The following is a 57,671-nucleotide window of genomic DNA, read 5'->3' as shown; positions in this document are numbered from 1 at the left end:
GCCCTATTATCATGCTGCGAACGAGAGTCTGAACATGAAATCTGTATTCCAGTGGGCTTATGAACCAGTTGCACTTTGGTTTCAACCTTGTTGACATTTTGCCCTCCTGCTCCACTGGAACGAGCTGTTGTAATCTCAATATCCGATGGGTTGATGTCAATTTCAATGCTATCGTCAACCAAAGGATAAACATAAACAGATGCAAACGAAGTATGCCTTTTGGCATTGCTATCAAATGGAGAAATACGCACCAAGCGATGAACGCCATTTTCTCCTTTTAGCCAACCGAATGCAAATTCTCCCTCAATTTCAAGAGTTACTGTCTTTATTCCTGCAACATCGCCTTCCTGATAATTAAGCTCTTTGATTTTATACCTATTCTTTTCTCCCCACATGATGTACATACGCATAAGCATAGCTGCCCAATCACAACTCTCGGTTCCTCCTGCGCCAGCTGTAATTTGAAGTACCGCGGTAAGTTCATCTCCTTCATCAGAAAGCATATTCTTGAATTCAAGATTCTGCACAGCTTCCAAAGTCTTTTCAAACTGTTGTTCCACTTCAGATTCTTCTACTTCCCCAGCTTGGTGAAATTCAACAAGAACCTCCAAATCTCCAGCTAGAGTTTCTGCAATATTAAAGTCCTCGACCCATTTTTTTTTGGATTTGAGGGATTGCATCTGAATTTGCGCTTTTTGGGGATTGTCCCAGAAACCAGGAGCAAGGGTTTTTTCTTCCTCGTTTTCTATTTCGATAAGTTTGACATCAATGTCAAAGATACCTCCTTAACGCACCAAGGCGTTCAATAAGATCTTTATGTTGATCTGTGGTAACCATTTGTGAAAATTTGTGCTAAAATACATCCTTCGGATAAAAGATTTACTGTTGTGAAGACCTAACTTCTATGGAATGTGAAGTTTTATTTCCTCCTGAGGAATACACCACACCTTTAAGAGGTGAACAATCCGAATAATCCAAACCATGGCAAATCTTGATGTGGTCATTTGCTACCAAAATATCATTAGTAGGGTCAAAACCAACCCAGCCTGCCTGGGGTACGTAGGCTTCGGCCCAAGCGTGCATTTGTGAATCCCCAAAATATCCATTTCCTTGATGCAGATACCCTGAGACGTATCTGGCAGGGATGTGATTCGCTCTCGCAATAGCCAAAAACAAATGCGTAAAATCCTGACATACACCATGTCGTTTCTCAATAATCTCCTGTAGGGGAGTGTCAACATGGGTAACACCTACCTTAAAAAAGAGATGAACAAAAACCCAGTGATTCAGAGCCATTAGATTTTCAAAAACGTTCTTGTTTGCATTGAATGGGAAAATGGTTGTGAAATCCGACGGTAATTCAGTGAATCTGGTCTTTCTGAGAAAAATCTCATTAACCGTTCTGAAGGCTATGGATTGTATTTCCTCCAAATCTGCTTGCCAATTTTGATTGGGGATAAAATCAAAAGGATTGCTGGATTTCTTTTGTACTCGAAAGGAGGCTTTAAAATCAGCTTTGGTAAACTTTTCCTTGGTATGTGCATGGATGGATTTAAACCCTAAACCATTAACGGATTCATTTTGATCCAGTTGAATATTCGACTTCATCTCCCAATCCAGTAGTTGTTGCGTATCGTTCTCTTCAGGGATAATCAAAAATTGCCAGAACGCTCCATTTACTAAGGATTCATATTCGTTTTGGGTGCTATATGTTATGGCAAATTCAGTGGGCATTGAAAAAATAAGGCGTAAAATACGTGAATAGTTTTCAATACTTGAAAAATTCCTCTTCCATCCTTTTGGAAATATTGTAAAGTTGCTCCAAAATTCGCTGGATGAACAATTTTACATCCTGCTCAATATCCTCTACATTCATGAATTCAATTTCTGAGCGAAGTTTTCCTGCAAGAAATGCAGAGGAATTCTTTTTAGGGTTTTTATCCAAATCTAATTCATGCAAATGTTTGCTTACTTGATTCATACTGTTCATAACAGACCTGGGACAAGTACCATTAAGTACCAAAAACTCCAAAGTACATATGATATTTGGTGTTTTTCGGTAAAAACGTCGCATCATATCATAGGATTCGGCACATTTCAATAAAGTAGACCATTCGAAACTGTTTCCCATTTTGTCGCCGTAACTGCCTTGAGCCAAAAGGGCATCATGATATTTTGCATTTATAATTCGTATGATTTGGGTGGCCCGTTCTATATTAACCCCCAACATAATGATGGAATAGACTTCGTCATGCAAAAGGGTCCCTCGAATTTTGCCTCGTAGAATGGCGGTACGCTCCATAACATTCATACTATAGTCGTAAAGCCCTTTTTTTACAAAATACTCGGGATTGTAGTTCAACACAAAATGGTAGAATTTATTGATGGCTTCGTAAAGTTCCGTGGAAATTAAATCTCGAGCTCCATTGGCATTTTCCCTGGCTGCCTTAACATTATTGATAATGGAATAGTATGAATCTGGGTCAAGCCCAATATTGAACAACACTTTTTCTTCTTCCAACACCTTTTCCGGGTCAATTTCAGGTTCACCTATCATAAAGAGGAAGGAGCGAAGCACAAATTGTCGGGATTGGGAAAGTTCGTTGGGAGCATCGAGAGAAGAAAAATAGTTGACATTCAAGTATCTCGCTATATGTTCAGACCTTTCGATATAGCGGCCCATCCAGAAAAGATTATTAGCTACCCTAGCCAGCATATTATTCGTCTTTTTTTAGCACCCAAGTGTCTTTAGAACCTCCTCCTTGGGAAGAATTGACAATTAGATTTCCTTCTTGAAGCGCAACACGGGTAAGGCCACCCCTAAGAACAAATTCTGAATCTTTGCCCAACAAAGTAAAAGTCCGAAGGTCAATATGGCGTTGTTCAAAAGATTCTTTTTCATCTATATAGGTCGGGTGAACCGAAAGGGATAGGATAGACTGGGCTACATACTTTCTGGGTTCCTTTTTTACTTGTTCCTGTACCTGTTTTATCTCTGCTTTGGATAATTTGTTTCCAATTGAAATTCCGTACCCTCCAGCTTCATCTACTGGCTTAACCACCAATTTGTCCACATTTTCCAAAACATACTTTAACTCATTAGGTCTGCTGCAATGGTAGGTATGCACATTGTTCAAAATGGGATCTTCTCCCAAATAATATTTAATGATATCCGGCATATAGGTATAGACCGCCTTATCATCAGCAACACCGGTTCCAGGGGCATTGGCCAGGCATACATTTCCCTTTTGATAGGCGGCGAAAAGTCCAGGAACCCCCAAGGTTGAGTCCGGTCTGAATTCCAATGGGTCTAAAAATGCATCATCGATACGTCGGTAAATTACATCTACTTTTTCCGGACCGTTGATGGTTTTCATGTAAACAAAATTGTTTTCCACAAACAAATCCCGACCCTCGACCAACTCAACACCCATGGCTTTGGCTAAATATGAATGCTCGTAATAGGCTGAGTTAAACATACCCGGTGTAATAACTACACAATTAGGATTGTCCACACCGTGCGGTTTTACACTTTCCAGAATTTGAAGCAAATTTTCAGCGTAATCCGTTACGGTATAGGCGTTATAGTGGTTAAAAACACCAAAAAGCGCTCTTTTTAATGCCGTGCGATTACAAATCACATAGCTCACACCAGACGGACACCGAATATTATCTTCCAAAACATAGTAGTTTCCGTCAGAATGCTTTATGATATCCGTTCCGGAGATATGATTATAAATTCCTCCAGGAGGGTTTACATCCATCATTTGGTGAAGGTAGTTTGCAGAAGAGGATAGTAATTCGAGCGGCACCACTTTGTCTTTGATAATTTTTTTATCGTGGTAAATGTCCTGCAAGAACAGGTTCAAGGCCCTGCTACGTTGTATAGCTCCGGATTCAATGATATCCCATTCATCCGTGTCTATAATTCGAGGAAATAGGTCAAAGGGGAAAATCTTCTCTTGGGTTTTTTCCTTATCGTAAACTTGAAAGGTGATGCCCTGATTAAAAAAAGAGGACTTTGCTTTATTGTTCAAGTTTACGTAGTCCATGATGGAATGTTCACCATACAGACATAGCAACTTTTCGTAAATGGCTTTAGTGCTTCCATCTTTTTCAAAAACCTCGTCAAAAAGCTCGGTTTTTTGAGGATAAGAAGAAAAAAGTGAGTTAGTTGGGTCAGTTTTCATTTGAAGAGAAAAATTAATGGAATTTTAAGGAAAAACCAATGAGATATTCATAAAAAAATAACATTCTAATGAGTAATATCTAATTAAAGCTGATTAAAGTTGAGGATTCTGCTTTTAGTTTCTGGCGGAAGTATTAGTGGATAAAAGTTTTAGTTTTTGGTTATTTTTAGAGGATAATTGAACACTATGAAAAACAACTACCTGCTATTGTTCCTTTTTACTTTTGGAATTTTATCAGCACAGACCTTCGACAAAACCAAAGACTATCAAAAATTTGATGGCTTTTTTGACTTTTACTATGATGATGCCAAAGACAAGATTTATTTGGATGTTGAGGCACTTAATCAAGCCTTCTTGTACGTGTATTCCCTAAGCAGTGGAATAGGAAGTAATGATATTGGATTGGATAGGGGGCAATTGGGCAATGAACAAGTTGTTTATTTCAAAAAGGCGGGAAACAAATTGCTTTTGGTACAACCTAACTTAAAGTTTAGAGCGTTGACCAAAAATGAACTGGAAAAGAAGTCAGTGGAACAGGCTTTTGCTAAATCCATTCTTTTTGGTTTTCCAATAGTTGAGGAATCCAAGGGACACTATCTTATAGATATTACAGAATTTCTTATGCGCGATGCCCATGGGGTTTCCGCACGATTAAAGAGTAGAAAACAAGGTAGTTATAGCTTGGATAAATCAAAAAGCGCATTTGCTTTTGAACGTACCAAGGCGTTTCCGAAGAACGTGGAATTCGATATGACTTTAACCTTTAAGGGGACGCCACAAGGAGATTGGATTCGTTCGGTAACTCCAAATCCCAATTTGGTAACCGTTGCCCAGCATCATTCATTAATAGAATTACCGGACGAGGGGTATAAAAAACGTGTTTTTGACCCACGTTGCGGGTCGTACCCATTCACGTACTATGACTATGCTACTCCTGTTCAAGAACCCATTTTGAAACGCTTTGTAAGAAGGCATCGATTGGAAAAGAAAAACCCTAATGCAGAGGTCAGTGAGGCTGTGGAACCCATAATTTATTATTTGGATAATGGCACACCCGAACCCGTACGTTCAGCACTTTTGGAGGGCGGAAAATGGTGGAACCAAGCTTTTGAAGCTATTGGATATAAAGATGCTTTTCAACTTAAAGTACTTCCAGATGACGCGGACCCTTTGGATGTACGCTATAACGTGATTCAATGGGTACATCGTTCCACAAGAGGTTGGAGTTATGGAAGCAGCGTTACGGACCCCAGAACGGGAGAAATAATAAAGGGCCATGTAAGTTTGGGAAGTCTTCGCATTCGTCAGGATTTTTTGATAGCCCAGGCTCTAATGAACAAACCTTTTGCAGAACGTGATGATAATTATCAACCCATGCTGGAACTGGCCTTGGCTAGAATTCGGCAGCTTTCTGCTCACGAAATAGGACATACCTTGGGATTTGCCCACAATTTTGCGGCAAGTACAAATAATAGGGCTTCTGTTATGGATTATCCGCATCCCCAATTTGAACTTAATGGAAACTCCATAGATTTTTCAAATGCTTACGACACTGGAATTGGGGAGTGGGACAAGGTGACCGTGGCCTATTCTTATGCAGATTTTCCATCTGGCACTACAGAAAAAGAGGGGTTGAATGCCATTTTGAAAAAAGCACAAGACGATGGTTTACGCTACATATCAGACCAAGATGCACGACCTATGGGCGGAGCCCATGCGTATGGTCATCTTTGGGACAATGGAGCTAGTGCCTCTCAAGAACTTGAAAAGGTGCTGGAAATACGTAAAGTTGGTATTTCCAATTTTTCAATAGACAATATCCGCTCTGGTGAAGCAAACTCCACATTGGAGGATGTATTTGCCCCTTTATACTTCTTCCATAGATACCAAACTGAAGCAGTTTCCAAAATGATAGGCGGTTTGGATTATAACTATACTGTAAAAGGCGATGGGCAACGAACCGTTTATCCGATAAATTCTAGCAACCAGGAGAATGCATTAAAAGCTATTTTAACCACCTTGGATGCTTCTGTTATAGCTATCCCTAAAAATAAGTTGGAATTATTTCCACCAAGGGCTATCGGCTATAGTCGTTCCAGAGAATCTTTTAAAGGAAGGGCCGGGGTTTCTTTCGATGCTCTATCTGCTGCGGAAACTTCTGCGGATATGACTTTGGGATTGTTGTTGCATCCTGAACGTGCTTCACGTTTGATTCAACAAAAGAGCTTGAACGATAATCAAATTGGGCTTGGTGATGTGTTTAAAGAACTAACTATAAATACCCTTCAGAAAAAACATAGGGATGAATATTGGCAGGAAGTGCAAAATACTATCAATTTTAGGGTATTGTACCATATCATGAACTTGGCGGCACACAAAAAAGTACATCCCCAAGTGAATGGAATAGCTACCCAACATTTAAAGGAAATCCGAAAAAATCTATTGGAGGGCACTAAAAATGCAGTGTCGGAAGAAATGGTAAGACGTATAGATGCTTTCTTGAAGATACCAACGGCATTTAAGGTGATTGCTGCTCCAAAAATTCCAGATGGCTCACCCATTGGGATGGATTGTATGGATTAACAGTGAACAGTTTCTTTACCCATGAAGAAAAACCGTAAAAATTCAGAACATTACTTGTGGGGAGAGAACTGTCATGGATGGCACTTGGTTAAAGGAAGCGAGCTAAGTGTTATTGAGGAGTTAATGCCCTCAAACACGAAAGAAACTAGGCACTACCATTCCAAATCTCAACAACTTTTTTATGTTTTGAAAGGCGAAGCAACCTTCGAAATTGAAAATGAAGTGTTAAAGGTACCAAGTAGGGAAGGGATTCATATCCAACCTAATCTTGTGCATCAAATACGTAACGAGGGGGGCACAGATTTGGAGTTTTTAGTGATATCCCAACCCACAACAAGAGGGGACAGAACCAATGTGAACAATCCAGAATAGATGACAGCAATGAAGACGGGAAAACCATTTTATCTACTAATAGGTTGTTTGCTACTGCAATCCAATTTGCTCTCTCAAGAAAAAGAGACAACAGGGGACGCTTTTACAAATCTGGTTTGGTCTGATGAGTTTGATGGTGAGGGACCCATTGACTCCGAAAAATGGTTTCATCAAACACAACTTCCGCCCGGTGGTAGCTGGTGGGGTGGTATCATACAGCATTATACGGACCGTGAGGCTAATACCTTTGTGAAAGATGGCTATTTGAATTTGGTAGCGAAAAAGGAAAAATTCAGGGACCAAGGGGTAAAAAAAGAGTATACTTCAGCACGGCTTAACTCAAAATTTGCCTTTACCTATGGGAAAGTGGAAGTGAGGGCCAAATTGCCCGAAGGAATAGGAACCTGGCCCGCAATATGGATGTTAAACACCAACATTGATGAGGATGGGGCCTATTGGGATGAAAAATATGGAACTACTAAATGGCCTAATTGTGGTGAAATTGATATCATGGAACATTGGGGCAAGAATCAAGATTTTGTTTCAAGTGCGGTACACAATGGGGATAGTTTCGGAGACAAAGTGAAGAACTTTGGAGAACAAAAAATTAAGAATGCTTCAAGTAAATTTCACATCTATGCCATGGAATGGACCAAAGAAAAAATAGTTTTCAGTGTGGATGGTATTACCCATTTCGAATATAATCCAAAGGTTAAAAACAAAGACACTTGGCCATTTGATTCAAAGTACTACTTCCTTCTAAACATTGCCATTGAACCTGAAATTGACCCGAGCTTTACTGAAAGTTCAATGGTGGTTGATTACATTAGAGTGTTTCAGTAGGTTTCCGAACTGTTTTTTTTAAAAGGGGTCCAATTCAAATCCTTTTATTCGTCACTATAAAAAGAGTAAAATGAACAGGTATTTTAGTTTCTTATTAATCTGGGTTTTGCCCATTATTGTTTGTCTAGGACAGACTGAAGGTGAAACCAAAGTATTCGCGATGATTTATACTCCGGGAGAAAATTGGAATTATGAAATCACGTTTGACCAGCAGCCATTCTTTAATGCACATTCGAAACATATTCAAAAGTTAAGAAAGGAAGGCAGTATTGTAATTGGAGGGAGATATTCGGATAAAGGTTTTATGCTTTTGCGAGCAAAGGACAGTATTAAAGCCGTTACCATAGTGGAGAAAGACCCTTCCGTAACAAATGGCATTTTTGATGTGGAGTTGTTCGAGTTCAGCACCTTTTATAGCGGTTGTCTGCAAAACAAAAAAAGTAATTAGAGTAGCTATGGAGGACTTTAAGAATATGTTTGAGGCTAATTCGAGAGCTCTTGAAATGGGCCTGATTCTGCGTGATATCGTGTATCAATCGTTTCAGAATATTGAAGAATCCATTGCTGGAGGGGCCAAGGTGAAATTGGCCTTGTACAGCAGGGGAGGCAAGGAAAATGTACTTTGTGGGATTCAGAAAGGTTCGGGAGATACATGTATGCTTTATGTGCATCATGTGGAGTCCATAACCCATGATAGGCTAAAATTCAGTGGCAAAGGAAAACATGCAAAAAGAATTAAGTTCTCCAGTGCGGAGGAAATTCTCAAGGAGGATATTGAATGGTTGTTTTCCCAAGTAAATCAAAACTCTCCCTATTAATGGCTTCTAGCCTAAGATGAGATACAATTATTTGCCTTAAATTTCACTTTTGAATCTCAGTTTATGCAGATAAATCTCATTAGCGATACTGTTACCAAGCCTACTCCAGGAATGCTGAAAGCCATGATGCATGCCCAAGTTGGGGATGATGTTTTCAAAAATGACCCTTCAGTGAATGCCCTGGAAGAAAAAGTGGCCGATTTTTTTGGAACGGAATCCGCTCTCTATTTCCCTAGTGGCACGATGACTAACCAAACGGCCATAAAATTGCACACCCAACCCGGAGACCAGCTTATATGTGATAAATATGCACATGTCTACAATTACGAAGGTGGTGGTGTCAGTTTTAACAGTGGGGTGTCCTGCAAGTTGGTGGATGGCCATAGGGGTATGATGACTGCTGAGCAGGTGGAAAAAGCAATTAATCCACCAGACTTTTACCACAGTCCGCTAACTAGTCTGGTTTGTATTGAGAACACTACGAACAAGGGAGGCGGAGCATGTTGGGATTTTAGTGAACTTGAAAAGATAAAAACCGTTTGTGATACCCATGGTTTGAACTATCATTTGGATGGTGCTCGACTTTGGAATGCTTTGGTAAAAAAGGAAGAAGACCCAAAAAAGTATGGTAAGCTCTTTGATTCCATAAGTGTTTGTTTTAGCAAGGGCTTGGGGTGCCCTGTTGGTTCCGTTTTGGTAGGTAATGAAGAGTTGATTGACAAGGCGTTACGAACACGTAAAGTCCTTGGCGGAGGTATGCGACAATCTGGGTTTTTAGCGGCCGCAGCAATATATGCTTTGGAAAATCATATTGACAGACTTAAAGAAGATCATGAAAAAGCCCAGGAAATTGGCAAGGTATTGAGCGAACACAGTTTTGTGAAAAAAGTGGAACCCATAGAGACCAATATTATCATTTTTGAGTTGGATGAGTCGCGAGTATCGGAGAAAGAGTTTGTGGACAAATTGGCGCAAAAGCACATTTCTATCATCGGTATGGGCCAAGGGAAGTTGCGAATGGTTACACATCTGGATTATACAGATGAAATGCATTCGATTCTTTTGCAAACCTTAATTGAGTTGGGGTAGTGTTCTTTACTTAAAAAGGGAATCCATTCCTGGAATATTGGGCATTCCTTCTTTTGCAACTGCACCTAATTCGGCTTGGTTTACTTGCGTTGCTTTCTCTATGGCCTTATTCAAAGTAAGTATTAGATAATCTTCCAACTGTTCTTTGTCCTGTAATAAGGATTCGTCGACGTTGATGGATTTGATTTCACGGTTGGCTGTTAAGGTAACATGCAACAATCCATCAGAAGACTTTTCATCCACCATAACCGTGTTTAAACGCTCTTTTGTGGCCTTTACTTTTTCTTGGGTTTCTTTCAATTTGCCCATCATCCCCATTAAATCTCCAAACATATTTTTTTATTAAGAATTTCAGTGTTAAAAGTAGTAAATTGGACGAAATAATTCGCTAATGAAACTTCATCATCCACTAGCCTTCCTTTTGATTTTCTGCCTTATTTTTGTCGGCTCTTGTAAAAAAAATAATACGTCTATGGAAATAACGCCACCATTGGCCAAAAAAGTTCCGAAATCCTTGAAGATTCATGATGATGTCCGTATCGACAATTATTATTGGATGAATGATAGAACGGACCAGGAAGTTTTGGATTACTTGAATGCGGAGAATGAGTATTATCAAAAAATGACCTCCCATACCAAGGATTTTCAAGATATGCTCTTCAAGGAGATGAAATCCAGAATAAAAGAAGACGATTCCTCTGTACCTTATAAACTAAATGGATATTGGTATATTACCAAGTACGAAAAAGGAAAGGAGTACCCCATTTATTCGAGGAGAGTTGACACTTTGAAAAACAAAGATGAGGTTATGTTTGATTGCAACGTTTTGGCTCAAGGTCATGACTTCTTCAACTTAAGGGGTATTTCCATAAGCCCTGACAATACCTTGGCAGCTTTTGCGGTCGATACGGTTTCAAGACGGCAGTATACCATTCAAATCAAGAATTTGCAAACAGGTGAGGTATATGCGGATAAAATAGATAATGCTACGGGACGCTCGGTTTGGGCGGATGATAACAAAACCTTATTCTACACTAAAAAAGACCCTGTTACGCTTAGAGCAGATAAGATTTGCAAGCATATTCTGGGTACCTCTTCCGAAGAAGATGAGTTGGTTTTTCATGAAGATGACGATACCTTTAATACGTTTGTTTACAAGTCCAAATCCCGGGAATTTATTATTATCGGCTCGGTAAGCACCCTTACATCGGAATATCAAATCCTTGAAGCTGACAATCCAAATGGGAACTTTAAAGTGTTTTCTCCAAGAGAAAGAGGTTTGGAGTACTCAATTTCGCACTATCAAGATCGATTTTACATACTTACCAATAAAGATGGTGCCACCAACTTCAAATTGATGCAAACTTCATTGAACAGCACCGAATCCAATAGTTGGGAAGAGTTTATTCCGCATAGGGAAGATGTCCTTTTGGAGGATGTCGATATTTTCAAAGATTACTATGTGTTGTCCGAACGGAAAAATGGCTTGAATGAATTGAAAATAACAAAGTGGGATAGTACAGATTCCTATTACTTGCCATTTGGTAGTGAAACTTATGTTGCCGGGACGTCGGTGAACTTGGACTTTGACACCCAAATCCTTCGTTATTTTTATAATGAAATGGGCGCTCCTTATGCAATTATCGATTTTGATATGGCAACAAAGAGCAAGACCATTTTAAAAGAGCTCGAAGTGCTAGGAGGGAAGTTTGATAAGGAAAACTATAGAACAAAACGCGTTTGGGCCACTGCACGTGACGGAGTAAAAGTCCCAATTTCCATGGTGTATCATAAAAACACTCCAATGGATGGCACAAGTCCTTTGCTACAATATGCATACGGTTCCTACGGCAATACTATTGACCCCTATTTTTCATCCATCCGTTTGAGTTTGTTGGATAGAGGTTTTATTTATGCCATAGCCCATGTTAGAGGCGGGGAATATTTAGGTAGACCATGGTATGAGGACGGGAAGTTGCTACGGAAGAAAAATACCTTTACCGATTTTATTGATTGTTCCAAGTTTTTGATTGGTGAAAACTACACTAGCGCTGAGCATTTATATGCCAGTGGAGGTTCTGCAGGAGGATTATTGATGGGAGCTGTGGTCAATATGGCTCCAGAACTATATAATGGGGTTATAGCGGCAGTGCCTTTTGTGGATGTTGTTACAACCATGTTGGATAACACCATTCCTCTCACTACGGGTGAATATGATGAATGGGGCAATCCGAACGAAAAAGAATACTACGATTACATGAAGTCCTATTCTCCTTATGATAATGTTGAAGCAAAAGGATATCCCAACATGTATGTTTCCACAGGTTTACACGATTCACAAGTTCAATATTGGGAACCCGCCAAATGGGTTGCTAAGTTGAGAGAATTAAAAACGGATAACAACGTTTTATACTTGGATACGAATATGGAAGCAGGTCATGGTGGCGCTTCTGGAAGGTTCGAATCCCTAAAGGAAACAGCCAAAGAGTACAGTTTTATACTGGATTTAGAAGGAAAAGCCCTGTAAAATAAAAAATACTATTTTTGCACCGATGATTTTTGAAGTTCAAAAACCATCCCTTATCTAAGCCAATATGAAGAAAAAGATAAATGCCTACAGCAGTATTCTTGATTTAATTGGAAGTACCCCCTTAGTTCACCTTAACCGAATCGCTGAACCTTTGACCGGTAATTTTTATGCGAAACTGGAAGCTTTCAATCCAGGGCATTCCGCAAAGGATAGGATTGCCTCTTACATAATTGAAGAAGCCGAAAGAAAAGGAATTCTAAAACCTGATAGTACCATAATAGAGACTACCTCGGGGAATACAGGATTCAGTTTGGCTATGGTCAGTATCGTGAAAGGCTACGATTGCATTTTGGCAGTAAGCTCAAAATCTTCACCTGACAAAATTGACATGTTGAGATCTATGGGAGCCAAGGTATATGTGTGTCCTGCACACGTAAGTGCAGACGACCCACGTTCCTATTACGAAGTTGCTAAGCGATTGCACAGTGAGATTGACAACTCAATTTATATCAATCAATATTTCAATGAATTGAATATTGAGGCACATTATAAAACAACCGGACCTGAAATTTGGGAACAGACCAATGGCCAGATTACCCATTTGGTAGCTTGCAATGGTACGGGAGGCACTATTTCCGGGACGGCAAGATACTTAAAGGAAAAAAATCCGGATATCAGAGTTTTGGGTGTGGACGCCTATGGCTCTGTGCTTCAAAAATTTCATGAAACTGGAGAATTTGACCGAAATGAGATTTATCCATACCGTATTGAAGGTTTGGGGAAGAACTTGATTCCTTCTGCTACGGATTTCAATACCATCGATAAATATGTGAAGGTCACAGATTCAGAAAGTGCCCACATGGCCAGAAAAGTGGCAAAAACTGAAGGTATTTTTGGAGGATACACTACAGGGGCAGCCGTTCAGGCCTTGTATCAATTAGACATGGAAGGTGAGTTTACTGAAGAGAGTAATGTGGTGGTTATATTTCCAGACCACGGTTCACGATACATGAGTAAGGTGTACAGCAATGAATGGATGGAAAACCAAGGTTTCTTTGACCACAAAAACACCGATGTAGCTGAAAAGATAGAATACGTTAAGTAAACCAAAAGGCTTTAAGGTATTGAACGACAATGGTTGGCATTGTCGTTTTTTTATGGAAAACATTCAATTATGCGGGCAAACCAAAAATATATATTTTTGCACTTGAAACAACTATGCGGTAGATGAGAGATTTATTTGACAGAATTATCGAGAATAAAGGTCCATTGGGAAAATGGGCATCACAAGCTGAAGGTTATTTTGTATTTCCAAAACTGGAAGGACCTATTTCCAACAGAATGAAGTTTCATGGGAAGGAAGTGATTACATGGAGCGTGAACGATTACCTTGGATTGGCAAATCTTCCCGAAGTGAAAAAAGTGGATGGCGATGCTGCGTATGAACATGGTTCTGCCTATCCAATGGGAGCTCGAATGATGAGCGGTCACACCGATTATCATGAGCAATTGGAGCAGGAACTGGCGGATTTTGTTAACAAAGAAGCTTCTTATCTTCTAAACTTTGGTTATCAGGGAATCATGTCTGCTATTGATGCTTTGGTTTCCAAAGATGATATCATCGTATATGATGTGGATTGTCATGCTTGTATTATTGATGGTGTTCGTTTGCACGTTGGTAAACGTTTCACTTTCAAACATAATGATGTTGAAAGTTTAGAAAAAAACTTGGAGCGTGCCACTAAGATGGCCCAAGAAACCGGAGGGGGAATTTTGGTGATTTCTGAAGGTGTTTTCGGTATGCGCGGGGAGCAAGGGAAACTGAAGGAAATTGTTGCCCTAAAAGAAAAATTCAAGTTTAGACTATTAGTGGATGATGCACACGGGTTTGGTACATTAGGTAAAACTGGTGCAGGAGCAGGCGAGGAGCAAGGTGTTCAAGACGATATTGATGTCTATTTTGCCACTTTCGCCAAATCTATGGCTGGCATTGGTGCTTTTTTAGCTGCGGATAAAGAAATCATTGACTATTTAAAATATAATTTGCGTTCCCAGATGTTTGCCAAATCACTTCCTATGATTTACGTAAAGGGAGCATTGAAGCGTTTGGATATGTTGCGCACCATGCCGGAACTTAAGGCGAAGCTTTGGGAGAACGTGGACGCACTCCAAAATGGACTAAAAGAACGTGGTTTTGATATTGGCACCACATCTAGCTGTGTTACTCCGGTATATTTGAACGGCAGTATACCAGAGGCAATGGCTTTGGTAAAGGATTTACGTGAGAACTATGGCATTTTCTGTTCAATAGTGGTGTATCCAGTCATTCCAAAAGGATTGATCCTACTTCGTATGATTCCGACAGCGACACATACGATGCAGGACATAGTGGAAACCTTGGATGCTTTCTCTGCAATTCGCGATAGATTGCAAAATGGTACCTACAAACGTCTTTCTGCAGCTGTTGCCGCAGCTATGGGTGAATAATCCTTTTTTAGCGAAAGTACTTATTGATGGTGGCAAGCACGGAAGTTCTATAAGAACTTCCGAATAAATTTAGATGCACCAGCAAGTAGTATAATTGATATAACTCAGTTAGTTCTTTTTGTTTGGGATGCGGAAGAATCAATTTGTGATATGCTGAGTAGAAAGAAGGGCCAAAGCCACCAAACAATCGGCTCATGGCCAAATCAACTTCTGAATGTCCTATATAAGTACTGGGGTCTATTAATACCGGAGTTCCGTCCTTGGCAATTAAAAAATTACCTCCCCATAAGTCTCCATGCAAAATAGCAGGTTTGACTTGACCTATAAGGGAAGTACAAGTTTTTTCCAAATTTTCTCTTGGTGGGATGTCTCCTTTACTAAAAAGGCCTTTTTCCTTGGCCATTTGAATTTGGGGAATAATTCGGTGCTGAACATAAAAAACGGACCAATCTTTTTCTATCGTATTGTTTTGGGATAAATGCCCAATATAATTGTCAAATTGAAAACCAAATACATCAGGTTGAGGAACTAAATGTAATTCTGCCAACTCATGACCCAATCTTTCAAAATCACTGGAATTCGGTGTTTTACTTTCTATAAACTCAAGAATCAAATAGCCAGTCTGGTCAAAAATACCTTCGGCATACACCTTTGGTACTTTAATCGTATGGGTGGCTTCCAGTTGTTTCAGGTTTCTCGATTCAGAAATAAAAAGTTGTTCTGCCCAAGGTTTGGAAGAGGTTTTTAGGAAAAAACGGTTAGAAGCGATTTCAATTACATAGGCATTTGCAATATCACCTCCACTAACAGACTTACTCCCCTTGATTGGGGAACCAAGAACAGTTTCGAGATGGGATTTTAGCTCAGGACGCACAATCAATCAAGATTCATCTTCTTAAAAGTAAGAATTACAAATCCTTATTATAGGTTTTTCTTTATTCATGGTATCTAAATCAAAACTCCCCCATTTTTTTTAAGAATTACTTTGCTCTGATTATTCGTTCAACAGAAGCTCCCCTTTTTTGGAGCTCTCTTGTATTTTTCTTCAAAAGCTTGTTTGCCATTCGATTGATTTTTTCAGGAGGTACCGATTTCCAACTTTTAACGTCCTTTTGAAAATCTAACTTAAAATACAACCTTGAAAGGTCTCTTATAACACAATAGTTTGCAAGTGGATGAGGGTTTTTACTGTTTTTGTTTGCATTGGCGGTAAATGCCTCCAATAGGTTATATACTCTCTTTTGGGCCAAACTGAGTTCGGAAAGCTTGGCGCGATACTCCAAATCAGGTCCTTTGAGATTTGGATACTTTTTTTTGTCCGCAACGTGTCGCCCTTCATGGGCCAAATAGCTAATCTTAAATTTCTCACTCTCCAAATCATAAGCTTCTTCAACGCAATAAATGGCATTATTTGTTGCCCAACCACCAGGATAGCGTTTGCCAAAAGTGGCATACTCTTCCCAGCCTAAGGTTACAAAATCGTTCATAAAGACCACTTTAACCTGAATTTCTTCATTCTTTAGGTCGAAAGAATACAAGGAGTCTCTCTGTGATTCCCAAACCAATAAATCAAAGATTCTTCCCGTTTTGCCCATTTCCTTGGTAGTATGGTAGCCTTTGCTTTCAATGTATTCGCTGACAAGGCGTCCAAGACTGTCTCTATGGATGTTTCTGTTTTTGATAGCGGCATATTCTTTTTCCAGGAAAGCGGTTGCTTCTTTAGCCAATATATCATCAAAATTATTCTTAGGTTCCAACAATGCTTTTCGCCAGTATTCTCTAACGATTAACTGTAAGTCATGTATTCTCGATTTTTTGTTCTTTAGATATTCTGAACGATCCTCTTCAAATTTGAACCTTTTGTTGAAATTTTCTATAAATAGCGCATCTTCCTCACTAAGCTGTTCTGAATCGACCTCCAAAAGTGGAAAAATGTCCTTTACATTGGCATCCAAGGCATGTGAATAGATTTGGCCATAATCCAGTGTTTCCCTTTCATCAGTTGTTTTTTGAGCAAATACTCCCTGAAGTATAAGAAGTAGAAAGCCTAACTGAAAGTTTTGATAAGTAACCCTTTGCATCCTATTATGATTTTAAGGTCAAAGGTATATGGGCCGTTTATGACAAAATTGTACGATATCAACTATTTAGGTCCTCAAGTTGCGTTTGAATTTAGCAGGTGATATGCCATAAATGGACTTGAAAGCACGTATGAAGTGGGAGTCATCATAAAAACCCAGTTCAAAAGAAATGGAACTGACGTTTTTTGGAGTGTTTAATAGAAGATGAATGGCTCTCTCAATTTTAACCTTCATTTGAAATTCCTTAAGTGTATATCCTGAGTATAACTTGAACGCTCTGGACAAATAGACAGGATGAACATAAACCTTATTTGACAATTCATCCAGAGAATGAAACTTATGGAGTTCTTCTTGGACAATCTCACCGACATTTTTGACCCAAGGTAGAACATCTCTTTTTGGAAGAGGTGTGATCAAGTTGGAATAAAAATCATATACTTCGTTAAAAATGATGTTGTCTGATGGATGCTTTTTAAGCTGTAAGAATAACTTATAGAAAAAGGGATATTTGGCAGCGCTAAACTTAATAGGTTTATCTTTCCTATTCAAGGGAGGGTTTATTAAATGATTAAACCAATCTGGTTTGAATTCAATATTGAAACAAGTGCCATCGTTCTGTTCAAAACAATTCCTATGTCCGTATCCCTTAGGCCTGTACAGTACCTCACCAGGAGCTATGGTTTGTGTGATTACCTCTCCCTCTTCAAGATAGCTTCCATTGACAAGAAGACTTAGGTACGGGTTTTCATGATTATGTGCAGCAATAATGGTTTCGGGACCATAATTGGTGATGCATAGCTTCAGATACTCATTTTCCACCGTTTTAGTGCTTTTTCCAAAATATTCCCCGGTGGCTAGATTGAGCATGCTCTATCAATTTATAACTATAGAGTAACCAAAAAGCGATTTTGTTACATTTAAATCAAATCTTTTCGATAGGTCCTTCTCCTTTTATGGGTTACAGGGTTGAAACTCTTCCACATTTGTCGTATGGCTACGTTGTCTTCCAATTCTGGGGTTCTAATACAATTCTCAATGCCCCGTTCCAGAAAAACCTTATAGTATTCATTGAAGATAATGGCTGTTACTCCCTTATTCTGATAATCAGGATGAATACCTATTAAATAGAAAATAACATCCTTGCTGTGTTTTTTGGCTTTCAAGAGATGAAAAATTCCTGTTGGAAACAACTTTCCATTGGCTTTTTGCAATGCTTTTGAAAATGAGGGCATAACAATGGCAAAGGCTACCAAATTATTATCAGAATCCACCACAAACTTGATATATTCTGGGTTAATGAAGCTGATGTATTTCTTTTTGAAATACTCTTTTTGGACATCGGTTACCTTAACAAAGGAAGAAAGCTTGGAATAGGTTTCGTTGAACAGGTCGAACATTTTGTCAACCCATGGCATGATTTCCTCACTTTTGGTAAAATTCATCTCTTTTAGGCCATATCTTTTCTTGATAAGCAAATTGGCCTTTGTAAAGATTTTTGGGTCTGCGCTGGCAAACAAGAATTTGTTTTCCAAATATTCTTTTTCCTTGACCAACCCGTGATGTTCATAATGCGATTGGTAGTAAGAGTGGTTATACCAAGTTATCATAGTTCCAATATGGTCAAAACCATCTATGAGAACACCTACCTTATCCAAATTGGAAAAACCTACGGGTCCTTCCATATAATCTAGATTGTTCTCCTTTCCAATGCTGGCCACTTTATCCAGTAAGGCTTTGGATACTTCTAGGTCATCTACAAAATCAAACCATCCAAAACGCATTTTAAGGAGTTTCTGTTCCTTTACCTCCAACCAATTGATGATGGCAGCAACCCTTCCAACCGGTTTCTTGTCTTTAAACGCCATGAAAAAAGTGGCTTCTGCATTTTGGAAAGCAGGGTTTTTATCTGAGTTGAAAGACTCCATTTCATCTTTTATGATGGGAGGGACCCAATAGGGAGAGTTTTTATAAAGGGTAAAGGGGAACTTGACAAAGCGTTTTAAATCCGCCTTGCTTTCTACCTTCTGAATAGTAATCATAAACTGAATTTTATAATCCCAATAATAGGAATAATTCCAGTTAGGGCAAGTATGGAAACCACAAATCGTTAGAAGTCTTTCTTTTTCCTTTTTTTCTTACGGCTCTTCTTGAAGTTCTGTTTTTGGATTTTGTTCTCTTTGGATGGCTTTTGGTCCGCTATGGGCACTAATTTATCTTTATGAAAGTCAAGACGGTAGGAAAACCCGAGCACGGCGAAGACCCGTGAGGGGTCATTCTTAAAATTCGAACCTAGATGGAAATCGGCTTGAAAATTCTCGTTGAACAAATGAGCGACTCCTGTACGTAGTAGCATATCATTTTGTACGCCGCCCACAAAACCCTGATGTTCGAAGAATACGCTCCATTTAGGATTTCGGAAGGCATGGGTCAAAGAAATGGCATAGCTCCATTGCGAAAAATCGGTTCCAATTCTATCGTAGGCTACATTGGATATTAAAACGAATCTTGGCGTAAGTCGACTCTGGGTAGCAACCGCCACTCGGGGGGATACTGTTGGTGCGCCTACAAAAAATGGATTCTCACCTAAATTAAAGGTAGCACCAGCATAGACAGAAACTGCAGGAATCAAGTTTTTCCATTGGAAAACGTTATTGGCTCTCCAGCTATATAGGTTTGGCTTGTTACTTTCAGGGTCTTTGAAAGGGTCAAATATCAAATATTTTATACCGGCCCTGTTTCTGGAAAAATCAGTCCGGGTCTCTTCAAGACCAGTTTCTATAAATGTGAGATTTTGATTTATAAAAGAACCTTCGTAGATGATTTCCAGTTGTTCGAATAAAACGCCATAGCGTATGGCAAAGTCCGCACCAAAAATATTCGAATCAGAATTTAAAGACGCATCATCCTGTTGTTCATATAGAATTCCAACTTCTGCCTGTACAACTCCTGTTCCAACGGAATACGCACTGACCGCTCTGCCGGGCCTGTTTGAATTGATTACATCGGTATATTGACCTACGACAAGACAAGGAATAAAAAGAAAAAAAAAGAGTTTACTACGTAAATGAGTGATGTCCATATAACTTTTTAATACTATTTTAAGATACTTTATTGCTTTTGGATAGACTTACAAGGTAATTTTGATGCAATAGTTCAGTCATATGGTTTTAATACAAACGATTTTACTTCTCATATTAGTATACTACGCGGTGAAATTGCTTGCAAGATGGTTGGCACCCAAACTATTTGGATATGCCATGAAGAAGACCCAGGAGCAGTTTGGCGGCCAGTTCACGCAGCGTGATTACCGAGAACCGAATACATCCAACGAAGGAGAAACCTCGGTGTTTACGAGACCTACAAGAAAATCAAACCCCTCAAAAAAAGTTGGAGAATATATAGATTTTGAAGAAATTGACTAATATTTGTTTTCTCAAAATCAGTTCATGAAGCTATCCCCAAAATATGCTATCCCACATCTTGGTGCTTTACTTTTCTTCATTCTAGTAGCTTTAATCTACTTCTACCCGGTTTTACAAGGGAAGGCTATTTTCCAATCAGATATTGCCCAATACAAGGGAATGGCCAAAGAGCGAAATGATTTTAAAGAGCTAACAGGGGAAGAATCTTACTGGACCAATAGCGCTTTCGGAGGAATGCCCACATACCAGCTTGGTGCCAACTATCCTCATGACTATGTGAAGAAATTGGACCGGCTCATACGTTTTTTGCCACGTCCTGCGGACTACCTCTTTCTGTACTTCATCGGTTTTTACATTCTCATGTTATGTCTTAAGGTAGAATTCAGACTTGCAGTTTTGGGGGCACTGGCCTTTGGTTTTTCCACCTATCTTATTATCATTCTTGGTGTCGGACATAATGCAAAAGCACATGCCTTGGGATATATTCCCATGGTTTTAGGAGGAATCATATTGGTTTTTCGGAAAAAATACTTGCTAGGTTTTATCCTCACCGCTTTGGCGATGGCCTTGGAAATAAGTGCGAACCACTATCAAATGACCTATTATTTCATGCTTCTGGTTTTGATTCTTGGTCTCGTCTATTTGGTATATGCCATTAAGAAAAAGGAATTGAAGCACTATTTTCTCTCTGTTGGTATTTTAATTTTGGCCGTTGCTTTATCCATTACCACAAATGCCACTGGACTTTTGGCAACGAAAGAGTATGCAGACTGGAGTACCAGGGGTAAATCGGAATTGACTATTAATCCAGATGGAAGCCCAAAAGAAGCATCCAACGGATTGGATAAAGAATACATTACCCAATATAGTTATGGTATTGCAGAGTCTTTAAATTTGTTCTCACCAAGACTTTTTGGTGGCTCTGGGAATGAAGATTTGGGAACCAGTTCTAAAGCGTATGATTACTTAATTGGTCAGGGAATACCTCCTAATCGTGCTATTGAATTTGCTCGAAATCTACCATTGTACTGGGGCAGTCAACCTATTGTGGCAGCTCCAGCTTATGTAGGTTCTATCGTGTTGTTTTTGTTTGTACTTGGCCTTTTTTTAGTGAAAGGAAAGCGTAAGTGGTGGCTGGCTTTGGGTGCATTGCTTTCTTTGGTTCTTTCATGGGGAAAAAACTTTCCGGAGCTGACTAATTTTATGATTGACTATTTCCCATTATATAATAAGTTTCGTGCTGTGTCCTCCATCCAAGTAGTGTTGGAGCTATGTTTACCCGTATTGGGTATTTTGGGGTTACGTGAGATTTTTAGAGCCAAATCTTCACAAAAGGATTTGCTGAAAGCACTTAAATGGAGTTTTTTCATAATAGTAGGTCTTGGAGTATTCATTTTTGTATTAAAGGGTTTCTTTGACTTTGATGGAATACGGGATGATTTTTATAGACAACAGTTTTGGGATGAATTGGTAACCATGATAAAACGGGATAGGGAAGCTGTCTATATAAATGATACAATCCGATCTCTGATTTATGTCGTGTTGGCTGCCCTAGTTTTATGGTTGTTGATAAAGGAAAAAATCAACAAGAATATCGCTACAATTGCCTTGGGTGTTTTGATTCTTTTTGATTTGGTCGGGGTGGCATTACGTTATGTAAATGAGGATGATTTTGTAAGACAACGTCAGGTGAACACACCATTTCAAGCCAGTCAGATTGATAATGCCATTCAGCAGGATAAAGCTATTTACCGCGTTTTTGACCCACAAGAAGGGATAAATGGGGCAAGAACCTCTTATTTCCATAAATCAATAGGAGGTTATCACGCCGCCAAACCCAAAAGACTTCAAGATCTATTTGAATATCATCTATATCAAAACAATACTCAGGTATTGGATATGTTAAATGTAAAGTATGTTATTCAGCAAGATGAGGAAGGTAATAGCGTACCTGCCATAAATGACAATTTAAATGGAAATGCATGGTTTGTGAAGCGAATAATTCCCGCCAATTCTTCCAATGAAGAAATTCAAAGTTTGAGTTCCTTTAATTCAAAAATTGAAGCTGTTGTCAATACCAAAACGTATCCAACACTAACAAAGCATAATTACACGGTTGATTCTTTGGCCAAAATTGATTTAACAGAATATCGTCCCAACTTTATTAAGTATCGTTCTGAAAACAAGGATGAAGGATTTGCGGTTTTTTCAGAAATGCATTACCCCAAGGGCTGGAAGGTTACCATAGATGGAAAAACACAAGAACACTTTAGAGTGAATTACGTGTTACGTGGAATGAGAATTCCACCGGGGCAACACGATATCGTTTTCGAATTTAAACCGGAAGTGGTTCAAATGGGAAGTCAGGTGAGTCTGGCCAGTTGTATTGCTTTGGCGGTCATTATTTTAGGAGGGTTCGGATTTTCCATGTTTTCACCAGGTAAAAAGAAAAAAAGCAAGGCCTGATGCAAAAGGTTTTGATCATAACATATTATTGGCCACCTGCTGGTGGACCAGGGGTACAGCGATGGCTCAAATTTGTTAAGTACTTGCCCGATTTTGATATTCAACCTATAGTCTATACCCCCAAAAATCCGAACTATCCCATACTGGATGTACATCTGGAAAGTGAAGTGCCAACTGGGGTTCAAGTCTTAAAGCAGCCCATCCACGAGCCGTATGTTTTTGCTTCTCTTCTTTCCAAAACGAAAACAAGGAGCATTAGCTCAGGGGTAATTCCCGATAAAAAAGTCTCACGTCTGGCCAAATTCTTGTTATGGGTTCGGGGTAATTTTTTCATCCCTGATGCACGAAAACACTGGGTCAAACCTTCAATAGCTTACCTATCTAATTTTATTGAAGAGGAACAGATACAAACTATAATCACAACCGGCCCTCCACATAGTTTGCACCTTATTGGGCTAGGTCTTAAACAGAAGTACGACATTCGGTGGATTGCTGATTTTAGAGATCCATGGACTTCAATAGGGTATCACAAAAAGTTAAGATTGACCAAGTCTTCTCAAAAAAAACATAAATATCTAGAGAAGACCGTGCTAGATACAGCGGACAAGTTGATTGTGACCAGCAATACCACCAAAGCTGAGTTTGAAAAGATAGCGAATACGCCAATTGAAGCAATCACCAATGGTTTTGATACCGTTCCTGAGGTCGGAAAATTGGATTCAAAGTTTACCATTTCCCATATTGGTTCATTGCTTACAGGTAGAAATCCTATGGGTTTATGGAAGGTACTTAGAGAATTAGTGGATGCCCATAAGGATTTTGCCAACGCTTTGCAGATTCAGTTGGTGGGAGTAGTAGGAGAGGAGGTGAAGGATTCAATTGTCAATTCTGGATTGGCGGACTATGTAGATTTTTTAGGCTACGTGTCTCATGAAAACGTATTGCGGTTACAGCAGCAAACCCAGATTTTGCTTTTATTGGAAATAGATTCAAAAGAAACTCAGGGCATTATTCCAGGAAAACTTTTCGAATATTTCAATGCGGGAAGACCAATTTTGGGTATTGGTCCTAAAGATTGGGAAGCTGGTCAAATGATAGACGCAACACAATCTGGTAAAGTTTTTGGGCATACAGATACTGAAGCAATTAAAACTGTACTTTTGGAATGGTTCCGTCAATATCAAAACAATCAATTGCATATTCGCCCCAAGCACATTGAAAAGTATCACAGGAAAGTACTGACGGAATCTCTTGCTAATTTTATTCGATGGGAATCGTCCTAAAACAATCCTTAAAAAATGTGTTTACCACCTATATAGGATTCCTGTTCGGTGCAATAAACACGGTTTTTTTGTATACCAAAATTCTTCCAGACGCTTATTATGGATTGGTGACTTTTATTCTCGCTTCAGGAGCAATTCTGATGCCTTTAATGGCTTTCGGTGTTCATAATACAATGGTAAAGTTTCATAGTCAGTACCAAGAATCGGAAAAAGACGGCTTTCTTACGCTGATGCTCCTCATTCCCTTACTCGGTATTGTTCCTGTGTGCTGCGTCATTTTCTTTTTGTATGAACCTTTGGGGAGCCTTGTATCTGATGTAAATCCGATGGTTAAGGACTACCTATGGTATGTTTTTTTTGTGGGATTGTCCATGGCGTATTTTGAAGTTTTTTACGCTTGGTGCAAAGTACACTTAAAATCGGTTTTCGGTAATTTTATGAAGGAGGTATTTGGTAGAATAGGAGTCACCGTTCTTTTAATCCTCTTGTACTTTGAGGTATTCTCATTGGATTTGTTTTTTAAACTTTTGGTAGGGCTTTACCTTTTACGAACGGCCATATTAAAAGTCTATGCTTATCGTATTCATTTCCCTAAGTTGAGCTTCACATTTCCTGGAAATTTGGCGGAAATATTGTCCTATTCTTTTCTGATTATTTTGGGTGGTTCGTCAGCGCTGATACTTTTGGAGATAGACAAGGTTATGATAAACCAGTTTATCAAGATAGAGAATGTGGCCTATTACGGAGTTGCCGTATACATTGCCACCGTCATTATAGTACCCTCTAGGGCCATGCACCAAATTACCTATCCTTTGACAGCCGAATTGCTTAATAAAGGTGATTCATTTGGTTTGGAAACACTCTATAAAAAGACCTCTTTGACACTGTTTATCGCTTCTGGTATTCTTTTTCTATTGATTGTTCTCAACTTGGAAGACTTGTACCTATTGTTACCTGAGACCTATAGAGATGGTTTTTATGTTGTCTTTTTGATTGGAATGACCAAGGTGTTTGATTCCCTTCTGGGAAACAATAATTCAATTTTGTACAATTCGAAGTACTATAAGTCTATTCTGATTTTTGGTGTCGGACTGGCCGCGTTGACCATTGTTCTTAATCTACTTCTTATTCCCAATTATGGAATTGAAGGGGCTGCGGTAGCAAGCTTCATTTCTATTTTTCTTTTCAACACAACTAAGTTGATATTCGTTAAGCTAAGGTTTGAAATAATGCCGTTTACTAAATCCACATTTAAAGTGTTTGCCACTCTAGTATTATTAGGAGTTCTTTTTAGCGTGTTTAACTTTGATTTCCATCCTGCCTTAAACATCTTGCTAAAATCCGGTTTCATCGTGCTTATGTATTTGGGTATTTTGTATCGGTTTGATATTTCTGAGGATATATCCGGAGTGCTTTCTAAATGGTTACGAAAACGGGAGTAGTACAAAAAAACCCCGTGGCGGATAAATCCAACCACGGGGTAAACAACTAACCAACCTAAAAACTACTTTTATCTCGTTCTAGAACTTCTCGTTCTTGATTTTGAGTTATTGTTACTTCTTCTTGAAGCGGTGTTCCCAGAGCTTCTTTTCACTGTAGTTGAAGAACTTCTTTTTACAGTTCTACTTCCTGAGTTGCTTCTGCTCGCAGTACTTCTTTTTGTACTGTTGGGTGCCTTATATGTGCGTGTTGTACTTCGTGTTACACTTCTACTTTTTGGAGTAGTGGTAACTTGTCGCCTGTTTACAGTTCTTGTATTTGGCGTCCGAGCTACTTCACGCTTGGTAACTGTTCTACTTACAGTATTACCGCTTCTGTTTCCATTTCTATTTGCACTTCTGTTTACAGTACGTCCGGAATTGTTGTTTCTTCGAACCACACTTTCCGAGCGATTAACATTATTTCTTCGGCTATCCGTCGACCTTCTTACAGCCCTATCCCTATTTACATTGGAAACCCTATTTCCATTTGATCTAGAGATAGATCTTTCTGCAGATCGGTTTGATCTAACCGCATCATTTCTTCTAAAGTTGTTGCTCCTTACAGCAACTCTTCTGTCATTTCTATAGATATTTGCTCTACGAACACTTCTATCGTTTCTATATGTTCTTCCAATTCTGGCGTAGGCTCTTCTATAATTGTTTCTATAAGGTCTATAATATGTATACCTCAAAGGCCTATAAAATCTTCTATATGGTGTACGCCATACGTTACAGAAACCTACAGCCGGTCTCACAAAAAATCTGTGGAAAGGTCTATACACATAGTGTCTGTTATACACATTGATAAACCCGGTGTAGTGGCTGAATACGCCTCCATTATAGAATACATTTAGTCCACCTACTCTACGTATACGACCATTTCTGTACCAAATATCCACACTTCCAATTTGGCTCACTCGCCCCCAGTTATCATAGAAAATTGGAATATTCTCAACTTGAATTACAGCACCATAGTCATCATACTGAACAAAGGGGTTATAGTTAAAACCTGAGTTAAAAGTGATTCCTACGTTCCCAATCCGGGCACCAACACCTACATTGACCTGGTTATTAATAAAGAAATCGAACTCTCCATCTGGGTATACTGAAAAAGTTATTCCGTCTTCCGCAAAGATGAAGGAGTTACCATATCGAAAAGTAGCTGTAGTGAATGAGTCATCCACTTTTGTCGCTGCAATAGAACTAAAAGTTCCAAACAGGACTGCCGTTAAAATGAGTACTAACTTTTTCATATCCTACTGATTTAAGTTACCGAATGCAACTATTTACATTCTGATAGACTAATACCAAACAGCGTGCCAAAAAACATAAAGTATTTATAATCAATAATTTATGAATATTCATTTTTCATTTTGGGATGAAGGTTGTTCCTCGTTACATAAAGAATAAGAATTTTTGATTAGGCTGATGCCAAAGTGAAAGGACATGGAGAGATAGCTGCAAACTATCTAGATTACCATCGTTTACAACAAATTAAGAGAACACGAAGTCTTACGTCAACTGTCTTCTAGAGTTTTTCTGCTAGATATTTTGCCGTAGAAGATTCTTTGTTTTGAACAATCTCTTCCGGTGTACCTTCGGCCACCAAATGACCTCCGTTTTCACCACCCTCTGGACCTAGGTCAATAATATAATCCGCACATTTAATAAGATCAATGTTATGTTCTATTACAATAACGGAATGTCCTTTAGCTATCAGTTCATTGAAAGATTTAAGCAGTTTATTGATGTCGTGAAAATGTAATCCGGTAGTAGGTTCATCAAAAATGAATAAGGCTTTTTCTTTGGTGTTCCCTTTAATGAGAAAAGAGGCTAGTTTTATACGTTGTGCCTCTCCTCCGGATAAGGTAGATGAGGATTGACCAAGGGTAACATAACCCAATCCTACATCTTGAAGGGGTTGAAGTTTACTAACGATTTTCTGCTGTTTGTGAAGTTTGAAATGGTCAATAGCATCATCAATGGTCATATTGAGAATGTCATCGATGTTTTTACCTTCAAATTGAACTTCCAAAATGTCTTTTTTGAAACGCTTTCCATCACATACATCACATACTAAATGTACGTCGGCCATGAATTGCATCTCCACTGTAATTACGCCCTCTCCCTTGCATTTTTCGCAACGACCACCATCTACATTAAAGGAGAAATGCTTAGCCTGATACCCTCTAAGTTTGCTTAGCTTTTGGGCAGCAAAAAGCGCACGGATATCATCATACGCCTTAATGTAGGTAACTGGGTTTGATCTGGAGGAACGGCCAATTGGGTTTTGATCTACAAATTCGACATGTTTGATATGGGCATATTTTCCTTCAATTTTGGTGAATTGTCCGGCTTTTTCCCCATATCCACCTATTTCCTTTAATATAGAGGGATATAATATACGCTTCACTAAAGTACTTTTTCCACTTCCAGACACACCTGTGACCACAGTAAGCATGTTCAGCGGAAAAGTTACATTGATATTCTTTAGATTGTTCTCTCTGGCTCCAATTATTTGAATATGACTTTTGGAAGTCCTGCGCTCATCGGGTATTTCGATATTCAGCGTTCCATTCAGGTATTCTGCTGTTAAGGTTTTGGCCATAAGTATTTCAGCAAAAGTCCCTTCTGCCACCAGCTGACCACCAAGGGTTCCAGCTTCTGGTCCAATATCGATGATTTTATCGGCAGCTTTCATAATGTCCTCGTCGTGTTCTACTACGATGACCGTATTCCCTAAATCGCGAAGGGATTTCAAAACCTCAATAAGGTTTTCGGTATCCTTGGGGTGCAAACCAATGCTAGGTTCATCTAAAATATACATGGAACCTACCAGACTACTACCCAATGAGGTAGCCAAATTGATGCGTTGGCTTTCTCCTCCAGACAAAGAATTTGATTTTCTATTCAGGGTAAGATAACTGAGCCCTACTTTATAAAGGAAGTCCAATCGCGTATTTATTTCCTTCAATAGTCGTTTTGCTATTTGAGAGTCGTGCTGTGAGAGTTGCAGGTTTTCAAAAAAGGGAATCAGTTTTTTTATTGGAAGTTCAATAAGGTCAGAAATGGATTGGCCATCTATCTTCACATAGTTCGCTTCTTTACGTAAGCGTTTTCCTTTACAGACCGGGCATTTGGTTTTTCCCCTATAGCGAGATAGCATTACACGATTCTGGATTTTATAACTCTTTTCTTCCAACTGTTCAAAGAACTTATGGATTCCTATAAAATGGTCGTTTCCGTTCCAGACCAATTCCTTTTGTTCTTCGGTAAGTTCGAACCAAGGTTTGTGAATCGGAAAATCAAATTTGTATGCGGAGTTTACCAACTGGTCTTTGTACCAACTCATGCTTTCACCTCTCCATGGAAAAACAGCACTTTCATATATGGACAAGGAAGTGTCTGGAATAACCAAATCGGCATCAATGCCAATAATATCTCCGTAACCTTCACACCTTGGACAAGCGCCATAAGGATTATTAAAACTGAAAAGATGAACATTGGGTTCCATAAACTTGATTCCATCCAGCTCAAATTGATTGCTGAAGCTTTTGGTCGTGTTGTCCGTTAAACTTTCAATACCACATCGTCCTTTTCCCTCAAAAAAAGCATTGTCCACTGCATTCCCGAGACGGTTATAAAAGTCCTCATCTTCTTTTACCACAATTCGGTCCACTACTAAATCAAATTCCCGTCCTATATCTTTAGGTGCCTGGTCTATTCTTAAAACTTCACCATCATACTTGATTCTGGCGTACCCTTGTTTTGAAAATAGTTGAAGGGATTTTTGAGGGTCTCTATCCTCTTTTATTGTAATTGGGGCCAATAGCAAAAGCTTGGTCCCCTCTGGGAACGACCGTACATGGTCTACCACATCACTAACCGTATGTTTCTTTACTTCCTTTCCAGAAATTGGAGATATAGTTTTCCCTATACGTGCGTAAAGCAATTTGAGGTAATCATAAATTTCAGTAGTGGTCCCAACCGTAGAACGTGGATTGGTTGAATTCACTTTTTGCTCTATCGCAATGGCGGGTGCTATACCTTTTATATAGTCTACCTTGGGTTTATCCAATTTACCCAAGAATTGTCTGGCATAGGAGGAAAGACTTTCCACGTATCGCCTTTGGCCTTCAGCATAGAGTGTGTCAAATGCCAAACTGGACTTGCCCGAACCGGATAAACCCGTAATGACCACAAGTTGGTTCCTCGGTATTACAACATCTATGTTTTTAAGGTTGTGTAGTTTGGCACCTTTTATGATAATATTCTTCTTGGAATCGATGTTCTGGATGGAAGCCATTTGTTAAAATTAGGGGTGTAAAGATACAATACCCCCCACTTAATACGTATATTGTTTCAGTTAACATCTAAAAATGCCCAAATCACAACATAAGTTTTCATCTGGGTATGTGATTTATATATCTTTGAGTTGTAATTAAAAACCTGATAGGCCTATACAGCGATAATTACTTTTTTTTAAATAACTAATTAACAATGCCGCCCTTACTGGTAAGGAGGCACCTAGTGTTAACCAAAAAAGTAATTTGTATGGAACTACAGATTGACGACTCGATATTAGTAAAGAACTACATTGCAGGAGACGAAAAAGCTCTCGAAGTACTCATTAATCGTTACAACCAAAGAATTTCAAGTTTTATTTACTCTAAAGTGTTGGATAGGGATGTTGCAGAAGATATCTTTCAAGACACTTTCATTAAAGTAATCAAAACACTTAAGAGGGGGTCTTATAGTGAAGAAGGAAAATTTCTTCCATGGGTTATGCGAATTGCCCATAACCTAATCATTGACCACTTTAGGAAAAACAAAAGAATGCCCAAGTTTGAAGGAAGCGATGACTTCAATATCTTTTCTGTTATTAAGGATGACAAGCTAAATGCGGAGAAGCGGATTATAAAAGATCAAATTGATAGAGACTTGACACTATTGATAGAGGAATTGCCAGACGACCAAAAGGAAGTATTAGTGATGCGAATCTATAAAGACATGAGCTTCAAGGAAATATCTGAAAATACTGGAGTAAGCATCAATACCGCCTTAGGAAGGATGCGATATGCCTTAATCAACCTAAGAAAAATCGTGGATAGACATAATATCGTTTTAACGAATTAATCTGCATTCCATCGAACGTTGCAATATTTCCAATTCAGCGCCGTTATCTAAGTGTAACATTAATGCTGAAATATGGAAAATATTTACTCTGAAGAACAAAGACTTACCAGAACAGTAAAAGCGAGTCAGGGAACTGTCCAGTTTTTACTGAGCTATTCAAAGTCACTACAAGTAGTGGATTGTAAAAATCAGAAGTTTGAGATTAACTTGAACTAGAGTCTTGTAGACCGTACATAAAAAGGACCGCAACTAGCGGTCCTTTTTATTTTTATAATAGTCGTTGAGCACAGTTTTTCTACCTACGGTTTTGGTAATAATATCCTTGTCCAAATCCCAACCTCGAGCAGGTGAGTACTCTCTCCCATACCAAATTATTTGTAAGTGTAATCGATTCCATATATCCTTTGGAAACAGCCTCTTACAATCTTTTTCTGTTTGAACCACATTTTTTCCATTGCTTAATCCCCATCTATAAATAAGCCGATGGATATGGGTGTCTACCGGAAATGCAGGAATCCCAAAGGCCTGAGAGACCACAACACTTGCCGTTTTGTGTCCAACGGCTGGCAATTCTTCCAGAAGCTCTATGTCTTGAGGTACTTGTCCATCATATTTGTCAATCAAAATTTGAGATAGTCCGTGAATACCTTTGGATTTCATTGGAGATAGACCAACAGGTTTGATAATTTCCCGAATTTCATCTACGGTTAGTTTCACCATGGCATAGGGATTATCTGCCCTAGCAAAAAGCAAGGGTGTAATCTGATTTACACGGACATCGGTGCTTTGGGCAGACAACAGTACCGCAATTAATAGGGTATAAGGGTCTCTGTGGTCAAGCGGAATAGGAATTGTAGGATAAAGCTCGTCCAATGTGGTAATTATAAAATTTACCTTATCCTGTTTTGTCATTTTTGTTTAAATTTACCTGAAATAAGTTAAACAATATTAAATCAAGAAGATTATTATGAATATGCTCAAGGCAGGAGATAAAGTACCTGAATTTTCAGCAAAGGACCAAGACGGAAATACAATTAATTTGCAGGATTATAGAGGTAAAAAACTGGTGGTTTTTTTCTATCCACGTGCCAACACCCCTGGATGCACTGCGGAGGCTTGCAACCTTAGGGATAACTATGGTTTGTTGCAGGAAGAAGGCTATGAACTCTTAGGGGTTAGTGAAGATTCCCAGAAAAAGCAGGCAAACTTCAAAAACAAGTATGATTTCCCTTTTCCGCTATTGGCTGACGAAGACCATACCGTTATAGAAACGTTCGGGGTATGGGGACCTAAAAAATTCATGGGCAAGGAATATGATGGTTTACACAGAACCACTTTTGTAATTGATGAAGAAGGTGTAATAGAACGCGTAATAGAAAAAGTAAAAACCAAAGACCACGCGGCGCAATTGCTCAACTAAACAAAAACGGCACCATTTTGGTGCCGTTGTTTTTTCATAATTGAATAATATTATGCTTTTGGCTTTTCTGCAAGCTCTTTTCTTTGGAAAAGATGTTTTTCCTTTATCATTTCTGCAATACCTTCAGGTAACATTTCTTCCCAGCCGCCTTCACCACTGGCTATCCGTTTCAGTACATCTCTAGAGAATATGTTCATAATGTCTGGGTCATAATCAATAATGTCCATGACCTTCCCATTATATTTGAAAAACTTGTAGAGTTCTTTCATCCTAGGATGCACTTTTACATTGTTACTGGTCATAATTTGACCTGTTTCCGGGTCTTTCATGGGATATAAATAGACCTTCAAGTCTTTAAAGAACAACTTTCCAAAGGCTTCCAATATACCACCACTCAAATGGCGATAGTATTTTTCATCAAAAACATCTATTAGGTTGTTGATACCCATGGTCAACCCAAGTTTGGCCTTGGTGTAGTTGTTAAAATATTCCACCAGTTTATAGTATTCCTGGAAATTTGAGATAAGCACGGTATGTCCCAATGAACTCAACAGCTCAGCTCTATCCATAAAATCCTGTTCGTCTATTTCGCCAGCTGCTTTTAGATTGGACAAAGTGATTTCGAAAACAACGATTGTATTTTCATATTCCACGGTTTGTTCACGTATGAAAATATCATAGGACTTCTGGAACATATCCATGTTGACTTTCGTCACGGGTCGGAAACTACCCCTAAGGGCAAGGATATTCTTTTTATAAAGAACCGCAGCAGGTAACAAGTTGTTACCATCTGGACCAAACATAACCGCATCGGTCATACCGTTTCTAATAAGTTGAAGACTCATCAGGCGGTTGTCCACATCCTTAAAACTTGGTCCCAAAAAGTTGACCATATCAATTTCCAAGGTATCCTTATCAATATGGTCGTAAAGTTCTTTCAAAAGGACACGTGGTTCGCTGTGCTTAAAAAAGGCGCCATAAATAAGGTTTACGCCCAGTGTCCCAAGGGTTTCTTGCTGTAACCTAGCTTCATTTTGTTTAAAACGAACGTGAAGTATTATTTCGTCAAACTCCTTCTGCTTGGGGTCCAATTGAAAACGAATCCCTAACCAGCCATGCCCTTTGTACCGTTTGGAAAAATCAATTGTAGCTACTGTATTGGCATAGGTAAAAAACAAATAGTCGGGATTACTTTCCCTGGTGATTCGCTTTTCTACCAAATCCATCTCATGCACCAACATACGCTTCAATCTGGCTTGGGTCACATAACGTCCATCTTTTTCCACCCCATAAATGGCGTCACTAAAAGCTTTATCATAAGCACTCATCGCCTTTGCAATGGTACCGGAAGCACCTCCAGCTCTAAAAAACTGTCTCGCAGTTTCTTGTCCTGCTCCTATTTCGGCGAAAGTGCCGTAGATGTTTCTATTAAGATTTATTCGGAGTGTTTTTGCCTTTATGGAGAGAATATTCTCAAAAGCGTTTTCTTCGCTGGCAACGGTAGACATAACTGAATGGTTTAGCTAAAAACAAAGTTACATTTTCATTCCTTCAATTTACATAAATAAGTTATAATTTTGATTTTAATGGATGATATGATGACCATTACTTTTTTAGGAACGGGCACCTCTCAGGGGATTCCCGTAATTGGTAGCAATCATCCTGTCTGTTTGAGCAAAGATTCAAGGGACAAACGGTTACGGGTTTCCGTTTTGGTTTCTTGGAATGAGTACAACTTTGTTATTGATTGTGGACCCGATTTTCGTCAACAAATGTTGACCAACTCGGTATCAAGCTTGGATGGCATTCTATTCACACATGAACATGCTGACCACACTGCTGGAATTGATGATATCCGTCCCTTCTTTTTCAGACAAGGAGATATACCCATTTTTGCCCATAAAAGGGTGATTGATTCCCTTAAACGTCGGTTCGATTACATCTTTGCTGATGAAAATAGATACCCTGGCGCACCGGCTGTTCAAGTCAATGAAGTTTTTAAAGACACTCCATTTGAAGCAGGGGAAATGGATGTGGTTCCTATTGAAGCATTCCATAATAGACTACAGGTTTTTGGCTATCGTATTGGAGATTTTGTGTATTTAACGGATGTAAAACGTGTGGAAGAAGACCAAGTGCAAAAAATAATGGGAGCTAAGGTTTTGGTAGTGAATGCTTTAAGGGAAGAACCGCATCATTCGCACTTTAATCTGGAGGAAGCAGTTGAATTTGCTGAGATGATCGGTGCGGATAAGACTTATTTCACTCATATTAGTCATTTATTGGGTTTTCATGAAGAAGTGGAAAAGAAATTACCTGATAATGTGCACTTGGCTTACGACAATCTTAAATTGAACATACCTATTTCATGAAGAACAAGATTTTTTTATATCTATTCGTTTTTGCAGCCCTGATTGCCCTGTATCAATTTGTAAGCACCAATAATCTTCAAAAAGATATGAATGGAGATATTGAGCGGCTTGAAAATGAAAATCAATCACTGAAGGATTCCATCCAGAATGCGCAACTAAAGATTCTGGATATGCAATATTTCTCTTTGGAAAACAATGATGATGCCTTGGCCTATTACGACCATTTGGAGTTGCAAAATCCTGCCCGATACATTGCAGATAAGTTATTGGAGACCAATGAACGCTCTGGAGATAATCCTTTGATTCCTTATGAAGGCATGAACAGTGATTTTAAGATCAACAAGATAAAAGTGCTTAATCATAAATGGCTACTGGCCGACTTCTCGGATGGAAAATTCTGGGGAGATCTTATTATTCAATACGAGTTAAAGGACAATCTTAGCGTCGACTTTACTTTATTGGACCACTTGTTATATACGAGGAGCAACTAAATTCTCTCCTCAAGCCACGTTTTAAAGGAATAAAAGTTTTGTGGAGAAACCCCATGACCTACAGGAAACTCTTCGTATTTAAAAGGTATGCCCAAGTTTTCAAGGATTTCTGGAGTTTTTTGCGCCCATTCCAAAGGAATCACCTGGTCAACCTGCCCATGAGAGGCATAAAAATTCAAATGTTTTAAATTTTTGGTTTTATACCCATCCAACAATATTTTTTCATTGATATACCCGCTAAGTGCCACTATATTTTTGACTTTTTCTGGATAGGACAAGGCTACAGAATAGCTCAAAATGGTTCCCTGGCTAAATCCTAACAGTGTGATATTATCTGCATCCAGCTGATAGGCTTCAATAGCCTCATCTATAAAGGCCAAAATCTTGTCCCTGGATTCAATAGCTTGTTGATCGTCACTCCATTTTCCGTATTCTGCATCAAAGTTAATGGCATACCAAGCATAGCCAAATGGTTCCAAAGAAAAGGGCGCTCTCACCGAAAAAATGGTAAACTCTTCGGGAAGCTCGGGGGCAAAAGAGAACAAATCTTCCTCGTTGCTTCCGTACCCATGGAACATAAAAATGGCCGGGGTCTTGGAGTTTTGGATTTTGGAAGGTTGTACCAAGTAGGTTAATGAAAGCGAGGTGGGGGACATGAATTAAAATTTATGAAATAAAGGTAAACCATTTTTGAAAATAAGGTCCTATTACAGGAATGGACTGCCTTTGTTGGTTCAGTGCACCGAGCATTCCATATAGTGCTAGAATGATATAGGCGATAAACAACCAAAACGAGACTTGCACAATACCCGCAAAAGTAAGCACAATAGCTAGTCCATGATACAGCAGGTGAATTCCAAATGCCTGTCGGATGTGAAAGCGAGCGAAGGTATTTTTGGGTTCCATATTCATGGTCAACGCTATCAAACTACCTACAATGGTTAAATAAGCAACTGAAGCGGTAGTCCTGCCTTCTTTTTCGGTTGTCAAAGCCTTACAGTGTTAGAGTGTTATTCGAAATTGTTCCGATTACCCTTCCCTTCTGAGGGGCATCCAAAAACATACTGTTCCTTGAAGTGGATTTGATATCTTTCTCAGTGAAGTACCATTCTTCATAAGGTTCAAATAGAGTAAAACAAGCAGGGCTGCCCGTCTCAATTTTCGGTTTTTCTATATTGAATCGTTCCCAACCTTTGGTAAGTAACCCAACTGTTTCTTCCAATCCGAAGACTGGGTTAAGACTGCCAAATGCAGATTCTAACCCTATGGTGCCTGCATGAGCGTTATCAAATTCCAAGCGTTTTTCTTCAATATCTAAAGGAGTATGGTCTGTGGTCACAAAATCAATCGTCCCGTCCTTTAACCCTTTTATCAAGGCTTTTGCATCTTGTTTTGTCCGTAAAGGTGGGCTTACTTTAAAGGAAGTGTCAAAATCAGAAAGAGTATCGTCGGTTATCAAGAGATTGTGTATCGCCACACTACAACTTACATCTAAGCCTTTCCTTTTGGCCGCTGCTATAAGTTTAACGGAATTGGCCGTCGAGATAGTAGGAATATGTAACTTTCCTCCTGTATATTCAAGGATAAAAAGATCTCTTGAAATTTGAAGTTCTTCCGCCAATCCAGGAATACCTTTCAATCCAAGTGAAGTTGACATCTCACCTTCATTAACCACCCCTTTACCTTTAATCTGTATATCCTCTGGAAAAGAACAAATGAGTCCATCAAAGCTTTGCGCATACAATAGGGCTATTTTCAATAGATTGGGATTGGTAATTTGGCTTTTGAAATCGTAGAATCCTACAGCCCCGGCATTGTGCATATCGAAAAGCTCCGCCAAATCAACTCCTTTTGAGTTTTTAGATAAACTTCCAAGAGGATGTAGTTGCGTACCATTTCCTTTAGCTCTTTCTATTAGAAAAACGATATCGGAGCTAGTGTCCGGAACTGGGGTCGTTGTTGGGTTTAGAACAACATTTGTAAACCCACTTTTAGCCGCAACTTGTAAGCCATTTTGAATAGTTTCACGTTCTTCATGGCCCGGTTCCCCAAAACTGACACTCGTGTCTAACCATCCGATAGATGCATGCAAATTTTTATGTTCAATTATTTTGGTGCCGGAAGGAATATCATCAATAGAGGCAGCGATTTTCTCAATAATCCCCTTTTTAATGAAAACATCCCTTTTTTTTAAGTGCAATGCCGAATTTTCTGGAGATACTATTTTGGCTGACTTTATCAGGATGTTCATGTAACAAATTTTTGGATGATTACCTCCACTAGTGCAAGTAGCAGCGCTAAAATAACAAACCATTTCCAATATGCGGTAATACTACTTTCTTTCTCCAAAAGCTCAAACAAAGAGCCTACGGATTCCCTTACTGTGACGTTGGATAAATTGTCAACCTCCAAATACTCCAATTTACTTTCATCCCGTGGATAGTTAAAGCTGATTTGTTTTATCACATTTTCCTCATTGACAATTTCATAAACCCCATCGGTGGTTGGGTTTTCATCAAAAGTCAATTGCACCTTATTTGGAAAAGACTGTTGTAATGGGATAAACTGGTCTTCAGATTTCTTAACATGCAAAATGTTCTCGTTGCCCAATTCAATACCAATATCCACAACATTGGTTTCGCCCAACGTATGGAACAACTCTGGGGCTTGAAGCCCTGATAGTGCCATATTGTAAAACGTTGGGACAATTAGGGACGATCCCTTGAAATTACTTACTTCTCTTTTAAGCGATGAAGTGAAAAAGTAAAACCCGTCCAAACCTATTAAAAAGGGGTCATTCCCCTCGTAGGATAGAATTTTTGGCGCTCCAGTGCTGATTTTGAAGTATTGATTGGTCTGTGGATATTGGAAGTTTTCGATTCGTTTTTCAAACACGTTTCGATATAGAGGGTGATCATACGATATATTGGCAATTCTTTTGTCGAGTGTTAGACCCTGTAAAATAGTCGTATTGAAATGTTGGGAGAGCAATTGATTGTATGATTGAATATCACTTTTTTCAGAAGGAATGACCACGAGACTACCTCCGTTATTTTTAAAAGCCGATAAAATCCTAGCAAGTCCAGTTGGGATAGATTCTAAATCATTGAGTATAATTACGTTTTGTGTGTCAATCAAACTATAGTCCAAGTTGTTCAATGGATATTGTGAAAGGATAAACTCTTCATTTCCAAAAAGCCGTTCCAAGTAGTTACTGGGTTCAACAGTATCCGAAATGCTTAGGACTTTGGTCTTTTCTCTACTGTCCAAGTTCAAATAGAATTCATTGTCAAAAGATAATCCGCCATCCGTAAGCTTAAGTTGTCCATGGATTGTACCTGTATTTGGAATGGAAAAATTCAACGTAGTCTGCGAATTGTCTCCAAAATCGGCAGCGGATTTTGCAATAAGTGTCTCCCCATTAAATAATGAAACGGGAACCGGCTCGGGTACATTAGTACCACTTAAAAAAACGCTTAACTTTAGCTGCTCATCGTTGGTATCCTCAATACTCACAGAATCAATGGATACATTGACTAATCTATCAGATGTAATCGGAACCAAATAGGTGTTCTTTTGCGCGATAGAATCCCTGTTTTCCATGTCCAACCTTTTTTGAAAATCAGATATCAAAATCAGGTTCTTTCTTGAGTTCTGGTTGGAAGAAAACAGTGTGTTTGCCTTTAGAACGATATCATCTATGTTCAATTGCCTGAACGTAAACGGAAGTGACAAAAGGGTATTTTGAATGTCTTTGACCGTTACGTCTTTATACGTATTGGTATTGGTAAACAGGTTAATAGTCTGTTCATTATCAATATGTTTCAATAAATCCTGTGTCGCCTTTTCAAGTAGGTTGACCCCATTTTTCATGGCCTGCATACTGAACGAATTGTCCAGATAAATAACGGTTTCCTTTTCTTGTAATGCATCACTACTGGCGGTAAAGGGCTGGGCAAAAGCTATAATAATACTTGCCAATAGTAGTAGTCTAGTAAGCAATAGTAGCCATTTTTTTAAAGTGTTGCTCTTGCGGGATTCAACCACTACCGTTTGCAACATAGCGACATTCGTAAAAGGTGTTTTTTTGAATCGCCTAAGCTGAAAAAGATGAATAATGATGGGGATGAGGAGCAAAAGAAGGGCCCAAAGAATTTCCGGATGTTTTAACTGCATTCCCAATATTGTTAAACAAATATATCGATTAAAATAGTTAGGCAAAGACCGAAATGCTGTTAAGACTTCCCTAATTCCATTGAACAGATGATTGATTTTACGGTTAGTTGACTTAGCAGAAAAAGAAATAATCTTTTCCTTGCGCATGTCCCAACTCATTCAAAAAAGATGTGATTTCCTTTTGTTCATGCATGTTGGCTACCGTAATTATACTTTGGGGATTGTCTAAAGAGGATAATTCGGAAAAATGAAAGAGAGGTTGATTATAAATTTTTGTACCAATTTTTTTCGGGTTATCACAGAGCCAAACGAAATCAATTCGTTTCTCCATTAGTTTTTTGACTACCTCTTTTCCCTTGTAACCAGCACCCCATAGCACTAGTTGCCTATTGGATTTATAATCCAACTTCAAGAAGTAATGAAGTTTAATATCCAAAAAATAGTTTTGGGCATAGTGCTCGCTTGTCCTAGAAGCGCGATGGTCATAATCACGCCATTTATGAAGAATTTCATTGCAGGGAAGTACTTTTAATCGGTTTTCGTAGAACCGAAAGGCCAGGTCATAATCTTCGGGATATCGATTTATATCAAATCCTCCACATTGCTCAAAATCACTCCTGAAAACCATCCAGCAGGGCGATGGTACGACACATTCCTTGTAGATTTCACTATAGTTACTACCCTTTTCGGTCAAGGAGTTGAGCCATTTTTCATATCGGGCATAGCCGTCACTTATACCCTTTTCTGAAAAATAAGTCACTTGACCTACCGCTAAATGACCTTGTCCATTTTTTGTTAGGGCATTTACCATCCATTCCAGCCGATTGGGAGTCATGATATCATCAGAATCCATCCTTGTAACAAATTGTCCATTACAATTGGTATAGGCCTTTTGCAGGGCAGGGATAATTCCTTTACCACTATTTTTCAGGACTTTTATCCTAGTATCCTTTTTCCCATATTGAGAAACCAGCTCTAAACTGGAATCGGCTGAGTCATCATCTACTGCAACCACCTCCCAATTAGTATAGGTTTGCTTGAGAATGGAATCCAAACACTCTCCAAGAAAGGCTTCGGTGTTCTTGAATGGTATTAAAATGCTAATCAATCCGCTTTGCACAGAGGGAAGTTAAGAAAACTACCCCACAGACAAAATTTCAAGGGTTTTCAAGCGCTTTACTGTGTAATAGGGAGTTTCTACCCTGATGATGTGTTAGGACATACCGCATCCTTGCAATCTGGTCTTTGGAAAACATATTCATAACATCATCATGGGACCAATTCATATAATTTTCAATTTGAACCATCTCTCCTTGACATCCTTGAAAAGCTGTTCGTCCATAAACCGGAATGTCCACGGCTGGGGTATCATCGCAATAATCATTGAACTCACAGGTTGACCCTCCCCACGTGTGTAACAAACCTAAATAATGCCCCATTTCATGGGTCAATGTTCGTCCATGTCTTGCATGACACTCAATATCGGATTCTCCAAAATGTATCCAGCTAACCAGAATTCCCTCCGCATCACCGGGTTGAGGAATGGCCAAGTGTTGAATTCCGGGTAAATCGACATCGGGTCCAGTGGCAAGGCCCAGTGCCAGGCATTCGGTAGAGCGTGGTAGGGGAGTGGTCCAGATGTTTATGTATTCCTCTGGATTCCAATAGGCGTATTGTGCATAATGATTGGGTCCATAACCGAGGATGTCAACTTTTACCAATGTGCTATCGATTCGGTTTATTCCGTTGAAAGGGGTACCATCTGGTGCTTGTTTAGCCAAAACGAACTCAATCTTGGAATCTGCTCCGTCGATATGGGTGTTGAACCCCCGTGTCCCTGGTTTTCTTCTAAAATCCTCATTTAATATTTCAATCTGTCTTTTTATTCTTTCTTCGGAAAGATTGCTTTCTTCTCCAATGTCCTGTCCTGAATGTATTACATGGACCACTAAGGGTATTCTCATGATTTCTTCGTTCACCGGATTTTCTTCTTCAGGAACTTGTACGCTATCATCTCGTGAACAGGATTGGCTGAGAACTAATACTAAAATGATTTGGAATAATCTTGAACTTATTTTTTTCAAAGCTGTTGTTTTTATTGATTGATTTTGATGATGTATTGAAAAGCGGGCTATTAATAGAACTATCTATCTAAAGAGATTGTCCAAGAAAAAATTCAGAATTTCAGGTAGGTTGGAGCTGTTTCCATTGACCTTTCTAAAATTGTCATAGTAGTGGTCTGAAATGGGTAAAAACTTCTCTGCCTGCTTTGCTTCGGACCATCCATCTTTGACTGCTTTCAATGCTTCTGGATTTGTCTTATGTAAGGTCGATAAGAATCCAATCAGGCTCTTCTTTTCCGAATCCGTAATTCTTTTATTCAAGAGAACTGGACCTAATGGGATTTCTTCAGACATCCAAAGAATGGAAGTTGATTGGGATAAGCTGGAATCAATTTGCAATTGTCTGTGGTATTCATTGCTTCCGACTGCACAGATATCGGTTTTACCCTGAATTAGCCTCTCTATCGCTGCTTTATGATTACCTGCATAGCTCACTTTTTCAAATTGTTGCTCAGGAAATTGGATACCGATAGAACTAAGAAATAACCTGGGAATAAGGTTGCCAGAGGTTGAACCAGGGGCGACAAATTCTATAGCTACTTTTTCTGAATCACTTTTTAGCGAATCAACATTACCCACCTTTTTGGAATTTCCCAAAAGAACCGTTTTGTAATTGTCCTTTGCATTCTCTTTCACCTCCAGAGTTGCTATGGGTTCCATATTCTCATTGTCCAAAGACAACAACAAATACCCTAAGGTGTTTATAAACCCAATATCCACTTGGTTGGATTTAATGCCTTGTATAAAGGAAGGTACGTCTGGATAGCTTTCAACTTTAATAGGTCTGTTGAGGTGCTGTTCCAAGGCTTTTGAAAGAGGTTCCAAATTGGCAATTCGATTGTTGGTAGAATAGGTATATGTTGCCATGACCAACGGTTTGCTATTCTTATCAATTTTACTGATACACCCAGAAAATGAAAAAAGCCATAGGAATGACAAGGATAATACCTTACTCCAAAAATGAAACCTCTTTTTCATTGTTTTCCTTGCTAACTTTCGCTTTTTGAGATATCCTTGAACAAGAGCATCTCCCCAACCTTTTCGGATGCTCCATGATAGAATCCAGCTTCATGGTCATAGCCTTTGGGATTTTTGAATGTACCAAAAACAATATCGAAAAATGAGATGTCCGAATAGTTGTAAGCGTGTATACCCTTCGCATGATGAATGGCATGGGCTTCGGGACGCTGAATAAGATATCCTATCCAAACAGGGGTTTTGATATTGCTATGCTGGAATATGGCCAAGAACGTAGTAATCAAAATAATCCAAGTTGTTGCTTCCGCTGTAAAACCTGCAATAACAACCAAACAGAGACTTCCCAAGAAGGTAAAGCCAATCATGTCCATGGGGCTGAAATAAAAAGCGCCATAGCTATCTATCCGTTCAGCACTATGGTGCATTTGATGAAAGACTTTCCAGAGCCTGTCACTTTTGTGCATGCTTCTATGCCATACATAAACACCAAATTCATACAACAGAACACCAACTACTGCGCCCCAAGCAGTACCCAACAATGTCAAATCGAATAGTTGATATTCCACTAAATAGGTATCCCAAATCAGAGGTAAGTAGGATGACAAAAAGAAAAAAAGCGTAAAGGCTATAAATCCTTTCAGTCTCCAAAATTTAATTTTGGGGAGTTTTCGAGCAGGAAAAAAAGCTTCCCATGCTATGAGAACTATATATATTCCATACACTATGTAAGAGGTTGGGTCTAAAACCAACTCCAGTGGAGTTGGTAGATTTGAAAGTATATTTTCCATGTTAAAAGAGTTTTTTGTTCAACTTCATTCTTAGGTTTGATTTGTGTCTTGAATGGTAGACTTTAATCGAAACACGTTCTTCCATTTGCTTGATTAAATTGTTTTTCATCTTTTTTTTTGGCAAAACTATGAATGCCGCTGTACCAGTTAAAGAATTCCTGGGCTACCTGAAGTGAACCTTATACCGATAATGGGTAGACAAATTTTAAGGTGCGTTAATAATTGGGGTACAATGGGGGAACACAAAAATTTAAAATATTGATATTCAATATTTTATGTATAATGAATTTTAAGAAAAGAAAATGAGTCTTTACTGCTCCAGTTCCAGCAGATAATCCAGTAATTCGGTTTCGGGCGGTAAATCTAGTTTTTTTCGCAGTCGATAGCGTGCCGTTTTGGCACTTTCAGGAGAGATACCCATCACGCTGGCGGTCTCTTTAATGCTCAGGTTCAACCGGGCCAAAGAGCAAATTTTTAAATCGTTGGAACTTAAGTCCGGATGTTTCTCTTTAAGAGTGCTATAAAATCCTTTGTGTACTTCTTCAAAATACCGCTTAAAATCCTCCCAATCACGGTCTAGATTGGTATGGCTTTTAATCTTTTTTCGAAGTTCGTTCAGTATTTTGGATTGTTGTGAAGGTGTGGCGGATTGCAGTGATTCTATTGTTTCCAAGAGTTCACCAAAAAGCTCGTTTTTCTGGGTAAAATTTAGAGTGTAAGAGGTCAGTTCCTTGTTTTTGAATTCTAATTCTTGTTCCAACTCTCGTTGTCGTAATTGGGCATTTTCCAATTCGGTCTGCGTTAGTTTTTCATTTGACCTTAAGAGCTCTATCTCTCTTTTTTCCCGTTGTTTTTGATGTCTCAGCATAAGGATAGCTATGCATGATAAAAGCAGTAGGCCAATAGACAAGCTTAGATTGATGATATTTCTAGTTTTCTTGGTCTCTTTCAGAAGTTCGATTTCAGCTTCTTTTTCCCCCAATTCATTGTTGAATTCCATCGCGGCAATTTGTTTCGCTTTCTCATTATTGATAATGGAATCCTTCAATTGTATAAACCCATCATAATACTCCAAGGACTCTTGAAGCTTTCCTTCTTGACGTTTAAGCAACTTCAACTCCTTCAAAGCACGCAATTGATATTTTTTAAGGCCTTTTCGCTTCGATGTTTCCAAAGCAGCCAATAAATGGGAGTTCGCTAGCTCATACTTGTTTTGTAACCGATATAGTTTTCCAATTTGTATAAGATTGCTCAATTCCCCGTCCTCGTCATTCAGGGTAATCACAATCTCCATAGACTTTCGGATATGATATTCTCCCAATTCCAGCTCATTTTGCATTAGCGAAAGGATTCCCAAACGGTTGTGAGCTTCTGAGACACCATACTCATATCCATCATCTGAATGCATGTTAAGAGCATTTGTTAAATAGCCTTTAGCTTCTTCGAGTTTATTCTGTTGTATTAAAACAGAACCGATTTTTGTAAAAGTGGTCGCTATGCGACGCTTCAAATCCAATTGCCTAAACTTTTCAATGGATTGCTCATAGATTCTTAGTGCAGTATCAAATTCTCCGATATCCGCATAAACCATTCCGGAATTCATTAATGCATTGGCCGCTCCAACACTATCCGAAACCGATTCGTACAGTTCTTGGGATTCCTTTAAGCTTTCTAATGCCTTTTTTGGTTCTCCAAATGTCCAATAGGAAACACCCAATATTCTTTGTGCCCTAGCTATACCTGAGGTATACTTAAGATTTTGGGCAATCTCTAAAGCCTCTTCGCCATACTTTGCTGAAGTTTTCGAATCTCGTACCCAGAATTGATACCCTAAATCATTCAATAGGTCCACATATTCTTCAGAACTTTTTGGAGTATTTTGAAGTCGAAGCTCAAGGCTATCGATGGTCGTTTGAAGTTGTGCATTTAGCATCCCAAGTCCAAAAAAGAAAAGAAAGATGTGAGCGCCCCATTTCATTGCTTCTTCAATACTTCTTTTATTGCTTTTTGGAACACATTTTCCATAACCTCATAACCTTCCTTGGTTAGATGGACCTCATCGGTCGTGTACTTTTCTGGCAATCCATTCCGACTGTCCGCCATCTCAGAAAAATAATCTAGGTAAGTAACATTATTTTGCTCAGCCATTTTTGCCAGCATGGCATTCAATTTCGGAATCTTAACGTTGGGGTTCTTACCAGGTCTCCATGGATAATCATAAGCGGGCAAAACAGAGCAAACAATGGGGTCAATGCCGTTGGCTTTTGCCAATTGTGCCATGGTAAGGATGTTGTCCCTAATCTGTTCCAATGAGATAGGTCCTGTGTTTTCGGCAATATCGTTGGTTCCAGCTAAGATGTGCACCACTGCAGGCTCTAAACTGATAACATCCTGTCTAAAGCGCAACAACATTTGTGGTGTGGTTTGACCACCTATTCCTCTGTTGATATATGATTCATTGTCAAAAAACTTAGGATTTGCCGTGGACCAACCCTCCGTAATGGAATTACCCATGAAGACTATCCTGTTCACGTTGTTTGAATCTAATTTTAAGGTCTCATTTTCCTTCTGATATCGAGAAAGATTAGGCCAATCCTGTGCCTTGGTTCTTTTGTTTGGAAACAAACCGAAAAAGGAGAATGCTATCAAAATCAAAACCCTATTCATCAACTATTGAAATTCTTCGCTAAAAGTAAGGAATTTAATTTGCCAAAGCCCGTGATGGAAGTGGGGGTAGACCTTTAGAAATAGGAAGAAACCTCGGAAACAGGAGTTTTACTCCTTCAATGCTTTTAGAAACCTACGAGAGCGGCCTCGATTTTCTGAAAATAAGCTCCCATATGTCTTCCATCCACAAGAGCATGGTGAGCTTGAACGGATAAGGGCATCATTGTTTTACCTTCTTGTTGGAAAAATTTTCCCCAGCTAATTCGAGGAACTGAGTCATGGGGATGATAACTCATAGCATGCTGCATGCTAGTAAAACTGACCCAAGGGATGGCTGACATAAAAAGCAGGTCATCCTTTCCAGGTTCGTCTTCAATGGAAGGATTCGTTTTCATTTGTGAACGCACTCTTTCCGCCTCGCTTATAAAGTCCTTTAGCTCTCTTTGAAAGTCAACCGTACAAAAACTAAAAACATCGGCTTCATCGGTAGGCACGGTAAAAGAAGGGTGCACCGTTTTGTGTTCTATGACCTCTTCATTCCTAATCCGCCAGCGAAACTCTTTGATTTCATTGGCAGTTTCGGATAACACATGGACCAGACTATAGGTCAATGGTAGTTTCCTTTCCTTTATCTGGGCTACAAAAGATGTGACCTCAACATTAGCTGTAATGTTGAAATGCGGATGGTTCATCGAATTGAAAAAGTCAAAATGCTTTTTCCTATGTAGGTTGTTGAAAACAACTTTTTTCTCCAAAATAAGCTATTTCTTTGGCGGAGTTATCATAATATGCGCCCGGTGGGTCCCAGGGTCCATCAACCAAGCATGGCCAGGGGGTGTTGGAGTTGTGGGTAACCCCGTGGATTTTCCTGTAGCGTAGGGAATATAAAAAACATAGCGCACATATGGATTCTCAATTTCTTTGGTTTCTTGATTTACCGTTCCTGTGAAAACACATAGGGTTGCCTTATCCGGCATTTTTAGTTTCCCGGATTTTACCTCGTTCTCTCGGATATCAAAAATCTCTTTGAATTCTTTTCCTTCGGCTTTCAACTCTCTTCCTCGGGCCATAAAAGGTTCTAAATCTAAGTGATAAGCTGCCGTGGAGAATTTGTTATCTCTAGGGTCGTCTGCTAACGCGATATAGTCATTAGTTCCCTCCTGGAGGGTTGTGAAGTTCCCTTCAACATCATATCCATAGACTTTAGCTCCCTCTTTATAATCGTCTGGTACTGCCATTAGAGCAGTTTTAATCTGCCATGCTTTGGACGGAATTTCTTGAGAAATCACGAAAGCTACATTCAATAAAAAAAATAGGCTTGGAACGAACAGTTTTTTCATAAGACATTATTTAATATTTGGCACTCTTTCCTTCGGTAGTTGTCCTTAAAATAAAAGCCCGAATATCATCATTGGCTTTTCTAAGGTCTTCCCGCCTTAGGTACATCATATGACCAGAGCGGTATCCTTTAAACTCGAAACGGTCTTTCATTCTACCGCTTGGGTCGACTTGCCACATTGTATATTTAGCATTGAAATAGGTGGTGGCCCCATCGTAGTAACCGGACTGGACCAAAACATTTAGATATGGATTTTGAGCCATAGCCTGTCTCAGGTTATCGCGGGTATTATCATCCTCATTGTTCCAAGGCCTTACGGGACCGAACATGTTGTACTTAATATCCGTTTTAAAGTTCAGCTCTTCTTGTAAATAGTAATTAATTGCAGGTGTAAAACTATGCAGCCATGATGTTATTTCTGAATTATAATCTGGCCGCTCTCCGAACAATTGCTTATCTATACCTCGGTACCTGCTATCCAATCTACCTACAGTGTATCCCCCTTTATCCTTCAATAGATTTTTCCAGAAGAATCGGGTGGGCACCACCAAATTCTGGTCCAGAATATCCTTTTCTTTTAAGCCAGTATAGTATGCCATTCTTTTCGCAACCTCTGCTCTTTCTGTACTCTGAATAAACCCACCTTTGGCAATGGCAGGTATCAATGTATTAACAGTGTAATCTTCAGCTTCTGGAAGCACTTCTAACAAATCTTTGTTCTGCAATTCGGCAGGAAGTGCCTTATGATGCCAAGCAGCCGCTGTAAAATAGGGTAGATTCAATGCATCCGATACGGGTCCGCCCACACGTATTACCTTATAGTCTGCTGGAGAAACCATAATTACCCCATTCAAATACATCCATTGCTGGTTTTGTAGCGCCAGTGAAAGCCCCATAACTCGGGTTCCTCCATAGCTTTCACCAATGATATATTTAGGCGAACGCCAACGATTGTTTCGTGTCACAAAAGTATTCAGCCATTCTGCCAAGTATTTAATGTCTGCGTTTATTCCGAAGAACTTATCGCGGTCCACGTCATCGCCCATTTCTGGAATGGTTCTAGAATACCCAGTATTGGCTGGATTCACGTAAACGATATCCGTAACATCCAAAACAGAAAAAGGATTTTGCTTTACCCCATAGGGCTGGACCGGATAGCCTTCATCATCAATTTTCAAAATCCTTGGACCAGTATATGCCAAATGCATCCATACAGAACCGGAACCTGGTCCGCCATTAAAGGAAATCAAAAGTGGCCGCTCTGCTCTGTTTTTCACCCCATTCCTAGTGTAATAGGTATAGTGCAAGGAGGCAATGGGTTCGCCCATTTCATCCCAGACAGGTTGTGTGCCAGTTGTTGCCGTGTAATTGAAAGAAGTACCGTTTACCGTCACATTATGTTGCGTAGTGACCGTGGTGTCAACTGGTAATTTTCTGTTTTGTGAAAAAACAATGCCAAAGGATAATAGAAAGCCAAACAGGGTAATTTTTAGTCTCATTAAGTGATCAATTAGTTTATTCTAAAAATAACCATTTTGATCGACTTCCCATTTTTGTTATAATTTTTATAAATAATTGGAAATCAGCATCAGTCACTTTTTTTAAGCTGTATTTTTAGAAGACCATCACAAAAAACAAGGACCATGAGCAAACTATCCAGAAGACAATTCAACACTAAACTGACCAAAGGGGTGGGAGCGGCCACCATAGCTGCCTCGTTACCCATCAACTGTATTGTGGCCAATCCGATGGAGAAGAAAAAACTGGGGATAGCCCTTGTAGGATTGGGAGGGTACAGTACATACCAACTTGCTCCAGCACTTCAGGATACGGAACATTGTTATCTCGCTGGAATTGTTACAGGGACTCCTGCCAAAGAACAGGTTTGGTCGGACAACTACGGTATTCCCAAAAAGAATATTTATAACTATGGGAATTTTGATGAAATAGCGAACAATGAAGATATAGATATTGTTTATGTGGTATTGCCCAATAGTATGCACGCTGATTTCTCTATAAGGGCCGCAAAGGCGGGAAAGCATGTAATATGTGAAAAACCCATGGCAATGAATGTTGCAGAGTGTGATGCTATTATTGATGCCTGTAAGGATGCTGGTGTGAAATTGGGAATGGGCTACAGGTTGCATTCCGAACCCTATACCCAAGAAGTGAAGCGATTGGTTAAGGAAAAGACCTTCGGGAAGGTCAATTACGTTACTGCTGAAGCCGCCTATCGTTCGTTGGGTAGTCCCAATCAATGGAGATTGGATAAGAAATTATCTGGAGGTGGTGCTTTGGTCAACATGGGGGTGTATGCCATTCAAAGCCTGATTTATGGTACGGGTGAGAATCCAATTTCAGTTTCTGCTCAAGAATTTAGTACACGGCCTAAATATTTCAAAGAAACCGATGAAACCATAACGGCCCAATTTGAGTTTGAATCCGGTGTGGTTGGTAATATGATGACCTCACATAACATACGTGCAAATCGATTGTTCGGTTCCTGCGAAAGAGGTTGGTACGAACTTGATCCTGCTAGCACCTATATTCCTTTAGCGGGAAGAACTTCGAATGGAGAGCTCAATTTTGAACAAGAGAGTCAACAGAAACTCCAAATGGATGATTTCGCCAAACACATACTTTTCGACACCCCTAATCTTGCTCCAGGTGAAATGGGCAAACGGGATATGATGATTATAGCTGCTATTTATGCTTCAATAAAGAATGGTGGTGCGAAACAATCATTAAATTTTGAACCTTCCTATGGCTTTGGAGGATAGGCTATTCCAATAAGGTTTCATATAGCCTTTCCCTAATGTCTACTAGCTTTACGTGTAATGGACTATCTGTAACGGTTCCAATATTAATGGCTATAAACATGTAAAGATTTTTATCAGGAAAATATCGAAGTTCGCAACCTGCACCCAGTCCACCTCCAGAATGTCCATAAAATCTTTCACCAGCTATTTCGTTGGAAGCCAAACCTAATCCATATGCAGGTTTTCCATCTCGCATTACCCAAGTCATCATTTCCTTTAGCGTATTTTCCTGCAGAAGCTTTCCTTCCAAAAGGCCCTTTAAAAACAGAATCGCTTCTTGGGTAGTAGTGACAATACCATCATCCCCAACCATATAAGCCACGTTTTGCTGCTGTACGAATGATACATTTTCCAAAACTCCGTCACTATAACGGTCCCAATAGCTATTGGGAAGCTTTTTGCTCTTTAGTTTTCTGGGTGAGATTTGATAGTAGGTGTTTTTTAAATTCAGGGGTTCAAAAATTTGCTTTCGTATGAAGTCACTATGGTCTCCTGTGATTTTATCTACAATTAATGAAAGTAATACATAGTTTGAATTTCTATAGGAATACCGGCTTCCGGGTTCAAAGTCGAGAGGTTTCCCTTTTATATAACCAATATAGTCTTCACCTTTAAAAACCGTTTCGGGATGTTGTAATAAGGTAGCAGTGTAGTTGGGATTAAAATTGTACTCAGAAATTCCAGAAGTATGGTTCAAAAGCATCCGAACGGTGATTTCATTTGCACGCTGAATCATTTGGGAAACCCTTGAATCCAAATATTGTGTGATGGGATTGTCCAATTGAAGTTTACCGGTTTCATAAAGCTTCAAAACGGCTACGGCCATATAGGTTTTGGCGACGCTTTGAAGATAGTGAAGATGATTATCGGTAAGAGGTTCGTTTTCCTCCAAACTTGCTAATCCCTCACTGTGGAGCCACCAACCATTGTTATCTAAAATTGCTATGCTGGCTCCTGGACAACCATTTTGAGTAAGTTCTTTGAGTATTTTTGATACCTTCTGACTTTTTGGATGATTCTCATTTATTGAAATGGACCCCTTTTTTAAGCTTGAAGAAGTCTTTTGTGCCTGATTGTTCTGCGCAAGAATCAAAGTACAAACGAAAAGGAAAATTGTTTTTTTCATGACGACAGGGATTTAATCTTCAAAATGAATTCTTGAACCTATTTCCATTAGGGTGAATGGAACTACAGGAACGCTTGTGTTGTAGTTAGTAGCAAGTATGAACTGATAGTTGGCATAAGGAGATACGTAAAGACTTTCATCAAAAGTATCGTAACCAAAGCCGATACCTGCGGGTATAACAAACATGCCTTTCCCTTTTTTTCCAACGTTTGTCCATCCATCAGAGGTAGGTTTAAACGAATCCACGGGTCTTTTGGCAAAAAGGTAACCTACTCCCAGTTTTACTTCCCCGAATGTATCAGAAAACAAGTCCGGTCTCCAAACGGTTTGGGAATGAATCAACAAACCGCCTCCAACACGTTTATTACCATACCATGAAAGCTTGAACTGCTGTACCCAATCCCTGTTTCCACTATGGCTTACTTCGGTTCCTATACCGATTCCAATATTGGAAAACAACTTTTTGTTTTTGAACGGTAGCGAAAGAGAATGGAACTCAATGCTTACCATCAAGGGAAAGTTTCTATGGTTATCTGTAGAAACACTTTGCGCCTTTGTACTTATGACCAGGAAAAAGCTGGCCAATGATAGAATAACTGATTTCATTTTTTGATTGATTTGATTCCCAAAGCTAAAATTGAAGCCTATTGAAAATCAAAGAAAATGATGTGTTTTCCGGTGAAATGTGGTAAAAAAAAGGGTGGACTGTCAATCAAGATTCCGAAACCATCGCTTAAATGTCGGGGCTTTGGTACGGCTCACCATAATTTCTTGGGGTATTGAGGGGTTGTCAGTCAATGTAACACTAAGCTTCCCATTTTCTCGTCTTTGAAATCCGGTAATGGTATTTCGGTTGACGACATATTGCCGATTTAGTCGGAAAAACAGTTTTTCAGGTAGTTTACTGGAAATTTTTTCCAAGGTAGAATCCAAAAAGTATTGTTTCCCGGTGTTCGTAAAAACAGCTACATAATCCTTTTCAACGGAGAAACCCAAAATATTGGAGAAGGGTACACGAACCTCCATTTTACCCTCTTTTGCCAAAATCCCCGTATTCAATTTTTCTTTTTCGGACTTGACCTTTTCTTCAGTTCCTTGCCATTTGTAATAATAATGAATCATAATATAGATGGCATTGATCACGAAGAACCAAATGGAAATGATGAATAGGTCATGGGAATAAAAACTGGGGTGGGCCCATTTGCCTTTAACTATTAGACTGGACAACTCGGTCAAAAAGCTGATAATAAAGAGGCCAACTATGGTGGTCAACAGAAATTGAATCGTGACACGCTTGATAAATCCATCAACATAGGGCATCTTATGGTCCAACCACAATATAACCTTTCTTGCTCCCAACCAGGCTACGTATCCGGTAAGGGTATCCAGTGTATAAGTAAAAACGAACCACCAATTGAATTGTACATTGGTATAAGTCAGGTAATAATTGAAGCCACTTATAAAAGGGATAAGCACCAAGAAAAGTGGAATATCAGGATAATATGGCGAAGTATGTTTTTTTACCAACGGGATATCACTTTAAAGGTACCTAAAATAGGATGTTGAATCTTCAAATAAAAATACTGGATTTCATAAAGGCATTTAAAAAATTGATATGTAGAGGTTTAAGTCCAGGCTTAAATTGATTTTTAAGTTGTGACCAAGTTTAAAAGTTAAACAACGCGACCCCCTTATTGAGACCTTCTCTAAATAATAACATTCACTTAACGAGTTAACCTTAAAATGAAGTTTAGTTTCATTTAACACCACGTTCACTTAACAAGGTGAAGGGCTCCCCCATGGTACTTTTGTTAAGAATCCTATAAAAACAAATTACTTTCTAAACCTTACAAACAAATGAGAACACTTAAAAATTTGTTGTTACTTTCTGGTTTGGTCGTTGCAACCTCTTGCGATCAAATTGATGACTTTATTGGAGGAGGTGATGACGATGGAGAACCTGAGGGAACTATGTTTGAAAACAAATCGGCCTTGGAACCTCTGGTAGCCATTCAACCGCAATTCAACTTCGTTGAGGCGTATTCATTAATCAGCTCTACTGATGTACTTGAGAACGGATATCGTTTTGTTGGTGCGGCTGATGGTGCTGGTTTTTTAAAGGACCCTAATAGCGACGGGTACCTTTATATTGTAAATTCGGAGGACGATTATGCGGTTTCCAGAATTGAATTGGACAAAAACCTTACTCCAGTAAAAGGGGAATGGTTACTAAACTCTGGAGTTGCTGATTTCGCCCGCCAATGTTCTGGAACTATGTGGGAAAGAGATATTCACGGAGGCTCTACAGACTTGTTCCTTTCAGCATCTGAAAACTATCACTTTGATGTCAAAGGAATCGACCCTTACATTGCTTCTCCAACACCCACAGCAGATTTTGGATTGGATGCACTGGGAGAATTCAATTGGGAAAATGCCGTACCCCTTCCGCAAGGAGCTTACATCGGTAAGACAGTAATCATAGGCGGAGATGATGACTCAAACGGTTCCGAAGGACAGATTACATTATACTATTCTGAAAATGGGGATGCAGATTTGAATGGTGGAGAAGTATACGTTTTACGTTTAACAACTGTTGACTCAGGAACAGTTGATGGTGATGGTAATCCCGTAGCGCAAAATGCGGAACTTGGAGTTATGTACAATGAATCCAATATGGTTTTTGGTGAGACCTACGATTTTGAATTCGTGAAAATCGAGGATGGGGCCAGTTTGACCAAAAGTGAAATGGAAGATGCCTGTGTAGCGGTTCAAGCTACTCAGTTTATGAGAGTAGAAGATGTTGACTACCAAAAAGGGAATTCTGCAAACAACAGGAATCTGTTTGTAGCAGTTACAGGTAGAGGTCCTGGCCGAGGAACTTACAACGATTGGGGAACGGTATACAGATTGGAATTAGATACAGATTCTCCTTTCACAGGAAAGATAACTCAAATCATAAGTGGAAATACAGATAGCAATAATATGGATGGAAACTTAGCCAGTCTTCAAAGTCCTGATAATATCTGTGTAACTGAGAATTTTGTTTATGTTCAAGAAGACCCTAACTCCTTCTCAAGGGGTCATGCCGCTTACATCTATCAATCGGATTTGAGTGGTAACAACATAAAAACTGTATTGGAATTTGTGGTTAGACAAGATTTAGACCCAGCTGGAAGCACTAGTTTTAGTGGAGAATACGGCGCGTTGGAGGACATCTCGGAAAAAGTAGGGGTTCCAAATACGTTCTTATTGAATCTTCAGCCTCACTACTGGCAAAGCGATGATTTCAAGAATGTTGATGGACATGACTTTGAAACCCGTCCAGAATTTGTGCCTGGAGATAGACCTTTCGAAGACAATCAAGGGGGTCAAATTGTAATCTTAAGAGGATTACCTAGATAGAAGTTTATATTTTAATACAAGGCCTCCATTGAAAAATGGGGGTCTTTCTTTATAAAAAAAGTTGCTGCAATGAAACAAATTCTACTGTTTACCACCCTTTTCTTCTTGTTGATGGCTTGCAAAGAAGAGCCGAAAATCAAAACTCAGGTTCTGGAAAAGAAGAATATGGGATTGGTAGATTGGAAACCTGCCCAAGATTATTATTCAAAACACATTACAGAAGCACTGGAGCAGGTCCAAGGGTTGGATAGTTTACCCATGACAGGAGAGGAAACTCAGAAAAAATTTGAAGCTATACGCGTTTCCTTTAAGAAAGCTGAACCGTATGCGTCTTACCTTAATCCTGAAATTGGCCACAGGGCAAACGGACCTGCATTGCCCATTGTCACCGATGATACCCAACGCGTTCTGCTACCCATAGGACTGCAAAAACTTGAAGAGAGCATTTATGAAGGAAAAGAAAGTGAGGAACGCTATCGAAAGGAAATAGAGATAATGCAGGGACTTTTAAGAAATTTAGAAAGCAACGTAAACACAAGGGAATTAACGCCCCAACGATTTTTCATTGCTACCCATCAACAACTAATGCGAATTGTTAGCTTGGGTATTGTTGGCTTTGATACGCCAGTTAGTCTGCTAGGGCTTAAAGAGACCGTTATATCATTGGAAAGTCTTCACGAAGTTTATGGTCTTAGTATTCAGAAATTGATTCAGGAGAAAAACCCGGAATTGGACAAATCCTTTGGGACCAATATTAACCGAGCCAACCAGTACATAACTTCCAACCTTGATTTTGAAAGTTTTGATAGGTTTACCTTCATAAAAGAATACCTGAACCCTATCACTCGAAACTGGGTTGAGATTCGAAAAACAGCTGATATTTGGGAACCTGTCAATAACAAACCCTTTAATTTTGATGCACCTACTTTCTTTGAAACAGATGCTTTTAATTTGGAGTTTTTTACTCCTCCAATAAATAGGAACCCTTCAGAGAAACGTATCGCTTTAGGAAAAAAACTGTTTTTTGACCCAAAACTATCCGAAAATGGAAACATGGCATGTGTTACATGCCACAACCCCGGTAAAGCTTGGGCTGATGGTAGGGTAGTGAATTTGGATAAGGATGGGAATCCTTTGCAGCGCAACACGCCGACCTTAATCAATGTAGCGTTTCAGCGTTCCTTTTTCTGGGATGGGCGTTCGCCTAACCTCATGGATCAGATTACCAATGTTTTTAACAATGATGACGAATTCGATAGTTCGGTACATCAGTTTTCTACGAAGATTTTATCGGATACCACATACATTTCCTTGTTTAAGGAGGCCTATGGGAAGATTCCGAAACGGAATACAGAGATAATAAGGGCAATTTCCTCCTATGTATCGACTTTAAATGCGTTTAATTCTAAATTTGATAAAAACATTAGGGGAGAAGAGGATACTTTCACAGAAGAAGAAAAACTTGGATTTAACCTTTACATGGGGAAAGCATTATGCGCTACCTGTCATTTTATTCCTTTGACCAATGGAACTGTTCCGCCTTTCTTTAATGAGCATGAAAAGGAGGTAATTGGAGTTCCTGAAACAGCAAAAAACGAGAAATTGGATGATGACTTGGGATTTTATTCCCTTCCAAATTCTGATGTAAGGGTTTTTTACGGCATGTTCAAAACACCTACCGTGCGAAATTCGGAATTAACCGCTCCATATATGCACAATGGTGTTTACAATACTTTAGAAGAGGTAATGAATTTCTATAATCTTGGCGGAGGAGGAGGAATGGGCTTTGATCTTCCATATCAAACGCTTCCATTTGATAACCTTCAACTTACCAAAGAAGAGGAGAAGGCATTGGTTGCATTCATGAAAACTTTAACCGATACAGAGGTAGGAGAGAAGGTTTATTAGAATTTCTCGAATACTCCCAGTCCGAAAAGGGCGAAATCGTATTTAACTGGATCCAACGGATTCAGTTTTTTTAGCTTCTTATCCAACTCCAACAAAGCCTTGGCATCATTTTGTTTTCTCTTTATAAGTTTCAACTTTCGTGCAACATTCCCTGAATGCACATCCAACGGACAGGATAATTGACTGGGTTTTATGGTCTTCCATAGACCAAAGTCCACACCAGCTCTACTATCTCTTACCATCCATCTTAGAAACATATTTATGCGCTTTGCCGCCGAACCTTTACTAGGGTCTGAAACATGCTTTTCTGTTCTTTTGGCATGAGGCAGTTCAAAAAAAAGTTTCTTGAATTCCGTTATGGAATTCTGTAATGATTGTGGTTGTTGATGCTCAGAAAACACCGATTCCAACCCACCATGGTTAGCATAAATGTTTCTCAGTCCTTGAATAAAAAAGCATAAATCTTCACTATTAAAAGTTCTGTGCACAAACGAACGCAACGAATCTAAATCTTTTTCAATATGGTTCATAATGAAATCGTGAGGCGCTTGGTCCAAAAGCTCCATCAATCGAGAGGCATTGTTTATTATACTTTTTCTATTTCCCCAGGCAATAGTGGCCGTCATAAAAGCACTGATTTCAATGTCCTGCTTTTTAGAGAACCTATGGGGTATTTGTAGTGGGTCATCCTTCAAAAAATCCGGGTTTTCATAGAACTCGGCCTTTTCATCAAGAAATTCTTTAAGTTCGGCTTGGGTCATAGATAAAAAATCAAGAAACGATAAGACCATCCACCATGGTCAACTTTCTATCCGCCATATTGGCCAGTTCTGAATTGTGGGTGACCAATACGAAGGTTTGTCCAAACTCGTCCCTTAGCTGAAAAAACAATCGATGTAGTCTATCAGCACTTTCCGAATCCAAATTTCCACTGGGTTCATCAGCAAAAATCACAGAAGGATTATTGATGAGCGATCTTGCCACAGCTACCCTTTGTTGTTCCCCACCAGAAAGCTCACTGGGTTTATGGGAATATCTATCTGACAGCCCCAAAAAATCCAAAAGTTCTTTTGCACGCTTCTCGGCCTCAGGCTTTGAAGTCTTTTTGATAAAAGCAGGGATGCAAACATTCTCCAAAGCATTGAATTCTGGCAACAGTTGATGGAATTGAAAAATAAAACCGATATGTGCGTTTCTGAAACGTGCCAATTCCTTATCCGTGAGTTGGGTGACATCTACATTGTTTATAAACAAGGAGCTATCCTCTAAATTGGAAGGAGA

Annotated in this window: 52 protein-coding genes (2 of these 52 running past the window's edge); 20 read left to right on the top strand and 32 right to left on the bottom strand. The window is 39.2% G+C overall.

Annotation, left to right across the window (positions count from 1 at the left end; translation table 11 throughout):
- From prfB to CLV81_RS17430, 4 genes are all read right to left on the bottom strand, one after another.
- Positions 1–837, bottom strand: a protein-coding gene (gene prfB / locus CLV81_RS17445) for a peptide chain release factor 2 (protein WP_146129936.1) whose coding sequence is annotated in 2 segments (ribosomal slippage) — positions 1–773 and positions 775–837 — 1,095 coding nt in all (it extends 259 nt beyond the left edge of the window). Because the reading frame shifts where the segments join, the coding sequence is not laid out codon by codon here.
- A 42-nt stretch (positions 838–879) separates the two neighbouring features.
- Positions 880–1,734 carry a transglutaminase-like domain-containing protein gene (locus tag CLV81_RS17440; RefSeq protein WP_106146797.1) on the bottom strand — a complete coding sequence of 285 codons (855 nt, stop codon included), beginning with the start codon at positions 1,732–1,734 and terminating at the stop codon, positions 880–882.
- Between the two features lie 34 nt (positions 1,735–1,768).
- Positions 1,769–2,716, bottom strand: a complete 948-nt coding sequence (locus CLV81_RS17435) for an alpha-E domain-containing protein (protein ID WP_106146795.1) — start codon at positions 2,714–2,716, stop codon at positions 1,769–1,771.
- A gap of 1 nt (position 2,717) precedes the next feature.
- Positions 2,718–4,190, bottom strand: coding sequence for a circularly permuted type 2 ATP-grasp protein (locus CLV81_RS17430; protein ID WP_106146794.1), 1,473 nt, complete (start codon positions 4,188–4,190; stop codon positions 2,718–2,720).
- A gap of 186 nt (positions 4,191–4,376) precedes the next feature.
- Between CLV81_RS17430 and CLV81_RS17425 the strand changes: the two genes are divergently transcribed.
- The 6 genes from CLV81_RS17425 (at position 4,377) to CLV81_RS17400 (ending at position 9,895) form a co-directional block, all read left to right on the top strand.
- Entirely contained in the window at positions 4,377–6,773 is a 2,397-nt protein-coding gene (locus CLV81_RS17425; RefSeq protein ID WP_106146792.1) for a zinc-dependent metalloprotease, read from the top strand.
- A gap of 21 nt (positions 6,774–6,794) precedes the next feature.
- Positions 6,795–7,145, top strand: a complete 351-nt coding sequence (locus tag CLV81_RS17420) for a cupin domain-containing protein (RefSeq protein WP_106146791.1) — start codon at positions 6,795–6,797, stop codon at positions 7,143–7,145.
- The gene (locus CLV81_RS17415; protein WP_106146789.1) at positions 7,146–7,988 is read left to right on the top strand and encodes a glycoside hydrolase family 16 protein; all 843 of its coding nucleotides are present in this window, start codon (positions 7,146–7,148) and stop codon (positions 7,986–7,988) included.
- A gap of 70 nt (positions 7,989–8,058) precedes the next feature.
- Complete coding sequence (locus CLV81_RS17410; protein ID WP_106146787.1) at positions 8,059–8,436, top strand: YciI family protein; 378 nt, start codon at positions 8,059–8,061, stop codon at positions 8,434–8,436.
- Positions 8,437–8,443: 7 nt separating this feature from the next.
- Positions 8,444–8,806 carry a hypothetical protein gene (locus tag CLV81_RS17405; protein WP_146129935.1) on the top strand — a complete coding sequence of 121 codons (363 nt, stop codon included), beginning with the start codon at positions 8,444–8,446 and terminating at the stop codon, positions 8,804–8,806.
- 63 nt (positions 8,807–8,869) lie between these two features.
- Positions 8,870–9,895 (top strand): threonine aldolase family protein, encoded by a 1,026-nt coding sequence (locus CLV81_RS17400; RefSeq protein ID WP_106146783.1) that lies wholly within the window; start codon positions 8,870–8,872, stop codon positions 9,893–9,895.
- Between the two features lie 6 nt (positions 9,896–9,901).
- Here CLV81_RS17400 and CLV81_RS17395 read toward each other — a convergent pair whose 3' ends face one another.
- Positions 9,902–10,228: a YbaB/EbfC family nucleoid-associated protein gene (locus CLV81_RS17395; RefSeq protein ID WP_106146781.1), complete on the bottom strand. Its 327-nt coding sequence runs from the start codon at positions 10,226–10,228 to the stop codon at positions 9,902–9,904.
- A gap of 139 nt (positions 10,229–10,367) precedes the next feature.
- On the opposite strand from CLV81_RS17395, the gene CLV81_RS17390 reads away from it, so the two are divergent.
- The 3 genes from CLV81_RS17390 (at position 10,368) to CLV81_RS17380 (ending at position 14,912) form a co-directional block, all read left to right on the top strand.
- Positions 10,368–12,422, top strand: a complete 2,055-nt coding sequence (locus CLV81_RS17390) for a S9 family peptidase (RefSeq protein WP_245912077.1) — start codon at positions 10,368–10,370, stop codon at positions 12,420–12,422.
- 67 nt (positions 12,423–12,489) lie between these two features.
- Positions 12,490–13,530: a cysteate synthase gene (locus tag CLV81_RS17385; RefSeq protein WP_106146777.1), complete on the top strand. Its 1,041-nt coding sequence runs from the start codon at positions 12,490–12,492 to the stop codon at positions 13,528–13,530.
- 122 nt (positions 13,531–13,652) lie between these two features.
- Positions 13,653–14,912, top strand: coding sequence for a cysteate-C-fatty acyltransferase (locus CLV81_RS17380; RefSeq protein WP_106146775.1), 1,260 nt, complete (start codon positions 13,653–13,655; stop codon positions 14,910–14,912).
- A gap of 7 nt (positions 14,913–14,919) precedes the next feature.
- Here CLV81_RS17380 and CLV81_RS17375 read toward each other — a convergent pair whose 3' ends face one another.
- From CLV81_RS17375 to CLV81_RS17355, 5 genes are all read right to left on the bottom strand, one after another.
- Entirely contained in the window at positions 14,920–15,786 is an 867-nt protein-coding gene (locus CLV81_RS17375) for a fructosamine kinase family protein (RefSeq protein WP_158259152.1), read from the bottom strand.
- 106 nt (positions 15,787–15,892) lie between these two features.
- Positions 15,893–16,993 (bottom strand): hypothetical protein, encoded by a 1,101-nt coding sequence (locus CLV81_RS17370; RefSeq protein WP_106146771.1) that lies wholly within the window; start codon positions 16,991–16,993, stop codon positions 15,893–15,895.
- 66 nt (positions 16,994–17,059) lie between these two features.
- Complete coding sequence (locus tag CLV81_RS17365) at positions 17,060–17,860, bottom strand: helix-turn-helix domain-containing protein (RefSeq protein WP_106146769.1); 801 nt, start codon at positions 17,858–17,860, stop codon at positions 17,060–17,062.
- A 50-nt stretch (positions 17,861–17,910) separates the two neighbouring features.
- Positions 17,911–19,032, bottom strand: coding sequence for a GNAT family N-acetyltransferase (locus tag CLV81_RS17360; protein ID WP_106146767.1), 1,122 nt, complete (start codon positions 19,030–19,032; stop codon positions 17,911–17,913).
- Between the two features lie 68 nt (positions 19,033–19,100).
- A complete protein-coding gene (locus CLV81_RS17355; protein ID WP_106146765.1) occupies positions 19,101–20,072 on the bottom strand; it encodes a transporter in 972 nt (323 codons plus the stop codon).
- A gap of 82 nt (positions 20,073–20,154) precedes the next feature.
- Here CLV81_RS17355 and CLV81_RS17350 point away from each other — a divergent pair, with 82 nt between their 5' ends.
- From CLV81_RS17350 to CLV81_RS17335, 4 genes are read left to right on the top strand one after another with little or no spacing between them, the layout of a single operon-like run.
- The gene (locus CLV81_RS17350) at positions 20,155–20,415 is read left to right on the top strand and encodes a DUF4834 family protein (protein WP_106146764.1); all 261 of its coding nucleotides are present in this window, start codon (positions 20,155–20,157) and stop codon (positions 20,413–20,415) included.
- Positions 20,416–20,439: 24 nt separating this feature from the next.
- Complete coding sequence (locus CLV81_RS17345; RefSeq protein ID WP_106146762.1) at positions 20,440–22,881, top strand: YfhO family protein; 2,442 nt, start codon at positions 20,440–20,442, stop codon at positions 22,879–22,881.
- On the top strand, positions 22,881–24,164 hold the full coding sequence (locus CLV81_RS17340) for a glycosyltransferase (protein ID WP_106146760.1): 1,284 nt from the start codon (positions 22,881–22,883) through the stop codon (positions 24,162–24,164). The genes CLV81_RS17345 and CLV81_RS17340 overlap by 1 nt, the downstream gene beginning before the upstream one ends.
- Positions 24,149–25,606 carry an oligosaccharide flippase family protein gene (locus CLV81_RS17335; protein WP_106146757.1) on the top strand — a complete coding sequence of 486 codons (1,458 nt, stop codon included), beginning with the start codon at positions 24,149–24,151 and terminating at the stop codon, positions 25,604–25,606. Before CLV81_RS17340 ends, CLV81_RS17335 begins: the two co-directional genes overlap by 16 nt.
- A gap of 68 nt (positions 25,607–25,674) precedes the next feature.
- Here CLV81_RS17335 and CLV81_RS17330 read toward each other — a convergent pair whose 3' ends face one another.
- A complete protein-coding gene (locus CLV81_RS17330; RefSeq protein WP_106146756.1) occupies positions 25,675–26,898 on the bottom strand; it encodes a hypothetical protein in 1,224 nt (407 codons plus the stop codon).
- Between the two features lie 275 nt (positions 26,899–27,173).
- Positions 27,174–29,951, bottom strand: coding sequence for an excinuclease ABC subunit UvrA (gene uvrA, locus CLV81_RS17325; protein WP_106146754.1), 2,778 nt, complete (start codon positions 29,949–29,951; stop codon positions 27,174–27,176).
- Between the two features lie 248 nt (positions 29,952–30,199).
- Between uvrA and CLV81_RS17320 the strand changes: the two genes are divergently transcribed.
- Positions 30,200–30,781, top strand: coding sequence for an RNA polymerase sigma factor (locus CLV81_RS17320; RefSeq protein WP_106146752.1), 582 nt, complete (start codon positions 30,200–30,202; stop codon positions 30,779–30,781).
- A gap of 249 nt (positions 30,782–31,030) precedes the next feature.
- On the opposite strand, the gene CLV81_RS17315 is transcribed toward CLV81_RS17320, so the two are convergent.
- Positions 31,031–31,693, bottom strand: a complete 663-nt coding sequence (locus CLV81_RS17315; protein ID WP_106146750.1) for an endonuclease III domain-containing protein — start codon at positions 31,691–31,693, stop codon at positions 31,031–31,033.
- A gap of 55 nt (positions 31,694–31,748) precedes the next feature.
- Here CLV81_RS17315 and bcp point away from each other — a divergent pair, with 55 nt between their 5' ends.
- Positions 31,749–32,201 carry a thioredoxin-dependent thiol peroxidase gene (gene bcp, locus CLV81_RS17310; protein WP_106146748.1) on the top strand — a complete coding sequence of 151 codons (453 nt, stop codon included), beginning with the start codon at positions 31,749–31,751 and terminating at the stop codon, positions 32,199–32,201.
- Between the two features lie 50 nt (positions 32,202–32,251).
- Here the strand turns inward: bcp and CLV81_RS17305 are convergent, their stop codons facing one another.
- A complete protein-coding gene (locus tag CLV81_RS17305; RefSeq protein WP_106146746.1) occupies positions 32,252–33,709 on the bottom strand; it encodes a nicotinate-nucleotide adenylyltransferase in 1,458 nt (485 codons plus the stop codon).
- Positions 33,710–33,799: 90 nt separating this feature from the next.
- On the opposite strand from CLV81_RS17305, the gene CLV81_RS17300 reads away from it, so the two are divergent.
- Together CLV81_RS17300 and CLV81_RS17295 are read left to right on the top strand one after the other, a co-directional pair.
- Positions 33,800–34,573 carry an MBL fold metallo-hydrolase gene (locus tag CLV81_RS17300; protein WP_106147688.1) on the top strand — a complete coding sequence of 258 codons (774 nt, stop codon included), beginning with the start codon at positions 33,800–33,802 and terminating at the stop codon, positions 34,571–34,573.
- Positions 34,570–35,064: a hydrolase gene (locus CLV81_RS17295; protein ID WP_106146744.1), complete on the top strand. Its 495-nt coding sequence runs from the start codon at positions 34,570–34,572 to the stop codon at positions 35,062–35,064. The genes CLV81_RS17300 and CLV81_RS17295 overlap by 4 nt, the downstream gene beginning before the upstream one ends.
- Here the strand turns inward: CLV81_RS17295 and CLV81_RS17290 are convergent.
- The 13 genes from CLV81_RS17290 to CLV81_RS17230 all read right to left on the bottom strand — a co-directional run bounded on the left by CLV81_RS17290 (position 35,061) and on the right by CLV81_RS17230 (position 48,634).
- Complete coding sequence (locus tag CLV81_RS17290; RefSeq protein WP_106146742.1) at positions 35,061–35,720, bottom strand: alpha/beta hydrolase; 660 nt, start codon at positions 35,718–35,720, stop codon at positions 35,061–35,063. The two genes, CLV81_RS17295 and CLV81_RS17290, sit on opposite strands and share 4 nt — an antisense overlap.
- Positions 35,721–35,730: 10 nt before the next feature.
- Entirely contained in the window at positions 35,731–36,054 is a 324-nt protein-coding gene (locus CLV81_RS17285; RefSeq protein WP_106146740.1) for a hypothetical protein, read from the bottom strand.
- 4 nt (positions 36,055–36,058) lie between these two features.
- Positions 36,059–37,315, bottom strand: coding sequence for a dihydroorotase (locus CLV81_RS17280; protein WP_106146738.1), 1,257 nt, complete (start codon positions 37,313–37,315; stop codon positions 36,059–36,061).
- Positions 37,312–39,240 carry a BatA domain-containing protein gene (locus tag CLV81_RS17275; protein ID WP_106147686.1) on the bottom strand — a complete coding sequence of 643 codons (1,929 nt, stop codon included), beginning with the start codon at positions 39,238–39,240 and terminating at the stop codon, positions 37,312–37,314. Before CLV81_RS17275 ends, CLV81_RS17280 begins: the two co-directional genes overlap by 4 nt.
- 112 nt (positions 39,241–39,352) lie before the next feature.
- Positions 39,353–40,360: a glycosyltransferase family 2 protein gene (locus CLV81_RS17270; RefSeq protein WP_106146736.1), complete on the bottom strand. Its 1,008-nt coding sequence runs from the start codon at positions 40,358–40,360 to the stop codon at positions 39,353–39,355.
- 37 nt (positions 40,361–40,397) lie between these two features.
- Complete coding sequence (locus CLV81_RS17265; RefSeq protein ID WP_146129934.1) at positions 40,398–41,324, bottom strand: M43 family zinc metalloprotease; 927 nt, start codon at positions 41,322–41,324, stop codon at positions 40,398–40,400.
- Between the two features lie 63 nt (positions 41,325–41,387).
- A complete protein-coding gene (locus CLV81_RS17260; protein ID WP_158259151.1) occupies positions 41,388–42,230 on the bottom strand; it encodes a phosphate/phosphite/phosphonate ABC transporter substrate-binding protein in 843 nt (280 codons plus the stop codon).
- A 122-nt stretch (positions 42,231–42,352) separates the two neighbouring features.
- The gene (locus CLV81_RS17255) at positions 42,353–43,129 is read right to left on the bottom strand and encodes a sterol desaturase family protein (protein WP_106146731.1); all 777 of its coding nucleotides are present in this window, start codon (positions 43,127–43,129) and stop codon (positions 42,353–42,355) included.
- A 310-nt stretch (positions 43,130–43,439) separates the two neighbouring features.
- Complete coding sequence (locus tag CLV81_RS17250; protein ID WP_106146729.1) at positions 43,440–45,107, bottom strand: tetratricopeptide repeat protein; 1,668 nt, start codon at positions 45,105–45,107, stop codon at positions 43,440–43,442.
- The gene (locus tag CLV81_RS17245) at positions 45,104–45,796 is read right to left on the bottom strand and encodes an SGNH/GDSL hydrolase family protein (protein WP_106146727.1); all 693 of its coding nucleotides are present in this window, start codon (positions 45,794–45,796) and stop codon (positions 45,104–45,106) included. The genes CLV81_RS17250 and CLV81_RS17245 overlap by 4 nt, the downstream gene beginning before the upstream one ends.
- 125 nt (positions 45,797–45,921) lie before the next feature.
- The gene (locus tag CLV81_RS17240) at positions 45,922–46,551 is read right to left on the bottom strand and encodes a chloramphenicol acetyltransferase (protein WP_106146725.1); all 630 of its coding nucleotides are present in this window, start codon (positions 46,549–46,551) and stop codon (positions 45,922–45,924) included.
- 6 nt (positions 46,552–46,557) lie between these two features.
- On the bottom strand, positions 46,558–47,136 hold the full coding sequence (locus tag CLV81_RS17235) for a hypothetical protein (RefSeq protein WP_106146723.1): 579 nt from the start codon (positions 47,134–47,136) through the stop codon (positions 46,558–46,560).
- Between the two features lie 10 nt (positions 47,137–47,146).
- Positions 47,147–48,634, bottom strand: coding sequence for a S10 family peptidase (locus CLV81_RS17230; RefSeq protein WP_106146721.1), 1,488 nt, complete (start codon positions 48,632–48,634; stop codon positions 47,147–47,149).
- A 144-nt stretch (positions 48,635–48,778) separates the two neighbouring features.
- Here CLV81_RS17230 and CLV81_RS17225 point away from each other — a divergent pair, with 144 nt between their 5' ends.
- Positions 48,779–49,915, top strand: coding sequence for a Gfo/Idh/MocA family protein (locus CLV81_RS17225; RefSeq protein ID WP_106146719.1), 1,137 nt, complete (start codon positions 48,779–48,781; stop codon positions 49,913–49,915).
- 1 nt (position 49,916) lies between these two features.
- Here the strand turns inward: CLV81_RS17225 and CLV81_RS17220 are convergent, their stop codons facing one another.
- From CLV81_RS17220 to CLV81_RS17210, 3 genes are all read right to left on the bottom strand, one after another.
- On the bottom strand, positions 49,917–51,080 hold the full coding sequence (locus CLV81_RS17220) for a serine hydrolase domain-containing protein (RefSeq protein WP_106146717.1): 1,164 nt from the start codon (positions 51,078–51,080) through the stop codon (positions 49,917–49,919).
- A 12-nt stretch (positions 51,081–51,092) separates the two neighbouring features.
- A complete protein-coding gene (locus CLV81_RS17215) occupies positions 51,093–51,686 on the bottom strand; it encodes a hypothetical protein (protein ID WP_106146715.1) in 594 nt (197 codons plus the stop codon).
- 102 nt (positions 51,687–51,788) lie between these two features.
- Positions 51,789–52,607: a LytTR family DNA-binding domain-containing protein gene (locus tag CLV81_RS17210; RefSeq protein WP_106146713.1), complete on the bottom strand. Its 819-nt coding sequence runs from the start codon at positions 52,605–52,607 to the stop codon at positions 51,789–51,791.
- 330 nt (positions 52,608–52,937) lie between these two features.
- Between CLV81_RS17210 and CLV81_RS17205 the strand changes: the two genes are divergently transcribed.
- Together CLV81_RS17205 and CLV81_RS17200 are read left to right on the top strand one after the other, a co-directional pair.
- Positions 52,938–54,482 carry a hypothetical protein gene (locus tag CLV81_RS17205; RefSeq protein ID WP_106146711.1) on the top strand — a complete coding sequence of 515 codons (1,545 nt, stop codon included), beginning with the start codon at positions 52,938–52,940 and terminating at the stop codon, positions 54,480–54,482.
- A gap of 69 nt (positions 54,483–54,551) precedes the next feature.
- On the top strand, positions 54,552–56,390 hold the full coding sequence (locus CLV81_RS17200) for a cytochrome-c peroxidase (RefSeq protein ID WP_106146709.1): 1,839 nt from the start codon (positions 54,552–54,554) through the stop codon (positions 56,388–56,390).
- Here CLV81_RS17200 and CLV81_RS17195 read toward each other — a convergent pair.
- A complete protein-coding gene (locus tag CLV81_RS17195; RefSeq protein ID WP_106146707.1) occupies positions 56,387–57,151 on the bottom strand; it encodes a TIGR02757 family protein in 765 nt (254 codons plus the stop codon). The genes CLV81_RS17200 and CLV81_RS17195 overlap by 4 nt on opposite strands.
- Before the next feature lie 10 nt (positions 57,152–57,161).
- On the bottom strand, positions 57,162–57,671 hold the 3' portion of the coding sequence (locus CLV81_RS17190) for an ABC transporter ATP-binding protein (RefSeq protein WP_106146705.1). It continues 153 nt past the right edge of the window; the window shows 510 of its 663 coding nt (coding positions 154–663); the start codon falls outside the window, past its right edge; its stop codon occupies positions 57,162–57,164.

Origin of the sequence: Flagellimonas meridianipacifica (assembly GCF_003001695.1) — a bacterium.
Taxonomy (GTDB): domain Bacteria; phylum Bacteroidota; class Bacteroidia; order Flavobacteriales; family Flavobacteriaceae; genus Flagellimonas; species Flagellimonas meridianipacifica.
Note: the sequence above shows the minus strand (reverse complement) of the source record. Positions and strands in the feature narration are given on the sequence as shown.

Bases quoted from the DNA above. Each gene is read 5' to 3' on its own strand.
- CLV81_RS17380 (WP_106146775.1), top strand. From the start codon at position 13,653: ATGAGAGATTTATTTGACAGAATTATCGAGAATAAAGGTCCATTGGGA.
- CLV81_RS17275 (WP_106147686.1), bottom strand. From the start codon at position 39,240: ATGCAGTTAAAACATCCGGAAATTCTTTGGGCCCTTCTTTTGCTCCTC.
- CLV81_RS17430 (WP_106146794.1), bottom strand. From the start codon at position 4,190: ATGAAAACTGACCCAACTAACTCACTTTTTTCTTCTTATCCTCAAAAA.
- CLV81_RS17425 (WP_106146792.1), top strand. From the start codon at position 4,377: ATGAAAAACAACTACCTGCTATTGTTCCTTTTTACTTTTGGAATTTTA.
- CLV81_RS17410 (WP_106146787.1), top strand. From the start codon at position 8,059: ATGAACAGGTATTTTAGTTTCTTATTAATCTGGGTTTTGCCCATTATT.
- CLV81_RS17355 (WP_106146765.1), bottom strand. From the start codon at position 20,072: ATGGACATCACTCATTTACGTAGTAAACTCTTTTTTTTTCTTTTTATT.
- CLV81_RS17300 (WP_106147688.1), top strand. From the start codon at position 33,800: ATGACCATTACTTTTTTAGGAACGGGCACCTCTCAGGGGATTCCCGTA.
- CLV81_RS17220 (WP_106146717.1), bottom strand. From the start codon at position 51,080: ATGAAAAAAACAATTTTCCTTTTCGTTTGTACTTTGATTCTTGCGCAG.
- CLV81_RS17385 (WP_106146777.1), top strand. From the start codon at position 12,490: ATGAAGAAAAAGATAAATGCCTACAGCAGTATTCTTGATTTAATTGGA.
- CLV81_RS17405 (WP_146129935.1), top strand. From the start codon at position 8,444: ATGGAGGACTTTAAGAATATGTTTGAGGCTAATTCGAGAGCTCTTGAA.
- CLV81_RS17255 (WP_106146731.1), bottom strand. From the start codon at position 43,129: ATGGAAAATATACTTTCAAATCTACCAACTCCACTGGAGTTGGTTTTA.
- CLV81_RS17250 (WP_106146729.1), bottom strand. From the start codon at position 45,107: ATGAAATGGGGCGCTCACATCTTTCTTTTCTTTTTTGGACTTGGGATG.
- bcp (WP_106146748.1), top strand. From the start codon at position 31,749: ATGAATATGCTCAAGGCAGGAGATAAAGTACCTGAATTTTCAGCAAAG.
- CLV81_RS17440 (WP_106146797.1), bottom strand. From the start codon at position 1,734: ATGCCCACTGAATTTGCCATAACATATAGCACCCAAAACGAATATGAA.
- CLV81_RS17345 (WP_106146762.1), top strand. From the start codon at position 20,440: ATGAAGCTATCCCCAAAATATGCTATCCCACATCTTGGTGCTTTACTT.
- CLV81_RS17335 (WP_106146757.1), top strand. From the start codon at position 24,149: ATGGGAATCGTCCTAAAACAATCCTTAAAAAATGTGTTTACCACCTAT.
- CLV81_RS17305 (WP_106146746.1), bottom strand. From the start codon at position 33,709: ATGTCTACCGTTGCCAGCGAAGAAAACGCTTTTGAGAATATTCTCTCC.
- CLV81_RS17315 (WP_106146750.1), bottom strand. From the start codon at position 31,693: ATGACAAAACAGGATAAGGTAAATTTTATAATTACCACATTGGACGAG.
- CLV81_RS17350 (WP_106146764.1), top strand. From the start codon at position 20,155: ATGGTTTTAATACAAACGATTTTACTTCTCATATTAGTATACTACGCG.
- uvrA (WP_106146754.1), bottom strand. From the start codon at position 29,951: ATGGCTTCCATCCAGAACATCGATTCCAAGAAGAATATTATCATAAAA.
- CLV81_RS17340 (WP_106146760.1), top strand. From the start codon at position 22,881: ATGCAAAAGGTTTTGATCATAACATATTATTGGCCACCTGCTGGTGGA.
- CLV81_RS17320 (WP_106146752.1), top strand. From the start codon at position 30,200: ATGGAACTACAGATTGACGACTCGATATTAGTAAAGAACTACATTGCA.
- CLV81_RS17280 (WP_106146738.1), bottom strand. From the start codon at position 37,315: ATGAACATCCTGATAAAGTCAGCCAAAATAGTATCTCCAGAAAATTCG.
- CLV81_RS17360 (WP_106146767.1), bottom strand. From the start codon at position 19,032: ATGATTACTATTCAGAAGGTAGAAAGCAAGGCGGATTTAAAACGCTTT.
- CLV81_RS17295 (WP_106146744.1), top strand. From the start codon at position 34,570: ATGAAGAACAAGATTTTTTTATATCTATTCGTTTTTGCAGCCCTGATT.
- CLV81_RS17435 (WP_106146795.1), bottom strand. From the start codon at position 2,716: ATGCTGGCTAGGGTAGCTAATAATCTTTTCTGGATGGGCCGCTATATC.
- CLV81_RS17260 (WP_158259151.1), bottom strand. From the start codon at position 42,230: ATGGCAACATATACCTATTCTACCAACAATCGAATTGCCAATTTGGAA.
- CLV81_RS17215 (WP_106146715.1), bottom strand. From the start codon at position 51,686: ATGAAATCAGTTATTCTATCATTGGCCAGCTTTTTCCTGGTCATAAGT.
- CLV81_RS17225 (WP_106146719.1), top strand. From the start codon at position 48,779: ATGAGCAAACTATCCAGAAGACAATTCAACACTAAACTGACCAAAGGG.
- CLV81_RS17395 (WP_106146781.1), bottom strand. From the start codon at position 10,228: ATGTTTGGAGATTTAATGGGGATGATGGGCAAATTGAAAGAAACCCAA.
- CLV81_RS17235 (WP_106146723.1), bottom strand. From the start codon at position 47,136: ATGAAAAAACTGTTCGTTCCAAGCCTATTTTTTTTATTGAATGTAGCT.
- CLV81_RS17245 (WP_106146727.1), bottom strand. From the start codon at position 45,796: ATGAATAGGGTTTTGATTTTGATAGCATTCTCCTTTTTCGGTTTGTTT.
- CLV81_RS17290 (WP_106146742.1), bottom strand. From the start codon at position 35,720: ATGTCCCCCACCTCGCTTTCATTAACCTACTTGGTACAACCTTCCAAA.
- CLV81_RS17230 (WP_106146721.1), bottom strand. From the start codon at position 48,634: ATGAGACTAAAAATTACCCTGTTTGGCTTTCTATTATCCTTTGGCATT.
- CLV81_RS17195 (WP_106146707.1), bottom strand. From the start codon at position 57,151: ATGACCCAAGCCGAACTTAAAGAATTTCTTGATGAAAAGGCCGAGTTC.
- CLV81_RS17205 (WP_106146711.1), top strand. From the start codon at position 52,938: ATGAGAACACTTAAAAATTTGTTGTTACTTTCTGGTTTGGTCGTTGCA.
- CLV81_RS17390 (WP_245912077.1), top strand. From the start codon at position 10,368: ATGGAAATAACGCCACCATTGGCCAAAAAAGTTCCGAAATCCTTGAAG.
- CLV81_RS17330 (WP_106146756.1), bottom strand. From the start codon at position 26,898: ATGAAAAAGTTAGTACTCATTTTAACGGCAGTCCTGTTTGGAACTTTT.
- CLV81_RS17420 (WP_106146791.1), top strand. From the start codon at position 6,795: ATGAAGAAAAACCGTAAAAATTCAGAACATTACTTGTGGGGAGAGAAC.
- CLV81_RS17200 (WP_106146709.1), top strand. From the start codon at position 54,552: ATGAAACAAATTCTACTGTTTACCACCCTTTTCTTCTTGTTGATGGCT.
- CLV81_RS17370 (WP_106146771.1), bottom strand. From the start codon at position 16,993: ATGCAAAGGGTTACTTATCAAAACTTTCAGTTAGGCTTTCTACTTCTT.
- CLV81_RS17415 (WP_106146789.1), top strand. From the start codon at position 7,146: ATGACAGCAATGAAGACGGGAAAACCATTTTATCTACTAATAGGTTGT.
- CLV81_RS17400 (WP_106146783.1), top strand. From the start codon at position 8,870: ATGCAGATAAATCTCATTAGCGATACTGTTACCAAGCCTACTCCAGGA.
- CLV81_RS17365 (WP_106146769.1), bottom strand. From the start codon at position 17,860: ATGCTCAATCTAGCCACCGGGGAATATTTTGGAAAAAGCACTAAAACG.